This window comes from Bacillus sp. EKM501B, assembly GCF_011800505.1.
Taxonomy (GTDB): domain Bacteria; phylum Bacillota; class Bacilli; order Bacillales; family Bacillaceae_G; genus Bacillus_A; species Bacillus_A cereus.
Map to the genome: position 1 here is coordinate 1 of NZ_JAALFZ010000008.1, position 57,671 is coordinate 57,671.

Sequence of the window (57,671 nt, forward strand, 5' to 3'; positions counted from 1 at the left end):
AGAGCGTCGCCCAGGTGATGTGGCAGTATGTTTTGCTGATGCATCGAAAGCAAAGCGTGAATTAGGCTGGGAGGCAACACGCGGATTAGAAGAAATGTGTGCTGACTCTTGGAAATGGCAATCAAATAATAAAAATGGCTATTTAGAAGTTTAATGATGAATATAAAAAATGACCTTTGCATACAAGCAAGAGGTCATTTTTTATATTCATTTTCTACTAAGTTTATTAGCGAACCTAGAAAAGAACGTTCGCTGTTTTAAATGATATGATTTTACAATATCTTATGCTAGAAGGTAGTAGAATGAGATAGAGTAATGTATTATTTTATTAATTTTTTATGGGAATTGAAAGCGTATTATTGAAATGTATTCCAACACTTGTATCATTGCTAGAGTACGTTTATAATCAAGGAATCCTAGTTCATGTTTTGATAGGATTATTTATTATTGAAAGCGTTTTAAGTTCACTCCTTTTTTTGAGGTAGGAGGTCTGACTTATTTAGGTGAAAAATTATGTATGTAGTTTTAAATGGGAAGAAAAATAATATAAGTATCATTTTATAGTGTGGGGAGGTTAAAAGTGTGAAAGGTAAAGATTTTCACACGAATATATATGGGTTATGTAGGATTATTACTTTCAGGGGCAGCTTTATTTTTAAATAGTCTTGTTATATTAGGGAAAGCAGAGATGAAAAGTGCGGGTGTTTTTAATTTATTTGTGGGTGCACTACAAATTATTATTCCGTTTTATTTGATTATGATTTCTGACCAAAGCAATTGGACAGTGTATTCATATGCGGCTACTTTCTTATTTGGATTAACTTATTTATATGTAGGTGTTACTTTTATAAAAGGAATGGATAGTAGTGGTCTAGGATGGTTTTGTATTTGGGTAGCAATTATAGCCTTATTCTATATGGTTGTTTCATTTGTTCAATTCCATGATGTTGTTAATGCGTTAACGTGGTTTATGTGGGCATTACTTTGGTATTTATTCTTTGTATTAAATACACAAAAGAAGAACATTAATCAATATCTTGGAAGGATTGCCTTCGTACAATCATGGGTAACATTGACTTTACCTTCACTCTTTTATTTTATGGGAGTGTGGGGAGAGGGATTCGTATATGAATTATGGGTTTATGTATCTGTAATTTCTATTTTATACTTCTGTTATTGTATTTATAAATATCGAGTACGTTAATATATTATCTGTATAAAGGCATGGAATCGTTAAACGAATTCCATGCTTTTTATATGTTAGCACTTATAATAGAGAGGTAGTATTTTACAATTTGCTAAAGTGGGGATGATGAAGTTGAAAAAAGTATTGGTGCTAGGGGGAACAAGATTTTTTGGTAAACATTTAGTAGAAGCACTTTTGCAAGAGGGGCACGATGTAACGATTGCGACGAGAGGAATTACGGAAGATTCTTTTGGCAGTAGAGTAAAAAGACTTATTGTAGATAGGGAAGATGAAAAACAACTAGCAGAGCGTCTAGGAGATAAAAGTTATGATATTGTATACGATAATTTATGCTATAGCTCGAATGCAGCGAAGGTAATATGTGAAGTGTTACGAGGGAAAACGAAGAAATATGTTATGACATCTTCAATGGCCGTCTATGAACCTGCCCTAAGCTTATCAGAAGAAGACTTTAATCCGTACGAGTATGCAATCGCGTATGGAGATAGGAATGACTTCAATTATGGTGAAGGAAAGAGATTAGCTGAAGCCGTTGTATTTCAACATGCAACATTCCCGGTCGTTGCAGTGCGTTTTCCAGTTGTTATTGGAGAAAATGATTATACGAAAAGGTTACAATTTTACGTTGAATGTATTGTGAACCAAAAACCTATCGTTGTGGATCATGTAGATGGAACTTTGTCATTTATACATGAAAAAGAGGCAGGAGAGTTTCTAGCTTGGTGCGGAATGGCAAATGTGAGAGGACCAATTAACGCCTGTAGTAACGGAGTAGTTTCTATGGAAGAAATTATTCATTTCATAGAAGAGAAGACAGGAATAAAAGCACTCATTCAGAAAGCTGGGGGAAATATAGCTCCTTATAATGAGGTAACTAACTGTACGTTACATAATGGAAAGGCTCGTGAATTCGGATTTTTGTTCCGAGAGCTGAAACTAGAAATAAAAAATATTTTAAAACATTATATAAATACAATGAAGTAATCATAAATCCCCCGGTGGCAATCCGGGGGATTCTGGAGGATTTCGACAATACTGATTTTACATTACCAAATTTACCTTATACGTACGACTAATGTTTTTGTGATTGAATTGCTTGTAAATACTTCTCGTTTACTTGGTCCCAGTTTACTGTATGCCACCAGTTGGTAACAAACTCTGGGCGCCTATTTTGATACTTTAAATAATAAGCATGTTCCCATACATCAATTACGAGTAAGGGGATTTTCCCTTCTTGCAAAGGCGTATCTTGATTTGGTGTACTCATAACAGAGAGTTCCTCACCGTCAAGAACAAGCCATCCATAGCCACTTCCAAAACGACTAATAGCTGCTTTGGAAAGTTGATCTTTTAAGTTGTCAAAGGTATTGAAATAATAATCAATTACTTTTGCAACGTCTCCATTAGGCTCACCGCCACCTCGTGGGCTCATCACTTCCCAAAAAAGACTATGACAATAGTGACCACCACCGTTATTTCGTACAGCTGTAACAATTTCCTTCGGTAAAGCATCTAAATTACATAGCAATTCTTCTAAAGATTTATTATGTAATTCAGTATAATTTTCTAAAGTAGCATTTAAATTGTTTACGTATGTCGCATGGTGCTTTCCATGATGAATGGCAAGTGTATTGCTATCAATATGTGGCTCTAGTTCATCATAGTCATATGAAAGCTTTGGCAATTGAAATGAAGACATAACATTCCCTCCTTTCGACTTAAAAAAGTTGGTCTAGGTAAAAATACTTTACCTGAGTCAAAAATACACCCATTTTCCATATAAGTCAATAGTAATTCCATTAATTTTCTGAAAAATATTACAATAAAAGTAACACTCTCACTTTCATTTGTGACTCCTATCCTTTTTGCTTATACTGTAAAGTAGCAGGGTTTTGTTGAAATAGAAGGAGATTGTTTATGAGTAAAACGAAACAATTAATAGAGGAAGCAAGTAATTTTATTACGATTTGTTATAAGGAGATTCATAAAGAACAATTGATAGAAGAACGTATAAAAGAAATTCAAATTGAGATAGAGAAGACAGGGACATATGAGCATACATTTGAAGAACTTGTTCATGGTTCACGAATGGCATGGCGTAACAGTAATAGATGTATTGGAAGACTATTTTGGAGTAAGATGCACATATTAGATGCGCGCGAAGTAAATGATGAAGAGGGTGTATATAATGCATTAATTCATCATATTAAATATGCAACGAACGACGGAAAAGTTAAACCAACCATTACGATTTTTAAGCAATATCAAGGTGAAGAAAATAATATAAGAATTTATAATCACCAATTGATTCGATATGCAGGATATAAAACAGAAACGGGAGTGATTGGTGATTCTCATTCCGCTACATTTACGGACTTTTGTCAGGAGATTGGTTGGCAAGGAGAAGGTACGAATTACGATGTATTGCCACTTGTGTTTTCTATAGATGGAAAAGCGCCTATATATAAAGAAATTCCGAGAGAAGAAGTAAAAGAAGTGCCAATTGAACACCCGGAATACCCTATTTCATCACTTGGAGTAAAATGGTATGGTGTTCCAATGATTTCAGATATGCGTTTAGAAATTGGCGGTATTTCTTATACAGCCGCTCCGTTCAATGGATGGTATATGGGAACAGAAATTGGGGCGCGCAACTTAGCAGATCATGATCGTTATAATTTACTTCCGGCTGTTGCGGAGATGATGGATTTAGATACATCGAGAAACGGTACCTTATGGAAAGATAAGGCGCTAATTGAGTTGAATATTGCCGTACTACACTCCTTTAAAAAACAAGGAGTTAGTATTGTTGATCACCATACTGCTGCACAACAATTTCAGCAATTTGAGAAGCAAGAAGCTGCTTGTGGTCGTGTTGTAACAGGTAATTGGGTATGGCTTATTCCACCATTATCTCCAGCTACCACCCACATTTATCATAAACCGTATCCGAATGAAATTTTGAAGCCAAATTTCTTTCATAAATAATATTTAGTGTAGGTTTTTTCTGTGAAATATAATTTTTTAAAATTACTGTTATGTAGCAAATGGAAGCCTTTACTCTCGGTTATTTTTGGAAGAGGCTTTTTGAACCAAGGAGTTCCTTATGTTATAATCAAATTTCTGTTTCGAAGACCTTATAGAAATATAAGGTCTTTTGTTTTGCTTTTTTATGTAAGAGGAAGAGATTCTTTCTTTTTAATAAGGGATTTGGCATATTTTTAGGGACAACATAAGTATGTGGGAAGTCGATAAAATGTTATGCATATATAATTATTGTGTTTTGGTTTTAAACAATAAAACATAATAAAGTTGTTTTTTTAGATTGCTGAGGAAGGAGGAAGTGTAAATGAGGATGAAGAGTCGAAAAACTGATTGGCCTGTATTTATTATTAGTGGTGGTTCACTTTTATTATTTGTAATTGCAGTTTTTTTGAACAAGGATTATGTAGAGAGTGCGATTAATAAAAGTTTCGCTTTTTCAATTAAATATTTCGGTGCCTTCTGGCAAGTTTTATTATTAGGTACATTTATTGTTGCGATGTGTATGGCGTTCTCCAAATATGGGAGAGTTAAGCTTGGAGGATTAGAAAAACCTGAGATTAGTACGGCAAAATGGCTTGCTATTATTATGTCTACATTACTTGCCGGAGGTGGCGTTTTTTGGGCAGCAGCAGAGCCAATGTATCATTTGATGACGGTGCCACCAATACATGATGGTATATCTGCTGGAACGAAAGAAGCAGTCATGCCTGCTTTAGCACAAAGTTATATGCATTGGGGATTTTTAGCATGGACGATTTTAGGTACAATTAGTGCGGTAGTTATGATGTATGGACATTATCATAAAGATATGCCGCTAAAACCTCGAACGCTTTTATATCCTATTTTTGGGGAAAAATTAAGAAAGAGCCTGCTTGGAACGATAATTGATGCAGCTGCAATTATTGCAGTAGCTGCAGGTACAATTGGCCCAATTGGATTTTTAGGTTTACAAGCAAGTTATGGATTACAAGAATTATTTGGAATTTCTGATGTGTTTACTACTCAATTAGCAATTATTGTTTGTGTGGTGGCCGTGTCTACCATATCGGCAGTAACAGGTATTGATAAAGGGATTCAAATTATAAGTAATTTAAATGTTAGATTAGCAATTGTATTAATGGCATTCATATTACTATTTGGGCCAGGTGGATTTATTATTGATTCGTTTGTTTCTTCGTTTGGATTTTATGTAAATGAATTTATACCGATGAGCACATACCGTGGTGATGCAAGTTGGTTAGGATCTTGGACAATCTTTTTCTGGGGATGGTTTATTGGATACGGACCAATGATGGCAATTTTAGTGAGTCGAATTTCAAGAGGGAGAACGATTCGAGAAATCATCGTTGCAATTGGAATTATCGCACCTATTATTACAACGTTTTGGTTTACTATATTAGGTGGATCAGGCGTGTTTTATGAGTTGATGAATCCTGGGTCTATCTCGGACGCATTAAGTGAATCTGGTATGCCGGCAGCTATGATTGCAATTACAGGACAATTGCCACTTTCTAATATTATTGGACCAGCATTTCTTTTATTAACAATTTTATTTGTAGTGACAACAGGGGATTCAATGGCGTATTCCATTTCAATGGCAGTGACTGGAGACGGAGATCCTAGAATTAGTTTGCGAATTTTTTGGTCGCTTATTATGGGCGCAGTTGCAGCAATTCTTTTATATATGGGTGAAGGAAGTATTAATGCGCTACAATCGTTTATCGTGGTGACGGCAGTTCCGGTATCAATTTTGTTATTCCCAATGCTATGGTTAGCGCCTAAAGTTGCGGGAGAATTAGCATTAAAACAAGGTATTGTAAAAGAAGAAGATAAAACTGCATTCTTATTTCAGAAGGCTAGTAAATCAAAATAAATAAAAACGTAAAAGAGGAAGCATCTTAAATGAGATGCTTCCTCTTTTACGTTTAATCTAATACTTTTCCCTTTGTTTCTGGTACACATAGTAGCATTGTAATTAACCCGATTGGGTAGATGATAAAAATCAAGGACATTGCTCCAAGTAGGTTGCCACCTGTAGCGAGTAAGCCAATAATAACAGGCCCAAATCCAGCTAACCCACGTCCTGTACCGAAAATAAAGTTTTCAGCGGTAGAGCGAGCTTCAGCAGGATAGTTTTCAGCTAAAATTGCTCCAAATCCTCCCATCATTCCATTTGCAAAGAATCCAAGCAATGCACTTCCCCATAATAATAATGTTGAATCTGTGAATAAGAAGAAGTAAATGAGACAGTATACTGTACCGCCAATATAATAGATTGCAAAAGTTTTACGGCGACCAATTTTATCAGCTAGAATACCAAAGATTGCAATTCCAATTAGCATACCGATGGTAGAAATGAACATCCAGCCACTTGCTTTTGCTAATGTATAGTTATATTTATTTGCTAAAATAGTGGGCATCCATGTGAAGATTCCGTAATATCCGAAGTTTTGGATAAACGACATAATAATAAGACCAATTGTTGTAATTGTTACTTTTTTATTGGCAAATAACTTTCGAAGTGGGAATTTTTTTATATGTTTTAGTTGTTCTGCTTCAGTAGTTGTTAATTTACCTGTAGATTCTTTTTGCAACAGTTCCTTTTTGTAGCGTTGTTTTTGCTCCCATATTTTCGGTTCACTTAAACTTTTACGGACATAGACAGCTAGTAAAGCTGGAATTAATCCAAATAAGAAAACGGCTCTCCATCCAAAGTGTGGGACAATAAATGCTGGAAGGAGTGAAGCAATCAGTACACCAAATTGCCATCCAAGTGCAACAACAGATGTCGCTTTAGCTCGCATTTCTTTAGACCAGGTTTCTGTTACGATGGCCATTCCGATTCCGAATTCACCACCAACTCCCATTCCAACTAAAAAGCGCAGAATTAATAATTGCCAGTAGTCTGTTGCGAAATAAATGAGTGCGGTTGCTAGTGAAAACAGTAAGATTGTGAAGGCCATTGTACGAATACGGCCAAATAAATCAGCAATAAATCCAAATAAATAAGAACCAATTAACATCCCTATTGTGGTAGCTAATGTTAAGTTTCCACCTTCAACAGGACTTAAGTGAAACTCTTTTAAAATATAGACAAGTACGAAAGATAATAGCAACATATCTAAACCTTCTGCTGCATATCCTAGCGCAGAACCAAATAATGTTTTATATCTTTTCGCTTTCGTCTCCTCTGTTGTTTGTTGTACATCAGTAGTGACGTTCATTATTACTCCTCCTTATTTTCTACAGTCGCTATGGAAGAATAACAAAAGGCCTTCTCACCTGATATGATGAGAAGGCCAAAAAAGCATACGTATCCCCAAAAAAGAACATACGTATATTATATTCCGACTTCCTTCTCAACCTCACGGGGTTGGGTTAAAGGACTGTATTATATTACTTTATTTTTAGCACTCTTCTATTGTATTGTCAAATAAAGAGGAAGTTATTATGTGTAAAATATTTCGAAAAATATTTCGTTCTTCTTGACGCCGACTTCATTATTTTCCCATAATAAAACTAACTAAATAAAAAGGAATGAATCAAAGATGCTAAATTTAGTACTCATGATGATCGAACGAGTCGGACTTATAGTTATTTTAGGATTTTTACTCTCTCATATTAAAACTTTCAGACGCCTCCTTCATAAACAGGATGGCTATGTAGATAAGCTTAAGCTTATTTGTATTTTTTCGGTATTTACAATTGTAAGCAATTACACTGGGATTGAAATAGCAGGAAATACGATTATGAATGAAAACTGGTTACAAGGTGTTTCTTCTTCAAGTACAATTGCGAATACGCGTATTATGGGTGTTGGTATTAGCGGCTTACTTGGTGGCCCTATTGTAGGGGTTGGAGTCGGATTTATTGCTGGTATTCATCGTTATATGCTTGGTGGTACGACAGCGCTAAGCTGCGCAATCTCTTCTATTTTAGCTGGGATTATAACTGGTTATATCGGATATATTTTCAAAAAATATAATCGTACAATTACTCCTAAATTTTCAGCAGTTTTAAGTGTTTTTATCGTATCTTTAGAAATGCTTATGATTTTATTAATTATAGAGGATGGAATTAGCGTTGTGAAAACAATAGCGATACCAATGATTCTTGTAAATAGTTTTGGAAGTTTTATTTTACTTTCTATGATACAAGCTATTTTGCGTCAGGAGGAGAATGCAAAGGCACTTCAGACTCATAAAGTATTACGTATTGCAGATAAAACGTTACCGTATTTCCGCCAAGGTTTAACAGAAGAATCATGTAAGCATGTGGCACAAATTATTCACCGTTTTACAGGAACAGATGCGGTATCCTTAACAGATACAGAGAAAATATTAGCTCATGTTGGATTAGCATCAGATCACCATATTCCTTCACATAGTTTAATAACCGGTTTGTCGAAAGAAGTGTTAAACACAGGGAAAATAATGAAAGCGAAATCACGTGAGGTTATTAATTGTCAACATGAAGGCTGCCCTTTGCAAGCGGCGATTGTAATTCCACTAACTTCGCATGGAAATACGATAGGGACATTAAAACTCTATTTCAAAAATCCTAACCAGTTAAGTCGTGTGGAAGAGGAATTAGCAGAAGGGTTAGCAAAAATATTCTCCACGCAGTTAGAGTTAGGAGAAGCTGAGTTGCAAAGTAAATTACTTCAAGATGCGGAGATAAAAGCATTACAAGCGCAAATTAACCCACACTTTTTATTTAATGCGATTAATACAGTATCAGCTTTATGCCGAACAGATGTAGAAAAAGCAAGGAAGTTATTATTACAGCTTAGCGTGTATTTCCGTTGTAATTTGCAAGGGGCACGTCAGTTATTGATTCCACTAGAACAAGAATTAAACCATGTACAGGCATACTTATCACTAGAACAAGCAAGGTTCCCAAATAAGTATGAGGTAAAGATGTATATTGAAGATGAGCTAAAGACAACTTTAGTACCACCATTTGTTCTTCAACTATTGGTTGAAAATGCATTGCGACATGCTTTTCCGAAAAAGCAACCAGTATGCGAAGTGGAAGTGCATGTTTTTGAAAAAGAGGGTATGGTTCACTTTGAAGTAAAAGATAATGGACAGGGAATTGAGGAAGAACGTTTAGAACAATTAGGAAAGATGGTAGTTTCGTCAAAGAAAGGGACTGGAACAGCTTTATATAATATTAATGAACGTCTTATTGGGTTATTTGGGAAAGAAACGATGCTTCATATTGAAAGTGAATTAAATAAAGGGACGGAGATTACCTTTATTATTCCAAAAAAAGTAGGGGAGGAAGAGCCGGGTGTTAAAAGTATTAGTAGTTGACGATGAAATGTTAGCACGTGATGAACTAAAGTATTTATTAGAGAGAACGAAAGAAGTTGAGATAATTGGTGAGGCTGATTGTGTGGAAGACGCATTAGAAGAACTAATGCAAAGTAGACCAGATATTGTGTTTTTAGATATTCAATTATCCGATGATAACGGATTTGAAATCGCGAATATATTAAAGAAGATGAAAAATCCACCTGCAATTGTATTTGCTACTGCCTATGATCAATATGCGCTGCAAGCATTTGAAGTAGATGCGTTAGACTACATTTTAAAACCATTTGATGAAGAGCGTATTGTGCAGACATTAAAGAAGTATAAAAAACAAAAACAAGCGCAAATAGAAACGAAGCACGAAATAAAGGGGACAGATGTAACAGCAGAGATGCATAAATTAGCATTACCAATTGAAGAATCAATCGTACTTGTGAATATTGAAGATATTATATATGTAGGGCTTGTAGATGGGAAAGTAACAGTAAAAACAACGAGGGAAACGTATGTAACACATGATACACTTGTAATTTTAGAGAAGAGGTTACCACAAGCAAGCTTCATGCGCGTACACCGTAGCTTTATTGCGAATATTAATCATATTACTGAAATTCAGCCATGGTTTAATTCTACTTATAATTTAATCATGAAAGAAGGATCGAAAGTACCTGTTAGCCGTACATATGCAAAAGAACTCAAGAAGCTGCTTCGTATTTAAGAAGCAGCTTTTGTATTTCATCCTTTTATATTTGTAACTGATTCTGTATATTTGACGTTCTGTTATGTAAACGCTTACTTATACGTTTGTATCCTATACAATAAAGGTACCAAATCGAAAGAGGTGGCCAAAATGAGTACGAAAAAAGTATATAGTTTCTTATCACAAGCATTCATATTCTCAGCTATTATGTTAATTTCTAATATTATTGCAACACATTTACCAATTCCAATGCCTTCATCGGTAATCGGGTTAGTTATTTTATTTAGTCTATTATGTTTAAAAGTTATTAAATTGGAGCAAGTTGAATCACTCGGAACAGCTTTAACAGGTATTATTGGATTCTTATTCGTCCCATCAGGTATTTCAGTTATTAATTCTCTTGGTGTAATGGGGCAATACTTTGTACAAATTTTAACTGTAATTGTTGTAGCAACAGTTATTTTACTTGCTGTAACAGGGTTATTTGCACAATTTATTTTAGGAAAAGATGAAAAAGAAACAGAAGATACAAAAGAATTGAAAGTAGTAAATAAAGGACGCAAGCACGGAAAGGTTGCGTAACCATTGCATTTATATATTGTTAGGAGGTAATGAACATGGCAAGCACAATGACTCCATATTTCGGAATCGTCGTTTCATTAATCGCATACGGAATCGGAACATTATTATTCAAGCATTCAAAAGGGTTCTTCCTATTTACACCATTATTCGTAGCGATGGTATTAGGGATTGTCTTTCTAAAGGTAGGTAACTTTACTTTTGAAGAATATAATACTGGCGGAAAAATGATTAGTTTCTTCTTAGAGCCAGCAACAATTGCATTTGCTATCCCACTCTATAAACAAGTTGATAAGTTGAAAAAATATTGGTGGCAAATTTTATCAGCTATCGTGGTTGGATCTATTTGCTCAGTAATTGTCGTGTTCATTGTTGCAAAAGCAATCGGTTTAGATACAGCAGTAATGAATTCAATGCTACCACAAGCAGCAACAACAGCAATTGCGTTACCAATTTCAGAAAGTATTGGTGGTATTCCAGCAATTACATCGTTTGCAGTTATTTTCAACGCAGTTATCGTATACGCATTAGGAGCATTATTCTTAAAAACATTTAGAGTGAAACATCCGATTGCAAAAGGTTTAGCACTTGGAACAGCGGGTCATGCATTAGGAGTTGCGGTAGGAATTGAAATGGGTGAGGTAGAGGCAGCGATGGCAAGTATTGCTGTAACAGTAGTTGGGGTTGTAACAGTAGTTGTCATCCCAATGTTCATACCATTCATTGGATAGTAAAACTTACTTAAAAAACAAGAAAAGCAAGCTATTTGTAGGACAGATTTCTACTGATAGCTTGCTTTTTATGTTACAGTAGTGGTAAGACCTATTTAAAAAAATATAAGTTTCCTTAAATCTTCATTAATACTATGTAGAATACGTTTTGAATTAGGTCATTGTATTGTAAAATAAGAAGTAAGCTACTATATACCTGTTAAGGTAGGCATATAATGAGTTTATAAAAATCTTAATATGAATGAATAATTAAAAGTAGAAAAGAGAGAGAAATCTACTTATTAACGTTTTAGTTTATAGGACAGGAGAGAGTATTCGTCGATTATGCAAATAAAAAACCTGTTTCAAAGTAAAGGATTTCAGAGGTTACTCGTATTAGTAATACTTGCTCTCGTGTTATACGGGCTGCAAAGTATGTTGAATTTAATATTAATTACGTTTATTCTCACGTATTTAATGGATCGATTCCAAAAGTTTATTTCCCGCAAATTAGATCATTTCATGCCTATTAATCGAAAAATTATTATAGCATTTCTATATGTAATGTTAATTGGTGGAATTGCTATTACGCTATTTAAATATTTACCAGTATTGACGATACAAATTTCACAACTGATTTACCAATTCAATGTATTTTTAAGAAACCCACCAGATAGTGAACTAATTAAGTATGCAGTTAATGCTGTCAATCATATGGAGCTTTCTAAATATGTAGGACAAGGCGTAGACATTTTGTATAAATCGATTACGAATGTTGGTAAATTTGGCCTTCAGGTTTTACTTTCTTTAATTTTGAGTTTGTTTTTCTTATTAGAAAAATCTCGTATTGTTGGTTTTACTGCAAAGTTTAAAGAAAGCAGGCTTGCAATTTTCTATACTGAAATTGAGTACTTCGGAAAGAAATTTGCACGTTCATTTGGAAAGGTAATCGAAGCACAATTTTTAATTGCTGTTGTTAACTGTGTTCTTTCAGTTATCGCATTATGGATATTAGGATTCCCGCAATTATTAGGTTTAGCATTAATGATTTTCTTGCTTGGATTAATTCCAGTAGCGGGGGTTATCATTTCGTTATTCCCACTTTGTATGATTGCTTACAATATTGGCGGTATTATGTACGTTGTTTATATTTTAGTTATCGTAACAGTGATTCATGCGCTTGAAAGTTACGTATTAAATCCGAAGTTTATGTCGCAAAAAACAAATTTACCGATTTTCTATACTTTTATGGTATTAATTTTCTCAGAGCACTTCTTAGGTGTATGGGGACTGATTATCGGTATTCCAATCTTCATTTTCTTACTAGATGTTTTAGACGTGACAAGTGATGAAATGGAGAAGGATGTTGGAAAAAATAAAGTGAAGTAAGAAAAAGCATCGATGTTCGATGCTTTTTCTTTTATAACATTATGTTTCTTATGCCATACTGTAAGGAGAATATAGAATAGGGGTGAAGTAATGGCTGTAAATGAAAAGGTAGAGTTAGCTACATTTGCTGGAGGGTGTTTCTGGTGTATGGTTTCTCCATTTGAAGAGATGGAGGGCATTATACAGGTTATTTCAGGTTATACAGGCGGTCATAAAGAGGACCCAACGTATAAAGAAGTGTGCTCAGAAACAACAGGACATTATGAAGCGGTACAAATTAGATTTGATGCAAATAAAATGTCGTATGAGGAATTGTTAAATATATATTGGAGACAAATTGATCCGACCGATATTGGAGGACAATTCCACGACCGCGGACAGTCTTATGAAACAGTGATTTTTTATCATAATGAAGAACAACATAAAAAAGCAGAAGCCTCAAAAGAAGGACTTGAGCAGAGTGGGCGCTTTTCAAAACCAATTGCGACAAAAATACTACCAGCAGCTACATTTTATCCAGCTGAAGAATATCACCAAGGATATCATAAGAAAAACACATTCCGCTATGAGTTATATCGTAAAGGCTCAGGACGAGATGCTTTTATTAAGCAACATTGGCCAAAGGATAATGCTCATTTAAAAGAAAAACTCGATGAGATGCAGTTTTATGTAACGCAGGAAAATGGTACAGAACCACCATTTCGAAATGAGTATTGGAACCATAAAGAGGAAGGTCTTTATGTAGACATCGTTTCAGGTGAGCCGCTATTTACTTCTCTAGACAAATTTGATAGTGGATGTGGATGGCCTAGTTTTACAAAACCAGTTATGTCAGCAAGTGTGAAAGAAAAGATGGATGTGAGTCATAATATGACGCGTACAGAAGTGAGAAGTAAGGAAGGAGATTCACATCTTGGGCATGTATTTCCAGACGGTCCAGGACCAAATGGACTTCGTTACTGCATTAATTCTGCAGCCCTTCGATTTATTCCAAAAGAGGAATTAGAGAAAGAAGGCTATGGTGATTTTCTAGTCTTGTTTGGAAATAAAAAATAACCTCGCAGTTAGCGAGGTTATTTTTTGTTATTTTGTTTTTTTCTTTTTAAATTTGCTTAATACTTCATAAACGATTGGAACAATAAGAAGTGTTAATAACGTTGAACTTGTTAATCCACCAATTACCGTTACACCAAGTCCTTTAGAAATTAAGCCACTACCTTCAAATCCTAATGCAAGCGGGATAAGAGCACCAATTGTTGCAATTGCAGTCATTAAAATTGGACGAAGGCGTGTTGCACCAGCTTCTAATAAAGCTTCACGTGTTGATAGTCCTTCATTTTCTTTATGAATAACGCGGTCGATAAGCACGATTGCGTTTGTTACAACGATACCGATTAACATAAGCGCCCCAATCATTGCAGACACACTTAATGTTTCACCGGAGATTAATAAGGCAACAAGAGCTCCGATAATTGTAAATGGTAGCGAGAATAAAATTGCGAATGGTGCAAGGGCACCGCCAAATGTAACGACAAGAACGAAGTATACAATGGCAATCGCAGCTAACATCGCTAAGCCAAGTTGCTTAAATGATTCTTCAATATCTTTTGTAACGCCGCCCATAGAAACATCTACGCCAGAAGGAAGATCCATTTTATCTACTTCTTTTTGAACAGCGGCAGATGCTTTTGAAACGTCATCAGATGTTAGTTTTGCACTTACTTCTGCATAAACACGGCCATCGCGGTGTTTCACTGTATTCGAAGTTTCACCTTCTTTTACAGTCATAACATCTTTCACAGCCACTTCATTACCAAGTGGTGTTGTAATTTTACGATTTGTTAAGTCATCGATTGTTTCATAATTTTGTTTTTCAGCTTCTACATATACATTGATATCTTTACCGTCTTTTTTAATTGTTGTCAGAACAGGGCGATCATGTTGATTAGAAAGTCCCATTCCAATTTGAGCAGCCGTTAAGCCCATTTTACTCAGCTTTTCTTGATCTGCGACTAAAGTGTACTCTGCATATGTTTTTGCAATACTAGAATCTATATCTTTTAAGTCTTTATTTTTCTTCATGATATTTTGAATATCTTTTACGACAGGCTTAATGTCTTCTGAGCTATCTCCGTAAACGTATAGTTTAATTTCGTTACTACCGCCACTTGCTCCGAAGTCTTGGTTTTTCCATTCGCCTTTGCCAGACATCTTCTGTAAATCTTTAACGACTTGTTCTTTCTCTTTTTCAAAGTTTTTCGTGTCGTTATCATATTGCACGAAGAACATTGCTTGGTTTGATTGACCAGGACTCATTGGATTCTCTCCACCTAATGAGAACTGAATTGTTTTGACGTCTTTATTATTTTGGAAGTGCTTCTCAGCTTTTGTTGCAATTTTTTCAACGTCTTCTAACGTTTGACCTGGTTCAGGATTGTATGTTGCGATAATCATTTTTTCTTCTTCAGAAGGTAAGAAACTTACACCGATAACTGGTACAAGTGCAAGACTACCAACTAATAGAAGGACAGCGATACTTGATGTAATAATTTTGTGATTTAAAGCCCATGCAAGTATGCGTTTATACCCATTTGCTAATTTACTTGGTTTTTCTTCATGATGTACTTCTTTTTCCCTCATACTCTCTTTCTTAAATAAAGAGTGAGCTAGCATCGGTACGATTGTAACTGCTACTAGTAATGATGCTAATAAAGCGAAGACGATAGTTAAGGCGAATGGTAAGAACATTTCACCAATCATACCTTTTACTAGTCCAAGTGGTAAAAATACAGCAATTGTTACGATGGTAGAAGACATAATTGGGATAAACATTTCTTTCGTAGCTTCACGAATTAAATCTTTTCCGCGCAATTTCTCTTCTGATAACGACATACGGCGGTAAATATTTTCAATAACAACAATTGAGTCATCGACAACGCGGCCTATAGCAACGGTCATTGCTCCAAGTGTCATAATGTTAAGCGTAATATCCATTTGCTTTATGACTAAAACAGCAATTAATAAAGAAAGTGGTATTGAAACGACAGAGATTAACGTTGTTCGAATATTTCGTAGGAACAGCATAATAATAACGATCGCAAAGATAGCACCGAAAATTGCTTTGCTCAGCATTGTTTCTACTGATTTTTCAATAGGTGCACCTTGATCGAATGTTGAAATAATCTCTAAGTCTTTATACTTTTTCTCAAGTTCTTTTACTTTATCTTTTACTGCATTTACAACATCAACTGTATTTGCATCAGAGGCCTTCACAATTTGAATTCCAATTGCTTCTTTTCCATTTGTTCGAGAAATGGATTCTGCTTTCCCAACTTCTTTAATGTCAGCAATTTCATCTAATGTAACTGTTGGAATCCCGTTCATAGCGGCTGGATTCATTTGTGGCGTTTGTGCACCAGCGCCAGCATTTTGACTACCTTGACCGTTAGGTGAGGAAGGTATAGCTGGGATTTTAAGTTCTTTTAATGCTTTAATCGTTGTAATATTGCCATCTACAACAACTGATTTTTCCGTGTCTTTAAATGTGTATAAGCCAAGTGGTAAAGATACATCCGATCCTTTAATCACATTTTTTACAGTATCTTCACTTAGTCCTAGTTCTTTCATTTTATCTTTCTTAAAGATGAGCTGTACTTCATCTACTTGTTGACCAGCAATTTGAACAGATGCAACACCATCAAGTCCTTTTAATCCCGGTACAACATTTTTTTCTACATTTTCAGTTAAAGTAGCTAAAGATTCATTCTTGCTTGCTACGCTTAACGAAATAACGGGAAAAGCATTGAAGTTTACTCGTGAAACTTTAGGATCTTTAACACCTTCTGGGAGTTTTACATTTGTGAGAGCTTCTTTAATTTCTGTTTCTGCTTTTTCCATATTTTTGTCAAAATCGTATTCTACTTGAATAGAAGATGCGTTTTGAAAAGATGATGAACTCACAACGTTAACACCGCTTAAATTTTGTAGTTGTTCTTCCATCGGCTTTGAAACTTTATCAGCTACTTCTTCTGGTGTAGCACCAGGATAGACCGTAGTTACTGTCACAATCGGTGTTGTAATATCAGGAATTGTTTCCAGCTTCATATTGAGTCCAGAGTAGATCCCCGCAATAGTAACAATAATGGTTAGTAGCCAAACTGCGAACTTATTTTTTAACGAGAAATTGATGATTTTGTTCATGTTTGCGCTCCCTTTGTATTATATTGACCAACTGGTCAGTCTAATACATAATATAACTGACCGTTCGGTCAATCGTCAATAAAAAGGGATGGTATAATACATTTATAATAAGATGCGAGATTAAATTTAGGAGAGAAGATATGAAAGAAAAAGAGCGTTTGATTATAGAATCGGCTATGAAGTTATTTGCTACTAAGGGTGTAAATGCGACATCAGTGCAGGAAATTGTGACAGCTAGTGGTATATCTAAGGGAGCTTTTTACTTATATTTTAAATCGAAAGATGAGCTTTTATTAGCGACACTTCGATATTATTATGACAAAATCCAAAAGAAAATGCTGGATATTGAACAAGAGTCTTTATTACCGCGTGAAAAATTTGCAAAACAATTACATTGTCAGTTTAATGATATACAAAAGCATAAAGAATTTATTATTATGCATGCGAGAGAAAATGCAATTCCGTTTAATAAAGAAGTAGAAGAATTTATGATGCGGATGAAGTTAGAGTCTCATGCATTTTATCGGAATAGTTTATTGTCCATTTATGGTGAAAAGGTTATGCCATATTTATTGGATTTAGTAATTATAGTAGAAGGCATATGCCGTGGTTATTTAGAATTAATTATTTTACAAGCACCAGAAATTGATTTATCGTATGTCGCTGCTTTTATTTTAAAAAGAGTAGATCATTTAGTAGATGGTTTGGTAGAATCTTCGGAAGAACCTATTTTACATGAAGAAAAGCTTGGAGAATTCCTTTGTAAATCAGAGCTTATTAAGGAACAAGTTAAAGAGCATTTTTTAAAAGAAATTATTGTATTTAAGCGTAGTTTAGCTGATCAATTAGAGGATGATGAGTTGTTAGTAACGTTAGATGTTTTAGAGGCGGAAATACGATTGCTTAATCCAAGAATTCCAGTAATTAGAGGTATGTTAGCAAATTTAGAGGCGTATCCGGAATTAAAAGAATTTCGATTACGACTTATAGGATACTACAATATAAAAAATTCTTAATAAAAATAAGTAAAAAACTCCTTGTCTACACAAGGAGTTTTTTCTTAAAGACTATTTACTATTTTGAGACCATTCTTCAACATCCCAAACTTTTGTAATCCAATCTTCATAGAAGTCCGGTTCGTGACATACAAGGAGGATTGTTCCTTTATATGCTTTCATAGCCTTCTTAAGTTCCGCTTTTGCTGTAACATCAAGATGGTTTGTCGGCTCATCAAATAGTAGCCAGTTACTTTCCTCACCCATTAGCTTACATAAACGAACTTTTGCTTGTTCTCCACCACTTAATTGACTTAATGGGCGAGAAATATGTTCATTTTTTAATCCGCATTTTGCTAACATCGCACGAATTTGATGCTGGTCTAAACCAGGGAATGTATTCCATACATCATCAATTGGTGTTATATTGTCAGCTTTAACTTCTTGCTCAAAGTATGCAGGCTCTAAGAAGTCACCAAGGCTTGTTTTACCGCTTAAAGGCTTAATTTTACCTAAGATTGTTTTTAGTAACGTTGATTTACCAACACCGTTACATCCAACAATAGCAATTTTTTCACCACGTTCGATCGTCATTGATAGCTTTGGTAGTAGCGGATGTGTATATCCGATTTCTACATTTTCACCTTCAAAGACGAAGCGACTACTTGCGCGACTTTCTTTAAATGAGAATTCAGGTTTAATTGCTGTTTCTGGGCGATCAATAAGTTCCATGCGATCAAGTTGCTTTTGACGACTCTTTGCACGACCTGTCGTTGAATAACGAGCCTTGTTTTTTGCAATGAAGTCTTCTTGCTTTTTGATAAACTCGCGCTGCTTTTCATAAGCGTTTATATGTTGGTTTTTATTGATTTCTGCTAGTTCTAGGAATTTTTCATATGTCGCTGTATAGCGTGTCATTTTTGTGAATTCTAGATGGAAAATAACATCAACACATTTGTTCATAAATTCTGTATCATGAGAAATTAATAAGAATGCATGTGGGTATTCTTTTAAATAATTTGTTAACCAATGAATATGTTCAACGTCTAAATAGTTAGTAGGTTCATCAAGCAATAATACTTCTGGCTGTTCAAGTAATAGCTTTGCAAGCAATACCTTTGTACGTTGTCCACCACTTAGTGCTGAAACATCACGATCTAAACCAATAGCATCAATTCCAAGACCACGTGCAGCCTCTTCAATTTTCATATCTAGTAAATAGAAACCACCTGCTTCAAGTGCATCTTGTATTTCTGCCATTTGTTCAAGAAGTTCTTCTAGTTCTTCTGGTGTAGCAGTTCCCATTTTTTCTGTAACTTCATTTAAAGCTTTTTCCTTTTCGAATAACGGTAAAAATGCATCCGCTAGTACGTCACGGATCGTACGTCCAGGCGTTAAAACAGTATGCTGATCTAAGTAGCCGTAATGTGTGCCCGGTGTCCATTCTACACGACCTTGGTCATGAATAAGCTGACCAGTAATGATATTCATGAATGTTGATTTACCAACACCGTTTGCACCAACTAATCCAACGTGCTCACCTGCTAATAATCGCATAGATACATCTTTAAATAATGTACGATCACCAAATGTATGTCCTAATTTTTCAACTGTTAATAAGCTCATAGTATCCTCCGTCCAACTTGAAATAGTACCTTGAATCATGATACTAAATTCTTTCATATAATGCCATCATTTCAAAATGTATATTTTTTCAAAAGAAGTGTTTGTAAATGTTAGTATATAAAAAAGTTACTTCTACCTACAGAAGTAACTTTTTGGTTATGCCTTTTGTTTAACTTCACTAACTTTCTTTTCAGCTACAATAAAATGCGGTCTACGTTTTGTTTCATAATAAATACGACCGATATATTCACCAATAACACCTAGGAATATGAGTTGAATACCGCCAATAAATAGTATAGCGGAAATGAGAGTAAAGTAACCAGGAACTTCCACACCACCAAGGATGATTTGAACGAACGTAGTGATTACGTATAAAAGTCCTAAAATGGTTGTTAGTAATCCGAGATATATAGATAGACGTAACGGTTTATTATTAAATGAAATTACACCATCAATTCCGTAATTTAATAATTTCGAGAAGGTCCATTTACTTTCTCCATCAGAACGTAATACATTTTCATATTCAATGATTAATTCGTTATAACCGATCCAAGAAAATAAGCCTTTTGAAAATCGGTTGTATTCACTTAAAGATAATAAAGAATCTACTGCTCTTCGACTTAAAAGTCTAAAGTCACCAATACCGTCTACTAATTCAATATCTACAAATTTATTCATCACTTTATAGTAAAGACGAGAGACGAAAGAGCGAACGGGTGAATCACCAGTTCTTGTTCTTTTTGCAATGACTTGGTCGTAGCCGTCGTTATATCCTTCTAACAGTTCTTTTATTAACGTAGGAGGGTGTTGTAAGTCAGCATCCATAATAACAATTGCATCGCCTGTAGCATATTTTAAACCAGCTAACATTGCAGCTTCTTTTCCGAAGTTTCGACTAAATGATATGTAGTGTACTGACGAATCTGAACTAGCTAAATCACGTAAAATATTTAAAGTATCATCTTTACTACCATCATTAACAAAAACAAATTCATAATCGGTAGTTAATTTATGAATTTCAAGAGAAGTCTCTGAATAAAAGGCTCGAAGCACCTTTTCTTCATTGTAGCATGGTACAACGATTGAAAGAGTCATTTTTGACACTCCTTGTTTGTAGTGGGTTAAAACAATGTTATGCGTTTTTATATGAATCTATCCAATTGGATAGATTCATGATTCATTGATTGCTCATTATTGCTTTTTAAAAGAAAATTTTCGTCGTGCTTTTGGATTTTTGAAAATTAGTAAAGCTATACAGATAATTAGTGAGATGATTGATATAATCATACCTAATTTGAAGTAAGGTGTAACGTAAGTCATTTCGATTACATGTGAACCTTTTGTAATGGGAACACCGATAAAGGCAGAATTCGCTTTCGTAAATTCTGTTTCTTTTCCATCAATTTTTATAGTCCAGCCTTTACTATATGGGACAGATAAATATAAGAGCCCGTCTTTATTTGATTTGATATCCCCTTTTAAATAATTGTTCTTATAATAAATATTTTCAAGCCTATTTTCAGTTAGTTTTTTTGTTTCTTTTTGTACACTTTCATAGTTTACAATATTTGCTTGCAAGTCACCTAATTCATACTCACCTGCCATATCAATAGAGATAGTTAGGTTTTCTGGACGCTCATTGCCCAAATTGTAAACAAACCTTTCTAACGGATAAGAGTATGCACCAGCATCGTCCCCTTTTCCTATCGTTTTTCCATTAACAGTTGCATTGAATGTGCCTGCATTTTTTAATTTTAATTCTATCAGTAGATCACCAGGTGTATCAGGATAATTGATAGGTACAATCATATTTCCAAAGCCATGAACAATTAGTTTATTTTCTTGTTTTTCCATGTTTTCGAATTTTGCTTTTTCCGTTTTAATAGATACTGCCTTTGATTTAAGGTCTTGTTTATTAAAATGGTTTAATGAAAATTCTTTTGTATTATTAACGACAACAGCATGTAATAATAATTGATCACGCTGAGCGAAGTTTAATTTAGAAAATTCTTCCTCACTTATAGCCGAATCATATACATATCCTAACGGTAAAGCATAGTCATTTTTGTAAATATTATACGGTCCTACTTGCTGTAATAGTTTATATCCATAAGGCACATTCTTTGAATCTGTATCAGCACTTAATACGCGATATTTTACACCTAGCATATTTTCAAGTAGTAGTCGACTATCAGCTTGATAAAACATTGAAGGTGTATCGTACATTTGGAATACACCATATTTATTTTTCATAAAGTCATGGACATAATAATTAACTAAGCTTTGATACGTACTTAAGCCATGATAACCTTGTAGCATTGGTGTGTTATATTCGCTATATGGATTAAGAATACGATAAAAGTCTTTATCATTTTCTTGTATGTAGCGAATTGCAGCAATTTCTTCTTTATTATCATAGCCTGGTTCGTGTAACTTTTCAGTTGAAATCTGGCTCTGTCCGTAAACGGTGCTAAGTATATTATTCGCATACATATAATTCATAGAAATTGTGCTAACGAGTACATTCAATACAACTAAAAATTGTATGAAAGGTTTGGAAATATAACGCCATAAACATACTGTAATAACAGAAAGAACGACAGTTCCGAGTAAAATGTTATCAACGTCTTGTAAAGGTTTATCAGTTACATTTATATTTGCTTTTCTATAAAATGCATAAATGAATAATCCAATAGACACTAATAAACTTATTAAATAAGGTAATTTGTAGTCTTTCTTATGAATAATCATCCAATCTAGAATGTATGCAATTGTTTGGGCAATTACAAATACAAATAAATAGAACCATCTAGATTGCATTGCTGAAAAACCATTAAACACAGAATATGTATATGGAAGCATAAACAGAATGAACATGAATAACGTAAAGAATACTTTATTTTTAACGAGTTTATCACGTATAAACATTCCAAATACGATTAAGAATAAAATTAAAGCTGGTAAAGCTAATTGATGATTTTCAGCATTATACATGAAGAAAATATTTTCCATTAAATCTTTATAAAATTTATCTTCAAATAATAATGGTATCTCAAACTTTTTTGATAGTCGATCAGCACTAAATACGGCATTAACTGATGGGAGGAAGCAAACGGCGGCTAAACCGAGTGATAATCCATACAATAAACCGATTCTAATATAATAAGTTAGAAAAGAGACAATCGTTTTATTTTGTTGTGTCGCAAAGTATTGGAATAATGCATAAATAAATATGAAAATACTTGTGATAAAAGCAAAATAAAAGTTTGATGCTAACATTAAAGTAGCAGCGATTAGGAAAAGTCCGCGCTTCTTTTCAATAATATATTTATCAAGTCCCCATATTACTAATGGTAAAAATACAATGGCATCAGCCATGAAATCCCATAGTAAAGAGTGGCGGATGAAAGTAATACAACCACCATATATAATAGCAGCAACAAAAGATGAGAATGCTGTTTTATTATGGTAACGTAAAGAACCATACATGAATACCATAGCTAAAAAGTTTTTTAAAATACTCATGTATAATTTCACGTCATATACTTGCTCAAGACTTAGTTTAGGTAGTAACAGTGTAATCCAGAAAAACGGTGATGTGCTGTAATAATAACTAAACTCTCCAAATAAATCTCCACCTAATCCATAATCAAAAGACCAAAAAAGGTTGCCATCTTTAAAGGCATGTTGTAGAAGAAACGTAAAAAAACCAAATTGACGTAACGCATCCCCTGTACCAGAAAAGGCTTGATTAGATGTTAAAAAGAAATAATGAAAAGCAAAAGCGCACAATAATAATATTGGCATAATTATTATTGTTTTCTTGGAAAAGAATTTATTATTCGGCTTTATGCTCATAAAAATTGATAATCCTCCTTTGAAAGTCGTTACATGTAGCAACTAGTTTTTAGGTAGCATATAAAAACACACCAATTTTTAAAGGTGTGTTCTTTAGTTTTAACATGAGAAAATATATATTTTTGTTGAAGCATATATATTTTTACAAGCGTTGAAGTTCATAGTTTACATGTAATTTAGTATAAGGCATTTTCAGAAAGTAAGTCAATTTGAGCTGGAATATATAGCATTTTTTTACTGAAGAAAAATGATGGTATATAAAAAAGCAAAAAGCTTTTCCATTTTTAAATAGGAAAAGCTTTTTGCTTTTAAGCATGTTTGCGAATAAGCTTTTGTTTTATAAATTCTAAAACGAATCCACGTATTTGAGGATCAATTACAATTCCGATTATACCGTATAGTATACCAGTAAGAGTTAAAGCAACTAATGGTGGTAAGTTGATTAATGCAATTCGGTATATACCGTAACTAATAATAAAGGCTAAGGAATTAAATATAATTCCTTTAACTAATAATTGCATGCCTTTACGAATAAAGAGGGTAAATCCAATTAATAGTGTAATTTCGGTAATGATGGCTGCGGCAGCTGCCCCCATCATTCCATATTTACTACCTAATACAATATAACCTATGATGGCAACAACTAATCCAATAGTCATTGTTGTTGCACGTTTCCATTGCTGGCCAATCGTTGTTAAATTATCAGCTAGTGGATAGTTAATTGATTGTAAAATAACCATAAACGCTAGAATAGCAAGAGCGTCACCAGCGGGAGCGTATTTTTCTCCTAATAAACTAACAATCCAGAAACTTGGATCAGCAATAAAGGGGATAGAAATTCCCATTCCTAAAAAAGACATAAGTTTTAATTCAAAACTTGATAATTTTCTATGTTCTTCAATATTTTTCTCATTACCAAAAGCAAAAAGTCTTGGATAAAAAGCAGCTGCAATTACTCCAGGTATTTGATATAGTACAGCAGGTATTTTAGATGCAGCACCAAAGAATCCAACTTGCTTATATGTTGAAACCTTTTCTAATATAATAGGGCCCAATTGTGGTAAGAGCATAATAATGATTCCGTTGATCGTGAAAATAAGTAGTTGATCTAAAATGCCTTTATCCCAACCCTTATGGACTTTCGTGTAACGTATTGTCATTATAAAGGCGATAACACCTGTTACAAGACTAGATACCCCGTACATGGCAGCAACCATCATAAGTGACCATTGGAAAGACATCCCTAGTAATAGGGCAGCAGCAGCTGTTACACCTTGTAGTACAGAAATAATAGCTGTAAATTGCATGCGTTCTGTTACTTGGAAGTAAGCCATACCAACACCTTGTAAGGTTGCTCCGAACATTGTTGGTAGGACAACCCAATATACCATCGCACGTAAGTAAGCATCGGGATAGAAGAACTGGGCAAAAATAGCGAAAAGTACAGAAATTACGATAGCTAATATTAAACGAATACGTAAATAACTACTTATTAGCACACTAATATTAGCATCGCTTCTCGTTCCTTCACGCATAAACGTATGTGTTAAACCTGCATCTGTAAAGTAACAAATAACAGCTGAAACTGCTAACGCAGTTGTAAACATACCGTAATCACTTGGAGAAACATATCTTGCAAAGAAAATTGTTGCAATAGCCAGTACAAAGCGGACAGTAATGTTTCCTACAAAGAGGTAGGATGCGTTTTTTAGAATTTTATTTGTTTTCATGAGAAAAGACCTTTCTATTCTTTAGGACCCGGTTAGTTTGTCCTATTTGTAAATTTAATTTGTTCACAGAAAGAGAGAGTATCGTTATATTTTCAGTTTAAGAAAACAGAAATTTAATTCGTACAAACCAAAGCATTGCATATAGTTTTTTACTACGCTTTCCATTCTTTGAATAGATTTTACGGCAATATTTCCTTATATCTTTTTTGATTAATTGAACTTGTGATTTATCTAATCGAGAGTTTTCTTTAATATATATACAAGCGTTATTGATGACTGTATAAGGGAATAAATAAGTCTCAAGAATCTCAATCAGTGACTGAGGGTCTTTCGTAATGAAGTCTTGAGATTTATTATGTACCCAATCTTTCATACGATTGAATACTTCTAGCTCTTTTGTTGTTTTTAATTCATAATCTTTATACTTAGAAGAAAGATTTCCTTCTGATAAGATTCTATAATAAGTTAAGTATTCATCGACATAACATACATTTGTCAAACTCATAAGTTTAAATAAAAACTCTAAATCTTCTCCCCAACTACATCCTGGTGTAAAACGAATGTTATGATCCATTACGATGGATCGTTTGAAAATCCAAGTACTTGTTTGAGCAACAACTTGATGTGTTAGGAATGCTTTTGCCATATCACCTTTAATAAAGTTTGTTGTATGCTCAAGCTTTTCGCCTGTTTCTTCGTAGAAATTCATATAACCACAATAGCACGCGTCCATGTTGTTTTTATGCATACTCTCGATTTGTTTCTCAATTTTAGTTGGATGCCATAAGTCGTCACTATCAAGGAAAGCGATATATTCTCCGCTAGCATTTTCGATACCTGTATTACGGGCTACCGAAACACCTTGGTTTTTTTGATGAACGTATTTTACTTGCCCTGGGTATTTTTCAGCAAGGTTTTTCACAATAGAAGGTGATTGATCTTTACTTCCATCATCTACAATTACAATTTCAATGTTTTTATATGTTTGATCTAGTATTGACTGCATCGTTTCTTCAATATATTTTTCCGTGTTATACAGGGGTATGACAACAGAAACAAGTTGCTTTTGTTCCATCATAGAATTTTTATCTCCTCAAGTTTTTTATGTCTTGCATCATATATACAAGCCTTTTGGAAGGAAGAAGATTACAAGAACATCTGTATAAGTTTAACGCATATAAACTTTGTAAATCAACTTTCTATTGTTGTACTTTGTATAAAAAGTATTTATTATAGAACGTATTGTGTTGTAAAAATATAGAAATATATTTTGAAAATTATGTATCTGAAGGGAGAAGATGAGATGTTAGGGCGATTTACTCGCAAATCTAATATAATCCTTTTAGGGATTATTATGATAGTCGGTTTTGCACTTCGTTTTGCAACTTTACAAACACATGGTGCAGATCTATCTATAGCTAGCGATGATATAGGTTATCAAAAAACGGCAAATATTTTATTGGAAACAGGGATGTTAACATATCATGAACCAGATAAACCAACGATTCATATTATGCCGGGTTTTCCAGCTTTATTAGCTGTTGTATTTTATTTTTTTGGAAATGGCAGTGAAGGTCTTTTTGTAGCAAAATTAATTATTATCCTATTAGGGGTACTTAGTATTTTGCTAACTTATAAGATTGGTACTTATTTATTGAATTCTGCTGCAGGATTAATAGGTGCTTTCTTATTAGCTGTGTATCCTCCAGAGATTGTTATGGAAAATTTAACTTTAACAGAAGGACCGTTTCTATTCCTTTCATTAGGATTAGTATATTGGAGTTTAAAATTAGCTGATACTCATAAAACGAAACATCTTCTGATTGTATTAATTTTCTACTTTTTAGCACTGTACCTCCGTGTACAAATTGCCTTATATCCAATCTTACTATTTGGGTATCTTTTAATGAAACGCTACCCATTCCGTATTATGATGAAGCAAGCGATTATAAGCATAGGAATAGGACTTATCGTACTTGGACCATGGTGGGCTCGCAATTACATTCAATTTGATAAATTTATCCCACTAACTGCTGGGGCAGGGAATCCGTTATTACTTGGAACGTATCAAGGGAAAGGTTACCCAGAAGGTAAGGATATGGGGGAACTTGAAATAGAGTTACATGCAAAATACCCTAATCTTGAAGCACATGAATTTATGGAATTAGAAGAAAAAATAGCGATTGATAAAATGAAGGAATGGTGGAAAACTGATAAGGAATCTATGATAGAGAGTTATTTAGTTTTGAAGCCAGAAATTCTTTGGAAAAAACCGTATTATTCTATAGAGCATAATATTGAAGTATTCAATGTTTCTGCAAAGGATATGAATGAAATATATAATTTTATTAAGACGACGTTTTTAATATGTACAGTACTTTCATTTATTTTCCTTTTAAAAAGGTGGAGAGAGACTACATTTTTATGGTCAATCCTTTTATTGCAAACAGCTTTAACATGTTTTTATGTTGCATATGAACGATATGCATTACCGTTAATACCATTCTTATTTATTATAATTGGAGTTGGGACCGTGGCAACTGTTATGAAAATTAGTAAATTATTAATTAGAAAAAAATAGTTTGCAATAAAAAACATCTTAATTTTTTTAAAAAATTAAGATGTTTTTTTGTATATATTCATATTTAAATAGAAAACTATTCTTTATCGGTTTCAGGTTGCGTTACTTTTAATTTTTGCTTTAATAACGCATAATCTTGCGTTAACGTTACAAGTTGATGATGTAATTTAGAAATTTTTCTTGTTAAGTCAAAAATTAATATGAAACAGAATAATAGTCCAAATAAGAATAAAACAGATGGAGGATATTCTACGTGTAATAGTTGGCCAATCCAATTTATAATTTTTTCAGTAGAACTTAAAATAGCCATTGCAACACAAACAAAAATCCATAAAATAGCATATTTAGTTTCTAAAGCTCCACGACGAATGGAATTAATAATTAATAAAAATAATAATAGAATGAAGATAAATGAAAAGGTAATTATAGGCATTTATTATCAACCTTTCACAATTTTTTGCATCAATATAGCAAGGCTTACTTTAATCATGTAATATGCAGATTTAAGAGGTGTGATAGAAGATTGTCCCCCTTGACGCTCTTGCATATTTACGGATATTTCATTAATGCGTAATTTTTTCTTTTTTAAATGAATAAGGACTTCTGGTTCTGGATAATCTTTTGGATAATTATGTGCAAAAATCTTAATTACTTCTCTATTGATAGCACGATACCCAGAAGTTGGATCCATAAAGGTTTGTTTTGTTAGTACTTTCAGTAGAGCAGTAAAATAAAAAATACCAATTCTTCTAGAAATACTACCTTTATAGGCTGTTTTCTCTGTAAAACGTGAACCTAGCACCATATCGCATTGGTCTTCAGCAATAGGTTTTATAATTTTGTACAAATCATCAGGATTATGTTGCCCATCAGCATCGAACTGAATCGCAATATCATATCCATTCTCATAAGCGTATTTATAACCAGTTTGTACAGCTGAGCCAATACCTAGGTTATATGGTAAGTTCACAAGGTGAACAGGAAAATCATTTACGATTTGAGCTGTTTTATCATGTGATCCATCATTAATAACGCAAATGCTTAATTCTGTAAAATGCTGTTTTAGTTTTAATAATCTTGTTAATGTATCTGCAATTGCTTCTTCCTCGTTATACGCAGGAATAATAATTAACGTTTTTGGTATTGAAATTGGTACCTCAATAGACATTATCGCACCATCCCTTATATACTTAATTATATTATAGTTATTTTTAAACGAACCTTATCTAATATACCATTAATAGTATAGCAAAATAAAGGAAAAACTGGTGGATTATTTTAGGAGACAAACAGTAAATAAAAGATAAGAGGTGGAATTTTTTACAATAAAAAATACATGCAAGGATGAAATAAACCTGTGCATGTATGAAGTGAGAGTATCGTATTATATATTCCATGGCTTACTTAAAGTTAAAACTTCAGCCATCTCTTTACTTTTTAAACGTCCCTTTTTTCGGTTTTCCGCGCGTTCTAAACCGGTTGTGTGTAACCAATGTTCTTCTTCAGTTTCAGGAAGTACTTGTGGTACGGATGAAGGTTTTCCATCTTTTATTGCCACAAATGTAATGAAGCAAGTAGCAGCAATTCTACGCTCGCCTGCTAATAAGTTTTCTGCGATTACTTTTACGAAAACTTCCATTGAAGATTTCCCTGTATAACATACAAATGCTTCATAACAAACAGAATCAGCTTGGTGAATTGGAGTTAAAAAATCAACTGAATCAATAGATGCTGTTACGCAATGTTTACGACTATGTCTTGCAGCCGCAATTGAAGCAATACTATCAATTTCTGCTAATAATTTCCCTCCAAAAAGTGTTTGGTGATTATTTAAATCGTTAGGAAAAACACGTGTTGTCTTAATTGCTTTAGATTCTCGCATGAATTTCTTTTCCATATATTCAGCCCCTATAGTCTGTTTTCAATCAGAATAATATGTGTAAGCAGATTACTCATATTAGATATTTAATGAAGTAAAGTGTATTCCAAAAGAGGATTATTTAAACTTCTGTATTTGTATTCATGTAACTGAAAGAAAATTTATTTTATCTAAAATGTAGTGTAAAAGAGGATTCGCTTACATTGCAAGTAAAAAGTAATGACTATGTATTTGTCATAGAAATTCCCTATCAGCCGTGTCCCCATTCATGATAGAATCGTTTTGTTATGAATGGAAATAGAGGTGCAATGGACATATGAATCATATACAAACAAATTTTTCATCTTTCTTCAATAAAATTACAATCGGTGCGATGCTCGCATTTTTTGTTTATAGTTGTTGGGCAGCATTTGAGACAAGTAAGCAATTTTTTGGAGGAAGTACAACAAGTGTAACAATCATATTAGCAATTTTCGTCATACTTATTTTGTTAGTGGCATCAATTCTACAATATCGTTTTACAGATAAACAATTTCTTATTTTTCTTATAAGTATATCTATAGTTGTGAGGGTTAGTATGCTGTTATTTGTAGATGCTCCAATAATTGGTGATATGAAAGTGATGTATGAGTCTGCAAAGCAGATTGCAATTGGTAATAATATAGGGACTGTAACTCATTTGCCTTTTATTATATATGAGTCGGTAATTATTCGTATATTTGGTGATTCATTATTCGCTTTACAACTATTTAATGTGCTATTTTGCACAGGAACAGCATTATTTATTTATCGTATTGCGGGAATGGTTTTTGGAGAAGAATGCGGTCGTATTGCTTCTATCTTTTATGCTCTGTATATTCCAAATATATTCATGAGTTCCGTATTAACTCCTGAATCACTTGCAATATTTTTATTTTATTTTGCTTGTTACATACTTTTATATAAAGGATTAGATCATCCTTATATGTGGGTGTTTTCAGCGATTTTATTTGCATTTAGTAATATGGTTTTCCCAATGGGATTATTTCTTCCTATTTTTATTACGGTATATGTATTATTAATCGAAGTATTTCAATCAGCAACGAAACAAAAGGTGTTACTAAAAATGATAGGGATACTTATTCTATTTTATAGTGCCCATTTTAGTGTGAATTATGGAATTAAGGCAATGGGATTGTCACAATATACGATTTCAAATGAGACGTATGTTCAATCTGTTTTAATTGGAAAGACGCAACATGAAGAAAAAATATCGAAAAATCAAAGTGTAACAGAGCATATTGATCAAAAGTTAAAAGAGATTGAGGGAGAAAGATTTAAACTTTTAGAGCCGATGATAAATCAGTTTTCAGATGAAGGGGTAAATTCTATTCTTTTCAAATGTGAAAAACTGATATATATAGCCGTAACATTGTTTATGACTATAGCTCTATTACACTTCCTTATTAAGAAACAACAAAATGAGGGATATATGTTGTTCTTATTTTTAATTAGTGGCTACGTATTGTTAAAGCTCTTTCAAGTAGATATGGCATATTACAATGTAATTATGCCGGCATTGTTCATTTTGCAGAGCTTTGGTGTTTATATGAGTTATGTGTATTGTCAAAAAATATTTTTCAGAAAATAAAAAGAATCCATTCTGGATTCTTTTTTTGATGGAAGATGAAATTTAGTAGTCAGTGCAGATGAAAAGTATGCCTGACTTGAATTTGATCCCGCTATTTTCCAGGCAGTAAGACCCCCACTTCAAAATCAGCGAAAGCAAAGAAGTTAGGTGGGGGGCGGGCTGCCCGTAAAAGCCCGATTGGTGAGGGCTGATAATCAACGGGGGATGAACAAAACCCCCGTTGATTAAAGTTTCACTTTATCTTATCGATTTAGTTCTAGTTGTAAATTATCGGCTGTTAGAGCCATTTGTGAGGAATCATCTTGAATTCCTTTCATTACTTGTGAAATAGCTTGTAGCTCGTGTTCAATTTTCTTATTCTGTTCTTTTGAGTTAGACATATCTTTTACAATTTCTTGGAAGTATCGATCTGTTGCTGACATACTATCCGTTCCTTCCGATACGAGAGAGCTAATTTGTTTCACGGAAGACGAGACACGGGTAATTTGTTCATTTGTTTTTTCAACGAGCTTTGTAACGTTAAATATAGATTCTTTCGTTTGCTCTGATAATTTTCGAATTTCACCAGCAACAACAGAAAACCCCTTCCCAAATTCTCCAGCACGTGCAGACTCGATAGCTGCATTTAGTGCGAGTAAATTGGTTTGCTCCGCAATCGATTTAACAATATCTATGATTTCATTAATTTTGTTAGAAATATTAAGGAGTTCATGAGTATCTGTAATAATCGTTTCCATATTCATTTGAATAGATCCCATTCGTTTGTTTTGCTGGTTTAATTGTTCTTTCCCTTTATTGGCTTTTTCTTCAGATGTTGTAGCTAATGATGTACCTGTTTTAGCAATCTCTACAATAGTTTCAGATTTGGCGGTTAGTTTTTGAATAGAAGAGCTTGTTTTTTCAGATACAGCAGCTAGTTCTGTTGCGATATGCGTAATTGTCATAGCAGTTAGTTCTTTTTCTTTCTCATGCTCTTTTTGCATTCTTTCATATTCAGATTCATAAGCTGCAAGAACAAGTTCTTGTTCAAGAGTAAATAATTTATTTATAACATTTATAGAATAGGAAAAATCATCGATTGTTGTTATTTTTGTTTGCAAAATCTTCATGATAGAGCGGAACAATTCTTGATAAGCAGCAGTATACCATTTTCGATGTAAACCAATTTGTACATGCCTTTTGGCAATCCTAACACGCTGTTCAATAAAATCTTCATGCATATTGCCGCTGAATAATTCTTTAATATGTGTTTTTAAAGTTTGTTTTAGTTTTGGAATAGAGCTGTAACGTTCAATAATAGTAATTAAATTAGGTTGTTTTGTAATGTTGGCATAGAATTTTTCAGTAATCCAATCAATTTCTGCATAAATAAAAGGCTGTAGTACTTTTACAACTTGTAAATCTTCTTTTGAAATATGTAGCATATCCATTTGAATTTTTAATTCAGAATTAGTAGGGACATTAAAAGTTATTTGTTGGTCCTTACTTAATTCGATTATACTGGCATTTGTTTTATTAATATTTTTTTTGAAAACCCCAAGCATCATTCTTCCCCCTGTATATAAAACGTTTTCAATTTTAAAACTAATATAGAGTAATTATATATGCTTATATATAATTACTCTATATTAGTTCGTTGAATAGTATATAAATTAAGAGAATTCTATCTAGAATTCTCTTAATGGCCTTTATTAATTTTAGCATGTGTTTTAAAGAAAACAGGGAAATGAACATTATATATTACAGTGACGACACGAATAATGAATGTTACTAATAAACAAACATAGAAAGCTAACACGTGCGCCCCCATAGCGTGTGTGATTAGGAAGCTAATTGCTCCTAAGATAGAAGCGATTGCGTAAATCTCTTTTCGGAATACGTAAGGGATATCTTGAGCACAAATGTCACGCAAAATACCGCCTCCAATACCTGTAATGACTCCCATTGAAACAACTAGAAATGAGGCGTCAACATGATGTGACATTGCCGCATTTGCACCAATAGCTGTAAAAACACCTAAGCCAACAGCATCAGAAAGCATAATAACGACTTGAAGTTTATTGATGCGCTCAAAAAACATACAAGTAAATAATGCTGATAATACACTTACGAAAAAGTAAATGGGTTTTACAAATGCGACAGGGGGCAGGTTACCAATCATGATATCACGAATAATACCGCCGCCGAGCGCAGTAGCTACAGCTAAACAAAGGACACCAAATAAATCTAAATCTTTTTTTAAACCAACTAATGTACCAGAAATGGCAGCGGCGATAATGCCAAGAAACGTAAATATATCGATTAATAACATGGCCTTAATCCCTTCCTCTTAAAGATGTTCCAGAGAAAAAATATACACTAAAGTATTGGAAATAACAATTACTTTTCGCTACATGTAGAAAAACGGATAAAATTCATAAAGAAAGCGTTTGAAAATGTTTGGAAAATAGCCATAAAGTAATTTGAAAAAGATATGAAAAGATTAATTTTACATTTTTTGATGTTGTTTATTTGTTAAAACATTACAATTATAGGTAGGTTATTTATATTTGTATAAAATGATGAAAAAATATTTATATACTGACAAAAATAAGGGGGTGGTTGTTAGATAGATTTTATAAAAATAGGGGAGTATAGCTAAAGGACGATAATTTCTATTACTGATTAATACTTGTCCTGGCTAGTTTTAGCTGGAAAAATAGTTCTCGATTTGAATATGAGTTATGTTATAATTGCTAGGTGTGTTTGAATGATAAAAAATTATGATTAAAAGATAATGTTAAGATTTTGTATGGAGGTCTTGGAATGTTAGCAAATCAAGCTAGGGTTAGATTTGAGCATTTTTTGCTCTTTTTTATTATTTTACAGCCTGTTTTAGATTTATTAACGTCTCTTAGCATCACTTTATTAAAGTCAAATGCTACCGTTGGAATTTTAGTAAGATTCCTTATTATGGCTGTTGGTGGTATTTACATTTTAATTCAGGCAAAAGAGAAGGAAAATAGAAAGTTTTTAATTTATCTTATATTGTTAGCCGGAGTTTTAGGGATAGGATTTATTAATAACAAACTAGTTAAGGATCCTATTGTACTTAGTGAAGAGGTTAAATTCGTTGCGAAAGCATTATATATATATATCATGCTGGGATCATACATTTTAGCTTTAAAATCATTGAAAAAGACAGTTAATATTAGTGATAAGGTTCGAAATAGTATTGTATATTCTACATTAATCATTAACGCAATTATGGTTATTTCTATTTCAACATCTACTGACTTTGGTAGTTATGAATGGATGAAGGTTGGTTCTCGAGGTTGGTTCTATGCAGGGAATGAACTAGGTTCAATCTTAGCTATTATTTTCCCTATTGTAGTACTATATTCTATTCAAAAAACAAAGAGCTGGAAACACATTCTATATTGGATTCCATCACTTTTAATGATTTATTCGCTAATTCAAGTTGGTACAAAAGTAGGAATGGGCTCAATTGGTGCTACGTTAGTGGCAGCAATCGGGATTATTTTACTACAATTATTATTTGATAGAAAAAATCCGAACAAAAAATCCCTTGCACTTAATGCAGTAATTGCTATTGTCCTATTAGCTGGTGTAGTCGGAACGTTTAAACAAACGCCATTAGCACAAAATATGGGTATTCACAATAATTATTTATCAGAGCAAAATGTGGCGCAGCAAGGTCAAAAAGAAAAAGAAATTAAAGAGAAGCTGAAAAAAGAGCAAGAACTTAAAGCAAAAGAAGAAAATCATCATAAAGTTGAAAAGCCAGAAGAAAAGGCGAAGATAGAAGAGGAAGTTAAGAAAGAGCTTGAGAAAGAGCAAAAGAAAGAAAATCAAGAAAATCTTATTTTCAGTGGACGTCAAGTATATGAAGAAAGACATAAGCAGTTCTTTAAAGAAGCGCCAATGTCACAAAAGTTATTAGGAATGGGTTATGCAGGTAACTTTAAATACAATGAACAAAAGCAGCCAGATCCAAAACTAATTGAAATGGACTTCCATGATTGGTTTTATGATTTCGGGATTATTGGCTTTGTATTACTAATGATTCCATTTATTTATTACGGGCTAAGAATTCTACTAGCATTTGCTACGAGATTTAAGGACATATTTAATATAAAATATGGAATGATTTCAGCAAGCTTATTGTTAGCGTTAGGTATTGCTTATATTGCAGGACATATTTTAACAGCACCAGGAGTTGGGATTTACTTTGTAGTGGTGTTAGCTTATCTAATAGTAGACCTAGAAATTGAATGATAAAAATAAAAGCTAACTTTTGTTAGCTTTTATTTTTTAGTACAGTAAAATAAAAATAGATGGAAACGTAGCGAGGATTTAAAGGAGGAAAAAATATGAAAATATTGCATATGAATGCAGGAGCAGAAGATGGAGGAGGGAAAACACATATTATTTCACTTCTCGATCAGTTTCCAACTGGTGAAGTAGAATTAGCAGTATTTGAAGATGGAATTGTTGCGAAGGAAGCAAGGGAGTTAGGGATAAAAGTCCATGTGTTTTCACAAAAATCGCGCTATGATTTATCCATTTTAAAGAATATAAGTGAATTTATTAATAAAGAAAAATTTGATGTAGTTCATACACATGGCCCTAGGGCTAATTTCTATGTTTCTTTAATGAAAAAGAGAATAAAGGCAAAATGGGTAACGACTATTCATAGTGATCCATTTCAAGACTTTACTAAACAGGGCTTAAAAGGTTGGATTTTTACGAAATTAAATTTGAAAGCCTTAAAAAATATAGACTTATTTTTCGTTGTAACAAATAGATTGAAAAAAAGCCTGGCAGCATTAGGTATTTCAAATGAAAAGATGCATGTTATTTATAATGGAATTGAATACGATAAGGAAAAAGCAGAAGGCTATAATAAAAAAGAAATGTTCAATATTGATGAAGATGTATTTACGGCAATCCAAGTAGCACGATTACATCCTGTCAAAGGACATGAAGTTTTATTCGATGCGTTACAACAAACAAAATTAGAGAAAATTAAAGTATTATTAGTTGGCGATGGCCCATTAGAAGAAAATCTAAAGTCATTAGCTACTGAAAAAGGGATTAACGATAAAGTAGAGTTTTTAGGACATCGTCAAGATGTAAAACAATTATTTGCGTCGTCACATATAAATTTATTAACTTCCCATAGTGAAGGGTTCCCACTAGTTTTATTAGAAGCGGCAAATCAACGCGTACCATCAATTGTGACTAGGGCTGGAGAAATTGAACCATTAATCGTAGATGAAACTTACGGATGGATTGTGCCAACAGGTGATGGAAAGGCATTAGCATTAGCTTTAGAAGAAGCGTATGATAAGTGGAAAACTGGAGAGTTAGCAGCAATGGGTAAACATATTTATGAGCATGCTACTATGAACTTCTCACTTCAGAAACTATATGAAGATACAAAGGAAACATATAAGCAATTAATAGCGAAAAACTTGTAATGATAGAGAGGATAGTTAACTATGGCAGTACAAACAGTTGATATTCTAGGCGTTCCTTTTTCTACAATGACAATGGATGAAACGGTCCAATATTTAAAAGAACAACTAGAAGCGGAGCGAACTCATACGTTTCAGGTAGTAACAGCAAACCCTGAAATTGTTATGTGTGCAAAAAAGGATGAAAAGTTCTATCAAACATTATTGAATACAGATTTAATTACACCTGATGGTATTGGGGTTGTAAAGGCAAGCGGGATGCTTGGTACACCTTTAAAAGAACGTGTAGCAGGTTTTGATTTAATGTGTAATTTACTTGCGAAGTTATCAGAAGATAGTAAGCCGGTATCTGTTTTCTTATTAGGTGCAAAGCCGCATGTTGTACAAGCTGCAGCAGATCATTTAACAAAGACATATTCAGCTGTATCCATCGCCGGTATACAAGATGGTTATTTTAAACAAGAAGACGAAGAGAATATTATTTCTCGCATTCAAGAAGCAAAACCAGATTTATTACTTGTTGCACTTGGTTTCCCGAGACAAGAGAACTTTATCCAAAACAATAAGCATCGTTTAGAAACGAAAATGGCTGTTGGAGTAGGTGGAAGTTTAGACGTATGGGCTGGAGAGGTAAAACGTGCACCAAAATGGATTCAAGCGATTCATTTAGAGTGGTTTTATAGATTATGCAGTAATCCAACACGCTGGCGTCGTCAGTTAGTATTAGCGGAATTTTTAAAAGAAGTAATGCGTTCGAAAAAGTAGCGAAATATCGCTGCTTTTTTTATTTGTTCATTTTTAATAAATTGAAACTTTAATCAGTGAGGCATCCCCACAGATTATTAGCTCTCACCAATCGGGATAGACGTTTTACTTTTTGGGAATGATGAAGGAGAATTTTTTACACAAAAGTATTTTACTTATACAATTCACACATGTAAAATGATGTGTAAAGACACCTGTGTGAGGAGGACTTCTAGTGGGCAAGGTTAAAGAAATTTCGAAGCGCAAACTACTAGGTATAGCTGGGCTTGGATGGCTATTTGATGCAATGGATGTTGGAATGCTTTCATTTGTAATGGTAGCCTTGCAAAAGGATTGGGGATTAAGTACGCAAGAAATGGGCTGGATAGGCAGTATTAACTCAATCGGTATGGCAGTAGGAGCGCTTATTTTTGGGATACTATCAGATAAAATAGGGCGAAAATCAGTCTTTATTATTACATTATTATTATTTTCTATCGGTAGTGGTTTAACTGCATTAACAACAACACTTGCGATGTTTCTCGTTTTACGCTTTTTAATTGGTATGGGGCTTGGCGGAGAGCTTCCGGTTGCCTCTACACTAGTATCAGAGAGTGTTGAAGCGCATGAACGTGGGAAAATTGTTGTGTTATTAGAAAGTTTTTGGGCAGGTGGATGGCTAATTGCAGCTCTTATCTCGTATTTTGTTATTCCTAAATATGGTTGGGAAGTTGCGATGGTATTGAGTGCAGTTCCAGCATTATATGCTTTATATTTAAGATGGAATTTACCGGATTCCCCAAGGTTCCAAAAAGTTGAAAAAAGGCCATCTGTTATTGAAAATATAAAATCAGTTTGGTCTGGGGAATATCGTAAAGCAACAATTATGCTATGGATTCTATGGTTTTGTGTTGTTTTTTCCTATTATGGAATGTTCCTTTGGTTACCGAGTGTAATGGTGCTAAAAGGATTTAGTTTAATAAAAAGTTTCCAATACGTACTTATTATGACATTAGCTCAACTTCCAGGATATTTCACAGCTGCTTGGTTTATTGAACGTCTCGGTCGTAAATTTGTTTTGGTTACGTATTTAATCGGGACAGCTTGCAGTGCTTATTTGTTTGGGGTTGCGGATTCATTAACAGTATTAATCGTGGCAGGTATGTTACTATCCTTCTTTAACTTAGGTGCTTGGGGAGCATTATACGCCTATACACCTGAGCAGTATCCAACGGTTATTCGTGGTACAGGTGCAGGAATGGCAGCGGCATTTGGTCGTATTGGTGGTATTCTTGGGCCACTATTAGTGGGATATTTAGTTGCCTCAGAAGCTTCACTATCATTAATATTTACGATTTTTTGTGGATCAATTTTAATTGGTGTATTCGCTGTAATAATACTTGGACAGGAAACGAAGCAACGAGAATTAGTATAAAGTGAAAATTTGAACGTATCCCTGACCGTTTATTATCCTACACTACTCGGATCTTTATAGGCAGTTAGTGCGGGATAAAAGGGGAGAGGAAACCGAAGTGGTTTCCTTTTTTCTGTTTTTTTAGATAAATAATGGTATAGTAAGAAAAAGGGATTATTTCTTATAAAAGCGAATGTATACAACAGGACATATGGACAAAGAATTAGGTGGTTGAAGAAATGAAAATTTTACTGATTATGGAAGAGGCAGAAGAGAGAAGAGAGTTAGCTGAAAATTTCACTGAAAATATGAGAAATGTAGAATGTTTTGAAGCAAAGACAGGAACAGAATCTTTATTTATGATGAAAAAACATATACCAGACTTTGTTTTTTTAAGTTCCAAATTACTAGATGGTACTGGTTTTGAATATGCAAGTTTATTACGAGAAATAAATTGCTATACAAAATTTATTTTTGTAGGTGAAAACATAGAAGAATCTATTACAGCTTTTCGTTTCCAAGCATTTTATTATTTATTGCGACCATTTCGTGAAGAAGATTTACAATTTCTTTTATATAAAATAGGTAAAGAACAAGGTGAGAAAGCAAAGAGTTATTTGCGGAAACTACCGATAGAAAGTCAAGAGGGTATACGATATATTCTCCCAGAAGATATTGTATATGTAAGTAAAAATAAAGAAAATAAAACTGTTTCAATTTACACAACGAATAATCAGTATATTTCAACATATACACTTCAGGAATTAGAAAATAAGCTAAATGCATATGATTTTTTACGTGTACATAAAAGCTATTTAATTAATATGTCATATGTAAAAGAACTGAAACCTTATTATAATGGCACGTATAATTTGTATTTAGATAGGTATGATGAGCAACCGATTCCAGTCAGTCGTAATTATGTAAAACGCCTTCGAAATAACATTGAATTATAGTAGGTAATGAGAGTATTTTAACATGATAAACTGAAAATCCTTCATGATAGGGAGGATTCAAGTTAAATATTCAGAAAATTTAGTACAATCTCCACTAAGAAATAGTATTGGGGGAATTGTATGTGAAGACATTGAAATCGATCTTACTTTGGGGCATTATTACAGCAGTAGGAGCAGGTGCTTTTGGGGTAGTAGCTTTATCACAAGGTGAAACCATTAATGCTGTATGGCTCTTAGTAGCTGCCGTATGTGTATATGCAGTTGCTTATCGCTTTTATAGTAGATTTATAGCGAGAAAGGTTTTTAATTTAGATGATAATCGGCAAACACCAGCCCATACATTAAACGATGGGAAAGACTATGTTCCAACAAATAAGTGGGTATTGTTTGGACATCACTTTGCAGCGATTGCTGGGGCGGGACCTTTAGTAGGACCGATTTTAGCAGCACAAATGGGATATTTACCAGGAACCATTTGGATTATTGTTGGGGTAGTTGTTGCGGGGGCTGTCCAAGATTTTGTCATTTTATTTGCTTCGATGAGACGTAATGGTAAATCGTTAGGAGAAATGATTAAGGATGAGATTGGACCTGTTACAGGACTAATTGCAATGATAGGTATTTTAGGAATTATGATTATTTTATTAGCAGTATTAGCGTTAGTCGTAGTAAAGGCACTAATCGGAAGTCCTTGGGGAATGTTTACGATAGCAGCAACGATTCCTATCGCTATTCTAATGGGAGTTTATATGCGCTATATTAGGCCTGGTCGTGTTGGAGAAGGATCAGTAATTGGTATTATCCTACTTATTTTATCTCTTGTTGGAGGACAGTATGTAGCAGAAAATCCAACACTTGCAAGTATGCTCACATTTAGTGGTGAAACAATTGCTATTATGCTTATTGTATATGGATTTATCGCATCGGCATTACCAGTTTGGATGCTTTTAGCACCACGTGATTATTTAAGTACATTTTTAAAAGTCGGAACAATTGTAGGGTTAGCAATCGGTATCTTAATTGTAGCACCAGATTTACAAATGCCAGCAGTTTCGAAATTTATTGATGGGACTGGTCCTGTGTTTTCTGGAAACTTATTCCCGTTCTTATTTATTACTATTGCTTGTGGTGCAGTGTCTGGATTCCATGCTCTCGTTTCATCAGGTACGACGCCGAAGATGATCGAGCAAGAGGGACACGCACAGCCAATCGGTTATGGAGCAATGTTAATGGAGTCGTTTGTAGCAGCGATGGCGATGATTGCGGCTTGTGTATTAACACCGGGAACGTATTTTGCAATTAATAGCCCCGCAGCACTTATCGGTACAGATGTTTCGCAGGCAGCTCAAGTTATTTCCTCATGGGGATTTGCTATTACACCAAATGAACTAAAAGATCTCGCTGTAAATGTTGGAGAGCAAACAATTTTATCACGTACAGGTGGTGCGCCAACATTAGCGATAGGTATGGCATATATTTTCTCACAAGTAATAGGTGGAACGGCCATGATGGCATTTTGGTATCATTTTGCGATTCTCTTTGAAGCTCTATTCATTTTAACAACAATTGATGCCGGAACGCGTGTCGGCCGATTTATGATTCAAGATATTTTAGGGCATGTATATAAGCCATTTGGGAAAACGGATTCTACATTAGCGAATGTAATCGCTACAACATTATGTGTATTAGGGTGGGGATATTTCTTATACCAAGGGGTAATAGATCCGCTCGGTGGAATTAATACATTATGGCCACTTTTCGGTATTGCAAATCAAATGCTAGCAGGTATTGCATTATTACTTGGAACGACAATTTTGTTCAAAATGGGAAAAAAGGCGTACGTTTGGGTAACACTTATTCCAACTGTCGGGTTGCTGATTGTAACGATGACGGCGGGATATCAAAAGCTATTTCATGAAAATCCTAAAATTGGATTTCTATCGCATGCAAAGGTATTTCAGGGAGCATTAGATGAGGGAAAAGTGTTAGCGCCAGCAAAAAATGTTGCTCAAATGAAGCAAATTATTTTCAATGATTATATCGATGCAGCGCTTTGCGGAATTTTTATGATAGTTGTAATCGCTGTGTTAATTTCAGCACTTCGAATTTGGATCCAAGTATTAAGAAATAAGCCAATGCCGTTAAAAGAGGCACCATATATTCCTAGAGATGAAAGTGAGTCGAGGAACTATGCTTAAAAAGTTGTGGCAAGTATGGGGTGAAAGAAAACGCTTTATTAGTTTGCTCGTTGGGGTACCAAGTTATGAAGTATATGTGGAGCATATGAAAAAGCATCATCCTGAAGAAGAGGTTGTATGTCAAAAGCAATTTTTTGCTGAGGCACAAGAAGCAAGGTTTAATGCAAAGGGTGGAAAAATATCACGCTGTTGTTAATGAAAAAGGGCGAGTTTTCGCCCTTTTTATTTTTTTGCTGTTTCACGTGGAACAGCAAAAATAAACAAAATATTTGGGAATTAAAGGTATTTCGTATACAATAAGGTGAGGAAGGGGATAGATGGAAAAGTAGGGAGATTATTTTATGTTAAGGGACTTATTTGTAAATACAACAATTATTCTTTCCTTTATTTTTATTGGAGGTCAGCTTTTAAGGGATAAGCCGTTAAAAGAAGGATTCTCTTTTGGGCAGAAATGTGTAGTAGGCATTTTTACTGGGATACTAGGTATAGTATTAATGTATTTCAGTGTTCGTGTTGGTACCATTCTATTGGATTTACGCTACTTAGCTGTTATTCTAGCTGTTATTATTGGAGGACCGATAGCGAGTACCATAACAATTGGTATGATTTTAGTAACTAGGCTGTTGTTTATGGATTATTCATTAGCTTCTCAAGTGGCTTTTTATACAATCATTGCGATAGGAATAGGGAGTATCTTTATTTCGCGCATGAAGCTTTCTTTAGGGGGAAAGTGGGTATGGTTACACACATATATTTTATCTATTCTAATCCCAGCGTTATATATATGGTTAATTAAAGAGATCCACATAGTGGGATTATATTTAATTTCTAGTATTATTACAGGTTACATAACATTCATAAGTGCAAATTATGTTTTACAATCCAATGAGTTATTTCAAAAGATGAAACAATACGCAACGATAGATGCATTGACAGGTTTAGGAAACGTAAGACAGTTTGATTTAGAGATGAATCGTCATATTAGTAATAAGAACATGAAAAATGATTCGTTTTGTTTACTACTTATAGATATTGACCACTTTAAGTATGTAAATGATACGTACGGGCATCCTGCAGGGGACGAAGTGCTAAAACAAGTAGGATGTATTTTACGAGAAACTTCACAATTTCCAGATTTGGCTTTTCGAAAGGGTGGAGAGGAGTTTGCGCTTTTGATACCGAATAAGGGATTAGCTTACGGAATTCTTACGGGCGAGCAAATTCGTACAGCTGTTGAAAGTCACTCATTTCAATTGTTAGATGAAACGAAAATAAAAATTACTGTTTCGGTGGGGGTTTCAGAATATGAAGAATCACCGGAGCAATTTATTCAAGCGGCGGATGATGCGTTATACTACTCGAAACGAAATGGTAGGAATAAGGTCAGCTCTGTATCTTAAAGATAAGATGACCAGAAGACATAAAGCTTATAAAAAACACTCACAGAGGCAATGTATGAACTTTGTGAGTGTTTTTTATTTATATATTAGACAAGTTCTTTTGATACAACAAATTTACGATATGCACCATGGTGAGTTGGACCTACGTATTCGTTAATTTTGAATGAGTAACGAATAGCAGCTGTGATGAATTCTTTAGCAGTTTTTACTGCTTCTTTCACAGGTTTTCCTTTTGCAAGTTCTGCTGTAATTGCAGCAGAATATGTGCAACCTGCGCCGTGTGTATTTGTCGTATCAATTTTTTCTGATTCTAGAAGGTCGAATGTTTCTCCATCATATAGGACGTCGATTGCAGTTTCCGTACCAAGTTTGCTACCGCCTTTAATTAGGACGTATTTCGCACCTAAAGCATGGATCTTTTTCGCTGCTTCTTTCATGTCTTCAAGAGAATTAATCTTTACGCCACTTAATTGGTAAGCTTCAAATAAGTTTGGTGTTACAACTAATGCCTTTGGAACAAGAACGTCACGTAAGCAATCATTCGTTTCAGGATGTAATGCTTCATCAGCACCTTTACATACCATAACAGGGTCAACTACTACATTTTTGAAATTGTGCTTTTCGATTGTTTCTGCAACCATTTCAATAATTTCTACTGATCCAAGCATACCTGTTTTTAAAGCGTCTACGCCAACACCTTCAATTGTTGTTTCTAATTGTGGTTTTAATGTAGAAGCTGGGATTGGAAATACGTTATGTGCCCAACCGTTATGTGGATCCATCGTTACGATTGTTGTAAGAGATGTCATTCCGTATACGCCCAGTTCTTGGAATGTTTTTAAATCTGCTTGTATACCAGCACCGCCACTTGTGTCAGAACCAGCGATAGTAAGTGCTTTATTTAATGTCATTATGAAAGCCCCCTCGAGTGATATAATGAAAACTATGTTCTCACCATTATATCAATGTTACGAATAAGTACAAAGTGAAAAGTAGATGATTTATTTTAAGAGCTATTTAAAATCTTGTATGCAGGAGACTGAGTATGTTTCGAGATAATCGTACAAATGAATTAGTTATATTAAAGGAAATTGCAGAAACATTAAATACATCAAATGATACATATCATGTATTGCAAGCTGTCCTAGAGAAATTACTAAGTGTAACAGGTTTAACGACAGGATGGATTTTTCTTGCGGATGAAAATGGGAAGTATACGAAGTTAATTGATTATCAATTACCAGAGGCACTTACATATGAAAATAAACGCCCGATGTGCGAAGGTGAATGTTGGTGTTTACGAGGTTTTGTAGATGGAAAATTAGAGAGAGCCGTTAATATTATTGAATGTAAAAGAATTAATAATGCAATTGAATATAATTGGGGGGATACGGAGGGCATTCTTCATCATGCTACGGTTCCTTTAAAAGCTGGGGGAGAAAAATTTGGGTTGTTAAATGTTGCAAGTCCGGGTAAAACACATTTTTCAGAAGAAGAATTAGTATTACTCCAATCGGTTGCCTTCCAAATTGGTACGGCTTTAAAGCGAACAAAATTATATGAAAATGAAAAGAGAAGAGCACATTATTATGTGAAATTAGAGCGTTTCATTCAAGATTTAAAAACGATTCATAAGTTTAATGTACTACCTGAAAAAGTGGTAAATCACGTAGGTGAAGTATTTCAATGGAATCAAGTAGCGCTTTTTATTAGGGAGGAAAAAGAATTATCTCTGCGAGCGTCTTACGTTCAGGAAGAGTTAAAAGAGGATATAAAAGAGGCGGCCAAGAGGGCGTTAGAACAAGATGAACCAGTTCTAATAAAACATCAAATAGGACATAATGTACATCTAAATCGAGCTGTTATTGCTACACCAATACATATTCAAAACCATATATTTGGTGTTTTATGTGTTAGCCTGAATAATGGAGAGTTTGATGCTAATACAATAGACGTAATTCAAGCATTATCGAACCATGTTTCGTTAATAATAGAGAATTTGAGGTTAAACGAGCAGCGCCGTGAACTTGTGCGAATGGAAGAAAGAAATCGGTTAGCAAGAGATTTACATGATTCTGTTTCGCAAAAATTATTTTCATTAACCTTCATGACAAAAGGCGCCGAGGCAGTTTTAAAAGGTAAAAATGAAAAGGTAGATCAATCTTTGCATGAGATGCGTGAACTTGCGCAAGGAGCTTTGAAAGAAATGAGGACATTAATTTGGCAGCTTCGTCCGGCGGGATTAGAAAAAGGATTATTGCCAGCTCTAAAGCAGTACGGTGAAAATTTGGGACTGAAAATTAGGGAGCAAGTTACGGGTGTTCGTGATTTACCTCGTGTAGTAGAAGAAGCTTTGTGGCGCATAGGCCAAGAAGCACTGAACAATGTAAGTAAGCATGCAGGTATAAAAGAAGCAACGATTTATTTTACAGTGAATGAGAAAAATGTATCATTAGAAATAGTTGATCAAGGAAAGGGATTTGTGGAAAAGAATATAAAAGAAAAGAAATCACTAGGTATGACTACGATGCGTGAAAGAGTAGAATTAGTTGGTGGAACAATTAAAATTGTAAGTAGTAATAAACGAACGAGCGTAAAAGTAAATGTACCATTATGATGTGAAAATGAGGGAAGTTTGTGAAAATAAAAGTATTGTTAGTTGATGATCATACAGTCGTTTTAAAAGGATTAGCATTTTTCTTAAGTACACAGGAAGATTTAGAGTTAGTTGGAGAAGCGAATAATGGGAAAGAAGCGTTAGTGAAAGTAGGAGAAACAACTCCCGATGTTATATTAATGGATTTATACATGCCTGAAATGGATGGTGTTGAGGCGACGGCATATATTAAAAAAGAGTATCCAAATGTGAAAGTAATTGTATTAACTAGCTTTTCTGATCAGGCGCATGTGTTACCTGCATTAAGGGCTGGAGCAAGTGGGTATATTTTAAAAGATGTAGAACCAGATCAGCTTGTTGAGGCTATTCGAAGCGCATATAAAGGTAATATTCAATTACATCCGGATATAGCAAATGCTCTTCTCTCTCAAACATTACCTGTAGAAGAAAAGGAAGAAGAACCTTCTATTCAAGTGGATGTGCTAACAGCGAGAGAAAATGAAGTATTGCAGCTATTAGCGAAAGGGATGAGCAATAAGGAAGTTGCATCTGTTTTAGTTATTACAGAAAAGACGGTTAAGGCGCATGTAAGTAGCATTTTGAGTAAGTTGAATTTATCTGATCGTACGCAAGCGGCATTATATGCAGTGAAAAATGGAATTGTATAAGACGAAAGTCGTAAGACCAAGTTCGCCTTTGGAAGGTGGACTTTTTTTATGGAAAAATACGTCTATGTGAGGACGAAATTGTCATTATATAAAGATAAAATATGTTTGTAAGCAACAAAACAACAATTACAAGGGATACCTTTTTTGAAAGCATATAACAACATAAGAGTGAGTACTAGGAGGAATAAATAATGGCAACAGTTTTATTCGTTAAAGCAAATAACCGTCCAGCGGAACAAGCAGTTAGTGTAAAATTATATGAGGCATTTTTAGCAAACTATAAAGAAGCACACCCAAATGATACAGTAGTAGAACTTGATTTATATAAAGAAGAATTACCATATGTAGGCGTAGATATGATTAATGGTACATTCAAGGTAGGTAAAGGATTTGATTTAACAGAAGAAGAGGCAAAAGCAGTAGCAGTTGCTGATAAGTATTTAAATCAATTCCTAGAAGCTGATAAAGTTGTTTTCGGCTTCCCATTATGGAACTTAACGATTCCAGCAGTATTGCACACATATATTGATTATTTAAACCGTGCTGGTAAAACGTTCAAATATACGCCAGAGGGTCCAGTTGGCCTAATCGGAGATAAGAAGATTGCATTATTAAATGCAAGAGGCGGCGTATATTCAGAAGGTCCAGCAGCTGAGGTAGAAATGGCTGTTAAATATGTAGCAAGTATGATGGGCTTCTTCGGCGCAACAAACATGGAAACAGTAGTTATTGAAGGGCATAACCAATTCCCAGATAAAGCAGAAGAAATCATTGCTGCAGGTCTTGAAGAAGCAGCTAAAGTAGCAAGTAAATTTTAATTAAAAGTATAATCGTCACTCGAAAAAACAGCATTAACATGTAAACGTTAATGCTGTTTTTTTATATTTTTAGTTCATCAGCAAGTTTTTCTAATGTATTTCGATCTTGTATATAATATGTTCGGCCTTCTTTTCTTAAATAATTTTGTTGGCAAAACTGATTTAATACATATAAAAGATGACGGTAGCTGACATTTAAATATTCCGAGGCCTCGGTATGCTTTTCTATATAACAATTATTTTGCTCTGTTAATAAAATAAAAGCAGCTAATCGATTTTCAAAAGGATAACTATAGTTTTTTGCGTAATTTTCAGTGCGAGTAATTGTCTTTTCTCCAATAAATTTACATAAGTGCTGTAAAAACGTTGCATCTTGTAATAAAAGTTGCTGACAATCTTTAAGAGGAAGTGCCAAACACACACAATCTTCTAGTACTTCAACGGACTTAGTAATATTTTCTACTCCTATTAATCCTAATTCCCCGATAAAAGATGGTGCTTGAATAAAATTAATTAATGAAACCTTCCCGTTTTTATGACTCATATATATTTTTGCCTTCCCAGAAATTAAGTAATAGAGATAAGGGAGAGTATTTCCTTCGCTACATATCATCTCTTTCGTTTGAAAAGAATGTAGCTCTACATATGGCAAGACATGAAATGAAAATAGGGTATGGAATTGATGGATTTGCATGTATTGATAAATTTCTTCCTCATTTTTGCTGATTTTCATATTTTCACCCCTATGTATAGTATGAGATATCTCCTATTATCTTTACAAGAAGGAATGATACGATTTATGTAAATTTGTTTTTGTAGAAAAGAGAGTGTGATGAGTTTATGAAAAAATATAAAACATTGCTATTTGATGTAGATGATACATTATTAGATTTCCAAAAGGCTGAAAAAGTGGCTTTACGGGTGCTTTTTGAAGAGAAGGGAATCCCTTTAACAGACGAGATAGAGGCTCGTTATAAAAAAATAAATAAAGGTCTTTGGGATGCTTTTGAAAAAGGTGAACTATCACGCAATGAAGTTGTAAATACACGATTCTCTCTGTTGTTTAAAGAGTATGGAGAAGAAGTAGACGGAATATTATTCGAAAATAATTACCGTAACTACTTAGAAGAAGGAAATCAACTCATGCAAGGTGCGTTTAAATTTATAAATCAAATTCAAGGGGAGTATGAGTTGTATATAGTGACAAATGGTGTTTCTAAGACGCAAGATAAACGTTTGCGTAATGCAGGGTTACATTCATTGTTTAAAGATGTTTTTGTTTCGGAAGATACAGGTTTTCAAAAGCCGATGAAAGAGTATTTTGATTATGTTTTTGAACGGATTCCTAACTTTGCACCTGAAGAAGGGCTGATTATTGGAGATTCATTAAGCGCGGATATTAAAGGTGGATATGTAGCGGGAATTGATACTTGTTGGTTTAATCCAGAAAGGAAATTAAATGATAGTGGGATTATACCGACATATGAAGTGCATAATTTTGAGGAGTTAGAAGCGTTATTAAAGCAGCATGTGTAATAAAAAAATAGGCAGTGGAGCTTTCATCCCCACTGCCTATTTTTATTAATTTTTATTTTCGTTATGTTTTGGCAGCGGAAAGGCATTCCCGATAGCAGCTGCACCAAGCATGGGCAATAGTAAATTAAGCGGGAAAAACATAAGTAATAGTAATGTTATAGCTATTGGCTTTCGTAACGCATAGCTTGAAATTGCTGTCGTTACGATGGCAACAGATGCTACTGGATCTATAGGAAGAATAGATGCTACAGCGTATCCGATACTTGACCCGGAAAATATAATTGGGAAGATATGTCCACCTCGCCACCCTGTGTTCAAACAAACGGCAGTAATGCACAACTTTAAAATCCCTGAAAGAAGTAGTATCCAAAAAGATAAATGGCTCCATTCAACAACTAATTCTTTTAATTGATGTTCCCCTGAAAATAATGTGTACGGAAGAAAAGTTCCCGCAATTCCTAATAAAATACCACCGATAATTCCGAGTGTCAGTTTGTATTCCCTAAAAGGGTGAATTAACTTCTCTAATGTGAATTCTAACTTGAAATAAAAGAAACCAACTATAGCACCGATACTAGCAAGTGGAAGAAATGCGATCCATTCATTGAAAGAAAGTGCACCTTCCCCAAAATCAACAATAAAGGATCCACGATTATCGAGTTTACTCAGTAGTAAATAAACAGAAAAACCTGCGAAAGTAGTAGCTAAGTATACAATCGCCTTTTTTCCTTTAGAAAAAGCAGCAATTTGTTCCCCCTCATTTTCATTTGGTGCTAAATAACCGAATAATGGTGCGTTAAAAATGACACTTAAAGTAGCTCCAATTCCGATCTCGGTTAGCTCATTCATACCCTTTAAGGCAAATTTAAAGCGATCCCCTACCCATGTGCACAGTCCGCCTATAATTCCAACTAGTGCGGCTTCTGGACCAAGACTAGCACCGAAAATTAAAACAATAATCGCTGTTAAAGTAGCCTGATGGACAAAGCGATATTCGATTCGACCAGTTTTTTTATATTCAGCCATCACTTCAGGCATAAGGCGTGGGTATGTACCGAAATGTTTTTGTGATAGACCAACAAGGACCCCGCCAATTATTGTTACGCAAAGGGTGTAATAAGAGGGAAAAGAGAGAACTTCAGGCAAGTATCCCCAAATAAAGTGGATTCCAATATTTATTGTGACTAAAAATAACCAGACTGTAGCTCCTACTATAGATCCTAGAAGAATGCCATATAGAGCAAGTATGTACTGCATATCTTTTTTATTTGTCATGTTATACCTCCGTTATGTAAATCTTAGTAGGTAAAAAAGTGAAATATACTAGTGAAAAATGGATTGAATATATATAGTATCTTTTTGAGAAGATGGCCTATTCAATATATAGGCTAACTTTAGGGGAATTTGAATTTATAGGTTAAATTACTTATTTAATTTTATAGACTGATTTGAGGTTTTTAAAGGTCTTTTTTGAAATAGACTAGAATATATTTCTTTTGTTGCTTTATATGAAACTGTTAACATTTATTTTAGAACATTCAGAAAAACTGTTTGACATTAGGAAATTATTGCTATAAAATCAACGGTAATTGCATAGTCTTATCAAGAAAAGGTGGAGGGACAGGCCCGATGAAACCTTGGCAACAGCCGTATAACGGAATTGTGCCAAATCCTGCAGGTAGTAATCCTGAGAGATAAGAAAGAGCCTTTAGAGCGTGTTTTCAAACTGCTCCTTTCTTGTTTTCAGGAAAGGGGCAGTTTTTTATTTTGTATAAAAGAAAGGAGAATGAGAGATGGGAGAATCATGGGGAAAAGGAACAATTTGTGTGCAAGGTGGCTATACGCCAAAAAATGGTGAACCACGTGTTTTACCACTTTATCAAAGTACAACATATAAATACGATACTTCAGATGATTTAGCAGCCCTATTTAACTTAGAGGCAGAAGGATATATTTATACACGTATTGGAAATCCTACTCTAGCCGCATTTGAGCAGAAGTTATCAGATTTAGAAGGCGGTGTAGGAGCTGTTGCAACGGCTTCTGGGCAAGCAGCTATTATGCTCGCAGTTTTAAATATTTGTAGTAGTGGGGATCATTTACTTTGTTCTTCAACGGTTTACGGGGGAACGTTTAATTTATTTGGAGTGAGTTTGCGTAAACTGGGTATTGATGTTACGTTCTTTAATCCAAATTTAACGGCAGATGAAATTACGGCGCTTGCTAATGACAAGACGAAACTTATCTATGCAGAATCGTTAGGAAATCCAGCGATGAATGTTTTAAATTTTAAAGAATTTTCAGCTGCTGCTAAAGAATTAGAGGTACCTTTTATCGTTGATAATACATTAGCAACTCCTTATTTATGCCAGGCGTTTGAACATGGGGCAAATATTATTGTTCATTCTACGACGAAGTATATCGATGGGCATGCGAGCTCCTTAGGCGGTATTGTAATTGACGGTGGAAACTTTGATTGGACAAATGGAAAGTATCCTGAACTTGTTGAACCAGATCCAAGTTATCACGGTGTAAGTTACGTTCAAAACTTTGGTGCAGCAGCGTATATTGTGAAAGCACGTGTTCAGCTATTAAGAGATTATGGAAATTGTATGAGCCCATTCAATGCATATATTAGCAATATTGGCTTAGAAACATTGCATTTACGAATGGAACGTCATAGTGAAAATGCTCTTGCAGTTGCTAAGTGGCTTGCTAATCATGAACGTATTGAATGGGTGAATTATCCGGGCTTAGATAGTAATGAAAATTACTCATTGGCACAACAGTACTTGAAAAAAGGTGCTAGTGGTGTTTTAACTTTCGGTATTAAAGGCGGATTAGAAGCAGCAAAAGAATTTATCGCAAATGTAAAACTAGCAACTCTTGTAACACACGTAGCTGATGCACGAACTTGCGTTATACATCCTGCTAGTACGACGCATAGACAATTAAATGCTGAAGATCAGCGTTTAGCTGGTGTTACATCTGATTTAATTCGTTTATCAGTTGGTATAGAAGATGTTTCTGATATTATTGCAGATTTGGAAGCAGCTCTAGTTGGGGGCAAAACACATGCCGATCATAATTGATAAAGATTTACCGGCTCGCAAAGTGTTACAAAAAGAAAATATTTTTGTAATGACGAAGGAGCGAGCGGAAACACAAGATATACGCGCTTTGAAAATTGCTATATTAAATTTAATGCCAACGAAGCAAGACACAGAGGCGCAATTACTTCGCTTAATTGGAAACACACCGTTACAATTAGATGTTCATTTGCTTCATATGGAATCACATCTATCTCGTAATGTAACGCAAGAACATTTAACAAGCTTTTATAAAACGTTTCGTGATATTGAAAATGAAAAGTTTGATGGGCTCATTATTACAGGAGCGCCAGTGGAGACCCTTGCTTTTGAAGAGGTAGATTATTGGGAAGAGCTTAAACATATTATGGAGTATTCAAAAACGAATGTAACATCTACGCTCCATATTTGCTGGGGAGCACAGGCTGGCTTGTACTATCATTATGGTGTTCCAAAGTATCCCCTTAAGGAAAAAATGTTCGGTGTATTTGAACATGAAGTTTGCGAGCAACATGTGAAATTGTTACAAGGATTTGATGAATTGTTTTTTGCTCCGCATTCTCGTCATACAGAAGTACGAGAGAATGATATTAGAGGAGTGAAAGACTTAACATTGTTAGCAAACTCTGAAGAAGCAGGTGTTCACCTTGTTATTGGGCCAGAAGGAAGGCAAGTGTTTGCCCTTGGACATAGCGAATATAGTTGTGAGACGTTAAAACAAGAATACGAACGAGATCGTGACAAGGGATTAAATATTGATGTGCCAAAAAACTATTTTAAACATAATAATCCAGATGAAAAGCCGCTTGTTAGGTGGAGGAGTCATGGTAATTTATTGTTTTCTAATTGGTTGAATTATTACGTGTATCAAGAAACCCCTTATATATTGTAAAGAAGGATTGTGTAACACGTGGCAACGTTTTCCTTGTAAAGATTAAACTTTATTTTTCCGAATGTTCAAAATACATTGTTTTTCAGATTTTTTACTCATATAATTTCATCTAAACACAATTTTTGAGGGGTGGACAGTACTATGAAAGAAATTCAAGTTGGGTTATTAGGTCTTGGGACAGTTGGCAGTGGTGTGGTTCGTATTATTACGGATCATCAAGAACGACTCATACACCAAGTAGGTTGTCCAGTGAAGGTAACGAAAGTATTAGTGCAAAACATTGAGAAAGAGAGAGAGGTAGAGGTACCTTCTACTCTATTAACACAAGATGCAAATGAAATTTTAGATAATCCAAATATTGATGTTGTCATTGAAGTGATGGGTGGCATTGATGATGCAAAATCATATATTTTACAAGCTTTAAAAAGCGGAAAGCATATTGTAACTGCAAATAAAGACTTAATGGCATTACATGGAGCTGAATTATTAGCGACAGCAAAAGATAATAAGGCTGATTTATTCTATGAGGCGAGTGTGGCAGGGGGAATTCCAATTTTACGCAGTATCGTAGAAGGACTTTCCTCAGATCTTATTACGAAAGTAATGGGAATTGTAAATGGAACGACAAATTTTATTTTGACGAAAATGTCAGACGAAGGGAGAGCATATAACGACGTGTTAAAAGAAGCCCAACAACTTGGATTTGCAGAAGCAGATCCAACATCAGATGTAGAAGGTTTAGATGCAGCAAGAAAAATGACGATTTTAGCTACTCTCGGTTTCTCTACAAATGTAGAGCTTGGAGACGTGAAAGTAAAAGGGATTACCTCTATTACAGAGGAAGATATTGAATATAGTAAGAGCTTAGGTTATACAATTAAATTAATCGGTCTTGCAAAACGAGATGGTGAAAAATTGGAGGTTACAGTTGAACCAACTTTACTTCCAAATACACATCCTCTTGCGGCAGTACAAAATGAATATAACGCTGTGTATGTGTATGGTGAAGCAGTTGGGGAAACGATGTTTTATGGACCAGGCGCAGGAAGTTTACCAACAGCGACAGCTGTTGTTTCGGATTTAGTTGCTGTAATGCAAAATATTAGATTAGGGGTAACAGGAAATAGTGCTGTAGTCCCACAATATCAAAAAGTATTAAAAGAGCCAGACGAAATTGTCGTGAAAAAGTTTTTAAGACTGCATGTAAAAGACGAAATTGGTGTATTTGCAAAAATTACTTCATTGTTCTCTGAGCGCGGAGTTAGCTTTGAGAAAATTATTCAAATGCCGCTTGAAGAGAAAGGAAAGGCTGAAATTGTAATTGTAACGCATCGTGCGTCTCTTGCTGATTATGATTATATTCTACATACGTTGCAAGGGTATGAAGAAATAGATTGTTTGAAAGCGAACTATCGAATTGAAGGGGATGCTAAGTAGTATCCTTACCATAAAACAGAAAGAGCCTATTAAGCAGCTTGCTTAATAGGCTCTTTTCTATTTAAAATCTGCGTACCAACTTGAATAAATGCTTGGATAATCCAGCCTGTTGTAAAGGATAAGATGATTGTTCCAAAATAGATAGGTCCGTCTAATAAAAAGCTTAACGTTAAAAATAAAAAGGCTAATGAAATCTCTGTTCTTCTAAACGTCCATTTTTTCTTCTCAGCAACCGTTAAAACGAAAGCTTCTTGAGGCGCTGCGCAAAGGTTTGTAGAGATGTAAAGACCAATTCCAGCTCCAACGAATAGATTTCCGCAAATAAGTGTTATATATTTTGGAAGAGAGCGGATAGCGTCCATAATAGTTGTAATGGAACCAATCCAATCAACAAAAAGAGAAATAAGAACCATCGTTACAATTGTACCTATTGTAATTTGTTTTTTATTCCAAAAGAGTACGATAAGTGTAAAGGCAAAGTTAATCATAAAAATCCAAAAACCAATACTTATGCCAAAATTTTGATATAGTGCAATAAAGAAGGAATCATAAGGGCTAAGTCCAAAGGAAGTAATTGTCGTCATCATATTAATACCGATGGCAAGAATGAGTAAACCGCCAATGAAAAATATATATTCTAATTTGAATCGAAGCATAGTTGTATATCCTTTCTAAATGTATTTGCTAGGAAAGGATATATTGTGGAAAGCTTACCAGGTCAAGGGAGAATTTTTGTGAGAAGGGGAAAATGAGATGACAAATATAAGAAAGATTGCTGAACTTGCTGGAGTATCTGTTTCAACTGTTTCACGTGTACTAAATAATCATCCGTACGTAAATGAACAGAAACGAAAAGAAATTTTAGCGATTATAGAAGAATTAAATTACACGCAAAATGTGAATGCAATTCATTTAGTGAAAGGAAAAACGAATGTAATTGGCGTTTTATTGCCACACGTAAATGATCAATATTATAGCGCTATTATCGAGGGGATATCAAAAGAGACAGCAAAGAATAATTATAATATGATGCTTTGCCAGACGAATTATAGCGAAGAAAGAGAACTAGAGATTTTAAATATGTTAAAAATGAAAAAGCTTGATGGGGTTATTATTTGTTCTCGGGCAAATAGTAAGGAGAAGCTTGAAGAATATACAAAATTCGGCCCGATTGTTATGTGTGAAGAAATAGATTCAAAATGCATTTCAAGTGTCCATATCGATTACTACAAAGTATTTTCACTTGGGATGAAAAGCTTAATAGATGCCGGTCATACACATATTGGATATTGTATTGGAAGAAGTAATAGTGTTAATAGCCAAAGACGAAAGAAGGCATATGAAGATTCGCTTCAACAGAGTATCGTAACACCGTTAGAGACCTGGAAATTTGAGGGTTGTTTTACAGTGGAAGATGGACGCAATGTAATTAGAGAATGGGCTCATATGTCAGTAAAACCGACGGCGTTCCTTGTATCTTGTAACCATATTGCAGCGGGGATGGTTACAGAAGCAAAAAAACAAGGAATTCGTATTCCAGAGGATATTACGATTATCGGGTGTGATGATCAAGAGGTGGCAGATATATTGGGTATAACGACGATTTCGCATTCTAGTAAAAACGTTGGAGTAAAAGCGTTTGAATTATTATATGAAAAGATTAATGAAGAGAAATTAGATGTGAAGCATATAGAGTTATTACCAGAGTTAGTAAATAGAGAAACGACGTAATTGAGAAGGTGTGAAAATCGCTTTTCAAAATTTCGTTTGGTATAATTATGGACAATCTATGAGGGCTAAAAGGGGTTTTGATATGAGATCAAAAGTAGTAAAAGTAATTCTACTCATTACAATTGCATCTTTCTGTTTATTTGCATATGGCTTTGTTTCAGGTGTAAATGATGTATTAAATCCGAAAGCTTCAAATTTAATTAAAAAGACCGATGTAGTGGCAAAAGAGAAAAAGAAAACGGGAACGTTACAAATCGTTAGTTTAGGTGATTCATTAACGCGTGGCGTTGGTGATAAAGAAGGAATTGGCTATGTTGGGCGAATGAAAGAGGATTTACAAAAAGATTATAAGCAAAAAATTGCATTAACAAATTTAGCAGTTAGTGGTGCAAAAATGCCCGATTTATTAAAACAAATTGAAAGTAATGGCGCTCAATATTCAATTAAGCAAGCAGATGTAATCGTGTTAACGATTGGTGGGAATGATTTGTTCCCAGGCTGGGAATCGCTTGGGAAAATAGATTTAGAGACGTATCGTCCTGACACAGAAACGTTTCAAAATGAAGCAAAGAAAATTATAGAAGAAATTCGTAAATTAAATACAGATAGTCCGATTTTTTGGCTTGGTTTATACAATCCTTTTGAAGATGTAGAAGATTTAAAAGGGTCTTCAAACATTGTTGTGGACTGGAATGCATCTTTAGAGAAGTTAGCGCTAAACGATAAAAATGTATATATTACACCGACATTTGATTTATTCCAAAACCGTGGGAAAGATTTATTATACTCTGATCATTTTCATCCGAACGAAGTAGGTTATACGTATATGGCAGAACGTTTAGTTCAAAATGTTGTAAGTAAATTAAAACTAGAACAAGGAGGGGTAAAATGACGACGATACTTTCCGTACGAGATTTGAAGAAGGTAATTGGAAAGAAGACTCTTGTAGAGAATATTTCCTTTGATGTAAAGCAAGGAGAAGTGTTCGGGTTCTTAGGACCAAATGGTGCTGGAAAGACGACTACCATTCGAATGTTAGTCGGATTGATTAAGGCGACAGAAGGTACGATTTCTATTGGTGGTTATTCGATTAAGGAAAATTTCAGAGAAGCGATGCGTCAAATTGGGAGTATCGTTGAAAACCCAGAGTTGTATACATATTTAACGGGATGGGAAAATTTAAAGCAATTTGCTCGTATGTTAGGTGATATATCAGATGAACGTATTATTGAAATTGCTGAAAT

At 34.3% G+C, this 57,671-nt stretch carries 49 protein-coding genes, 1 pseudogene and 1 riboswitch (1 of these 51 running past the window's edge); of the genes and pseudogenes, 32 read left to right on the forward strand and 18 right to left on the reverse strand.

What is annotated here, in order from left to right:
- The 3 genes from HFD78_RS16295 to HFD78_RS16305 all read left to right on the forward strand — a co-directional run.
- Nucleotides 1–154 (forward strand): GDP-mannose 4,6-dehydratase (locus HFD78_RS16295; RefSeq protein WP_191968090.1); only part of this gene is annotated, 154 nt, incomplete at its 5' end.
- 459 nt (nucleotides 155–613) lie between these two features.
- Nucleotides 614–1,204: an AmiS/UreI family transporter gene (locus HFD78_RS16300; RefSeq protein WP_000542569.1), complete on the forward strand. Its 591-nt coding sequence runs from the start codon at nucleotides 614–616 to the stop codon at nucleotides 1,202–1,204.
- 105 nt (nucleotides 1,205–1,309) lie between these two features.
- On the forward strand, nucleotides 1,310–2,191 hold the full coding sequence (locus HFD78_RS16305) for an NAD-dependent epimerase/dehydratase family protein (protein WP_033668094.1): 882 nt from the start codon (nucleotides 1,310–1,312) through the stop codon (nucleotides 2,189–2,191).
- An 88-nt stretch (nucleotides 2,192–2,279) separates the two neighbouring features.
- On the opposite strand, the gene sodA is transcribed toward HFD78_RS16305, so the two are convergent.
- Nucleotides 2,280–2,906: a superoxide dismutase [Mn] gene (sodA, locus tag HFD78_RS16310; RefSeq protein WP_000094035.1), complete on the reverse strand. Its 627-nt coding sequence runs from the start codon at nucleotides 2,904–2,906 to the stop codon at nucleotides 2,280–2,282.
- A gap of 218 nt (nucleotides 2,907–3,124) precedes the next feature.
- Between sodA and HFD78_RS16315 the strand changes: the two genes are divergently transcribed.
- Both HFD78_RS16315 and HFD78_RS16320 read left to right on the forward strand, forming a co-directional pair.
- Complete coding sequence (locus HFD78_RS16315; protein WP_098006151.1) at nucleotides 3,125–4,195, forward strand: nitric oxide synthase oxygenase; 1,071 nt, start codon at nucleotides 3,125–3,127, stop codon at nucleotides 4,193–4,195.
- Nucleotides 4,196–4,556: 361 nt separating this feature from the next.
- Nucleotides 4,557–6,125: a BCCT family transporter gene (locus HFD78_RS16320; protein WP_058840410.1), complete on the forward strand. Its 1,569-nt coding sequence runs from the start codon at nucleotides 4,557–4,559 to the stop codon at nucleotides 6,123–6,125.
- Nucleotides 6,126–6,177: 52 nt separating this feature from the next.
- Here HFD78_RS16320 and HFD78_RS16325 read toward each other — a convergent pair whose 3' ends face one another.
- On the reverse strand, nucleotides 6,178–7,476 hold the full coding sequence (locus HFD78_RS16325; RefSeq protein WP_061655698.1) for an MFS transporter: 1,299 nt from the start codon (nucleotides 7,474–7,476) through the stop codon (nucleotides 6,178–6,180).
- Between the two features lie 324 nt (nucleotides 7,477–7,800).
- Between HFD78_RS16325 and lytS the strand changes: the two genes are divergently transcribed.
- The 6 genes from lytS (at nucleotide 7,801) to msrB (ending at nucleotide 14,004) form a co-directional block, all read left to right on the forward strand.
- Nucleotides 7,801–9,570: a two-component system sensor histidine kinase LytS gene (gene lytS / locus HFD78_RS16330; RefSeq protein ID WP_000933590.1), complete on the forward strand. Its 1,770-nt coding sequence runs from the start codon at nucleotides 7,801–7,803 to the stop codon at nucleotides 9,568–9,570.
- Entirely contained in the window at nucleotides 9,548–10,288 is a 741-nt protein-coding gene (locus tag HFD78_RS16335) for a LytR/AlgR family response regulator transcription factor (RefSeq protein WP_191968091.1), read from the forward strand. The genes lytS and HFD78_RS16335 overlap by 23 nt, the downstream gene beginning before the upstream one ends.
- A gap of 132 nt (nucleotides 10,289–10,420) precedes the next feature.
- On the forward strand, nucleotides 10,421–10,852 hold the full coding sequence (lrgA, locus tag HFD78_RS16340; protein ID WP_000104901.1) for an antiholin-like murein hydrolase modulator LrgA: 432 nt from the start codon (nucleotides 10,421–10,423) through the stop codon (nucleotides 10,850–10,852).
- Between the two features lie 35 nt (nucleotides 10,853–10,887).
- Nucleotides 10,888–11,580, forward strand: coding sequence for an antiholin-like protein LrgB (lrgB, locus tag HFD78_RS16345; protein WP_000168868.1), 693 nt, complete (start codon nucleotides 10,888–10,890; stop codon nucleotides 11,578–11,580).
- A gap of 324 nt (nucleotides 11,581–11,904) precedes the next feature.
- Nucleotides 11,905–12,948, forward strand: coding sequence for an AI-2E family transporter (locus HFD78_RS16350; RefSeq protein WP_001166010.1), 1,044 nt, complete (start codon nucleotides 11,905–11,907; stop codon nucleotides 12,946–12,948).
- Between the two features lie 90 nt (nucleotides 12,949–13,038).
- On the forward strand, nucleotides 13,039–14,004 hold the full coding sequence (gene msrB / locus HFD78_RS16355; protein WP_000290171.1) for a peptide-methionine (R)-S-oxide reductase MsrB: 966 nt from the start codon (nucleotides 13,039–13,041) through the stop codon (nucleotides 14,002–14,004).
- Between the two features lie 27 nt (nucleotides 14,005–14,031).
- Here msrB and HFD78_RS16360 read toward each other — a convergent pair whose 3' ends face one another.
- The gene (locus tag HFD78_RS16360; RefSeq protein WP_001033487.1) at nucleotides 14,032–17,148 is read right to left on the reverse strand and encodes an efflux RND transporter permease subunit; all 3,117 of its coding nucleotides are present in this window, start codon (nucleotides 17,146–17,148) and stop codon (nucleotides 14,032–14,034) included.
- Between the two features lie 140 nt (nucleotides 17,149–17,288).
- On the opposite strand from HFD78_RS16360, the gene HFD78_RS16365 reads away from it, so the two are divergent.
- Entirely contained in the window at nucleotides 17,289–18,164 is an 876-nt protein-coding gene (locus tag HFD78_RS16365; protein WP_000659645.1) for a TetR/AcrR family transcriptional regulator, read from the forward strand.
- A 51-nt stretch (nucleotides 18,165–18,215) separates the two neighbouring features.
- Here the strand turns inward: HFD78_RS16365 and HFD78_RS16370 are convergent, their stop codons facing one another.
- The 5 genes from HFD78_RS16370 to HFD78_RS16390 all read right to left on the reverse strand — a co-directional run bounded on the left by HFD78_RS16370 (nucleotide 18,216) and on the right by HFD78_RS16390 (nucleotide 26,435).
- Nucleotides 18,216–19,769, reverse strand: coding sequence for an ABC-F family ATP-binding cassette domain-containing protein (locus tag HFD78_RS16370; protein ID WP_000055410.1), 1,554 nt, complete (start codon nucleotides 19,767–19,769; stop codon nucleotides 18,216–18,218).
- Nucleotides 19,770–19,925: 156 nt separating this feature from the next.
- Entirely contained in the window at nucleotides 19,926–20,864 is a 939-nt protein-coding gene (locus HFD78_RS16375) for a glycosyltransferase family 2 protein (RefSeq protein ID WP_000175827.1), read from the reverse strand.
- Between the two features lie 96 nt (nucleotides 20,865–20,960).
- A complete protein-coding gene (locus tag HFD78_RS16380; RefSeq protein ID WP_000023704.1) occupies nucleotides 20,961–23,627 on the reverse strand; it encodes a YfhO family protein in 2,667 nt (888 codons plus the stop codon).
- 308 nt (nucleotides 23,628–23,935) lie between these two features.
- A complete protein-coding gene (locus tag HFD78_RS16385; RefSeq protein WP_000856128.1) occupies nucleotides 23,936–25,357 on the reverse strand; it encodes an oligosaccharide flippase family protein in 1,422 nt (473 codons plus the stop codon).
- A 97-nt stretch (nucleotides 25,358–25,454) separates the two neighbouring features.
- Complete coding sequence (locus HFD78_RS16390) at nucleotides 25,455–26,435, reverse strand: glycosyltransferase family 2 protein (RefSeq protein WP_000970519.1); 981 nt, start codon at nucleotides 26,433–26,435, stop codon at nucleotides 25,455–25,457.
- Nucleotides 26,436–26,660: 225 nt separating this feature from the next.
- Here HFD78_RS16390 and HFD78_RS16395 point away from each other — a divergent pair, with 225 nt between their 5' ends.
- Nucleotides 26,661–27,938, forward strand: a complete 1,278-nt coding sequence (locus HFD78_RS16395) for a glycosyltransferase family 39 protein (RefSeq protein WP_000901470.1) — start codon at nucleotides 26,661–26,663, stop codon at nucleotides 27,936–27,938.
- 76 nt (nucleotides 27,939–28,014) lie between these two features.
- On the opposite strand, the gene HFD78_RS16400 is transcribed toward HFD78_RS16395, so the two are convergent.
- From HFD78_RS16400 to HFD78_RS16410, 3 genes are all read right to left on the reverse strand, one after another.
- Nucleotides 28,015–28,371: a DUF2304 domain-containing protein gene (locus HFD78_RS16400; protein WP_001121767.1), complete on the reverse strand. Its 357-nt coding sequence runs from the start codon at nucleotides 28,369–28,371 to the stop codon at nucleotides 28,015–28,017.
- A 6-nt stretch (nucleotides 28,372–28,377) separates the two neighbouring features.
- Entirely contained in the window at nucleotides 28,378–29,106 is a 729-nt protein-coding gene (locus tag HFD78_RS16405) for a glycosyltransferase family 2 protein (RefSeq protein ID WP_000021476.1), read from the reverse strand.
- Between the two features lie 216 nt (nucleotides 29,107–29,322).
- Nucleotides 29,323–29,835, reverse strand: a complete 513-nt coding sequence (locus HFD78_RS16410) for an acyl-CoA thioesterase (protein ID WP_000412120.1) — start codon at nucleotides 29,833–29,835, stop codon at nucleotides 29,323–29,325.
- 298 nt (nucleotides 29,836–30,133) lie between these two features.
- Here HFD78_RS16410 and HFD78_RS16415 point away from each other — a divergent pair, with 298 nt between their 5' ends.
- Complete coding sequence (locus HFD78_RS16415) at nucleotides 30,134–31,447, forward strand: ArnT family glycosyltransferase (protein ID WP_061655694.1); 1,314 nt, start codon at nucleotides 30,134–30,136, stop codon at nucleotides 31,445–31,447.
- 242 nt (nucleotides 31,448–31,689) lie between these two features.
- On the opposite strand, the gene HFD78_RS30100 is transcribed toward HFD78_RS16415, so the two are convergent.
- The 3 genes and pseudogenes from HFD78_RS30100 to HFD78_RS16425 form a co-directional block, all read right to left on the reverse strand.
- Nucleotides 31,690–32,430, reverse strand: coding sequence for a methyl-accepting chemotaxis protein (locus tag HFD78_RS30100; RefSeq protein WP_370512974.1), 741 nt, complete (start codon nucleotides 32,428–32,430; stop codon nucleotides 31,690–31,692).
- Between the two features lie 15 nt (nucleotides 32,431–32,445).
- Nucleotides 32,446–32,994: pseudogene (locus tag HFD78_RS30105) on the reverse strand (protoglobin family protein); the annotation flags it as partial.
- Between the two features lie 131 nt (nucleotides 32,995–33,125).
- Entirely contained in the window at nucleotides 33,126–33,758 is a 633-nt protein-coding gene (locus HFD78_RS16425; protein WP_000924369.1) for a trimeric intracellular cation channel family protein, read from the reverse strand.
- Nucleotides 33,759–34,252: 494 nt separating this feature from the next.
- Between HFD78_RS16425 and HFD78_RS16430 the strand changes: the two genes are divergently transcribed.
- The 8 genes from HFD78_RS16430 (at nucleotide 34,253) to HFD78_RS16465 (ending at nucleotide 43,639) form a co-directional block, all read left to right on the forward strand.
- On the forward strand, nucleotides 34,253–35,725 hold the full coding sequence (locus tag HFD78_RS16430) for an O-antigen ligase family protein (RefSeq protein WP_061655693.1): 1,473 nt from the start codon (nucleotides 34,253–34,255) through the stop codon (nucleotides 35,723–35,725).
- A 95-nt stretch (nucleotides 35,726–35,820) separates the two neighbouring features.
- A complete protein-coding gene (locus HFD78_RS16435) occupies nucleotides 35,821–36,930 on the forward strand; it encodes a glycosyltransferase family 4 protein (RefSeq protein WP_061655692.1) in 1,110 nt (369 codons plus the stop codon).
- Nucleotides 36,931–36,951: 21 nt separating this feature from the next.
- Nucleotides 36,952–37,692, forward strand: a complete 741-nt coding sequence (locus tag HFD78_RS16440) for a WecB/TagA/CpsF family glycosyltransferase (RefSeq protein ID WP_000290748.1) — start codon at nucleotides 36,952–36,954, stop codon at nucleotides 37,690–37,692.
- A 214-nt stretch (nucleotides 37,693–37,906) separates the two neighbouring features.
- A complete protein-coding gene (locus tag HFD78_RS16445) occupies nucleotides 37,907–39,106 on the forward strand; it encodes an MFS transporter (protein WP_000521077.1) in 1,200 nt (399 codons plus the stop codon).
- 218 nt (nucleotides 39,107–39,324) lie between these two features.
- On the forward strand, nucleotides 39,325–40,041 hold the full coding sequence (locus HFD78_RS16450; protein WP_000698256.1) for a LytR/AlgR family response regulator transcription factor: 717 nt from the start codon (nucleotides 39,325–39,327) through the stop codon (nucleotides 40,039–40,041).
- 122 nt (nucleotides 40,042–40,163) lie between these two features.
- Nucleotides 40,164–42,239: a carbon starvation protein CstA gene (gene cstA, locus HFD78_RS16455; protein WP_098582207.1), complete on the forward strand. Its 2,076-nt coding sequence runs from the start codon at nucleotides 40,164–40,166 to the stop codon at nucleotides 42,237–42,239.
- Nucleotides 42,232–42,435 (forward strand): YbdD/YjiX family protein, encoded by a 204-nt coding sequence (locus tag HFD78_RS16460; protein WP_000914504.1) that lies wholly within the window; start codon nucleotides 42,232–42,234, stop codon nucleotides 42,433–42,435. The genes cstA and HFD78_RS16460 overlap by 8 nt, the downstream gene beginning before the upstream one ends.
- Nucleotides 42,436–42,580: 145 nt before the next feature.
- Entirely contained in the window at nucleotides 42,581–43,639 is a 1,059-nt protein-coding gene (locus HFD78_RS16465) for a GGDEF domain-containing protein (RefSeq protein WP_000942900.1), read from the forward strand.
- Between the two features lie 86 nt (nucleotides 43,640–43,725).
- Here the strand turns inward: HFD78_RS16465 and pdxK are convergent, their stop codons facing one another.
- Nucleotides 43,726–44,550, reverse strand: coding sequence for a pyridoxine/pyridoxal/pyridoxamine kinase (gene pdxK, locus HFD78_RS16470; RefSeq protein WP_000174252.1), 825 nt, complete (start codon nucleotides 44,548–44,550; stop codon nucleotides 43,726–43,728).
- 134 nt (nucleotides 44,551–44,684) lie between these two features.
- Between pdxK and HFD78_RS16475 the strand changes: the two genes are divergently transcribed.
- From HFD78_RS16475 to HFD78_RS16485, 3 genes are all read left to right on the forward strand, one after another.
- Nucleotides 44,685–46,256 carry a GAF domain-containing sensor histidine kinase gene (locus HFD78_RS16475; protein WP_025966827.1) on the forward strand — a complete coding sequence of 524 codons (1,572 nt, stop codon included), beginning with the start codon at nucleotides 44,685–44,687 and terminating at the stop codon, nucleotides 46,254–46,256.
- Nucleotides 46,257–46,276: 20 nt separating this feature from the next.
- A complete protein-coding gene (locus tag HFD78_RS16480; RefSeq protein ID WP_000695813.1) occupies nucleotides 46,277–46,924 on the forward strand; it encodes a response regulator in 648 nt (215 codons plus the stop codon).
- 191 nt (nucleotides 46,925–47,115) lie between these two features.
- Nucleotides 47,116–47,742: an FMN-dependent NADH-azoreductase gene (locus tag HFD78_RS16485; RefSeq protein WP_000246735.1), complete on the forward strand. Its 627-nt coding sequence runs from the start codon at nucleotides 47,116–47,118 to the stop codon at nucleotides 47,740–47,742.
- A gap of 61 nt (nucleotides 47,743–47,803) precedes the next feature.
- Here HFD78_RS16485 and HFD78_RS16490 read toward each other — a convergent pair whose 3' ends face one another.
- On the reverse strand, nucleotides 47,804–48,475 hold the full coding sequence (locus tag HFD78_RS16490; RefSeq protein ID WP_000703312.1) for a transcriptional regulator YeiL: 672 nt from the start codon (nucleotides 48,473–48,475) through the stop codon (nucleotides 47,804–47,806).
- 107 nt (nucleotides 48,476–48,582) lie between these two features.
- On the opposite strand from HFD78_RS16490, the gene HFD78_RS16495 reads away from it, so the two are divergent.
- The gene (locus tag HFD78_RS16495) at nucleotides 48,583–49,278 is read left to right on the forward strand and encodes a YjjG family noncanonical pyrimidine nucleotidase (protein ID WP_000760189.1); all 696 of its coding nucleotides are present in this window, start codon (nucleotides 48,583–48,585) and stop codon (nucleotides 49,276–49,278) included.
- A 45-nt stretch (nucleotides 49,279–49,323) separates the two neighbouring features.
- Here the strand turns inward: HFD78_RS16495 and HFD78_RS16500 are convergent, their stop codons facing one another.
- Nucleotides 49,324–50,553: a chloride channel protein gene (locus HFD78_RS16500; protein ID WP_000182464.1), complete on the reverse strand. Its 1,230-nt coding sequence runs from the start codon at nucleotides 50,551–50,553 to the stop codon at nucleotides 49,324–49,326.
- Between the two features lie 321 nt (nucleotides 50,554–50,874).
- Nucleotides 50,875–50,979, forward strand: a riboswitch (SAM riboswitch).
- Nucleotides 50,980–51,071: 92 nt separating this feature from the next.
- Here HFD78_RS16500 and HFD78_RS16505 point away from each other — a divergent pair.
- The 3 genes from HFD78_RS16505 (at nucleotide 51,072) to HFD78_RS16515 (ending at nucleotide 54,696) form a co-directional block, all read left to right on the forward strand.
- Nucleotides 51,072–52,370 carry a bifunctional O-acetylhomoserine aminocarboxypropyltransferase/cysteine synthase gene (locus tag HFD78_RS16505; RefSeq protein ID WP_000504780.1) on the forward strand — a complete coding sequence of 433 codons (1,299 nt, stop codon included), beginning with the start codon at nucleotides 51,072–51,074 and terminating at the stop codon, nucleotides 52,368–52,370.
- Complete coding sequence (gene metA, locus HFD78_RS16510) at nucleotides 52,354–53,259, forward strand: homoserine O-acetyltransferase MetA (protein WP_001121538.1); 906 nt, start codon at nucleotides 52,354–52,356, stop codon at nucleotides 53,257–53,259. The genes HFD78_RS16505 and metA overlap by 17 nt, the downstream gene beginning before the upstream one ends.
- 141 nt (nucleotides 53,260–53,400) lie before the next feature.
- Nucleotides 53,401–54,696, forward strand: coding sequence for a homoserine dehydrogenase (locus tag HFD78_RS16515; protein WP_000659107.1), 1,296 nt, complete (start codon nucleotides 53,401–53,403; stop codon nucleotides 54,694–54,696).
- Nucleotides 54,697–54,725: 29 nt separating this feature from the next.
- On the opposite strand, the gene HFD78_RS16520 is transcribed toward HFD78_RS16515, so the two are convergent.
- Nucleotides 54,726–55,352 (reverse strand): YczE/YyaS/YitT family protein, encoded by a 627-nt coding sequence (locus HFD78_RS16520; RefSeq protein ID WP_000943410.1) that lies wholly within the window; start codon nucleotides 55,350–55,352, stop codon nucleotides 54,726–54,728.
- Between the two features lie 97 nt (nucleotides 55,353–55,449).
- Here HFD78_RS16520 and HFD78_RS16525 point away from each other — a divergent pair, with 97 nt between their 5' ends.
- The 3 genes in view from HFD78_RS16525 to HFD78_RS16535 are tightly spaced (at most 10 nt apart) and all read left to right on the forward strand, a layout consistent with a single transcriptional unit that may run on beyond the window.
- Nucleotides 55,450–56,427: a LacI family DNA-binding transcriptional regulator gene (locus HFD78_RS16525; RefSeq protein WP_000181959.1), complete on the forward strand. Its 978-nt coding sequence runs from the start codon at nucleotides 55,450–55,452 to the stop codon at nucleotides 56,425–56,427.
- A 10-nt stretch (nucleotides 56,428–56,437) separates the two neighbouring features.
- On the forward strand, nucleotides 56,438–57,319 hold the full coding sequence (locus HFD78_RS16530; protein WP_002022849.1) for an SGNH/GDSL hydrolase family protein: 882 nt from the start codon (nucleotides 56,438–56,440) through the stop codon (nucleotides 57,317–57,319).
- Nucleotides 57,316–57,671 carry the 5' end (the start) of an ABC transporter ATP-binding protein gene (locus tag HFD78_RS16535; RefSeq protein WP_000207719.1) on the forward strand. Its footprint extends 562 nt past the window's final position, so the window shows 356 of its 918 coding nt (coding positions 1–356); it begins with the start codon at nucleotides 57,316–57,318; its stop codon lies off the right edge, out of view. Before HFD78_RS16530 ends, HFD78_RS16535 begins: the two co-directional genes overlap by 4 nt.

What these genes read in the sequence shown, in the direction of transcription:
- pdxK (WP_000174252.1), bottom strand. Translation starts at nt 44,550, where the DNA reads ATGACATTAAATAAAGCACTTACTATCGCTGGTTCTGACACAAGTGGC.
- HFD78_RS16500 (WP_000182464.1), bottom strand. Translation starts at nt 50,553, where the DNA reads ATGACAAATAAAAAAGATATGCAGTACATACTTGCTCTATATGGCATT.
- HFD78_RS16525 (WP_000181959.1), top strand. Translation starts at nt 55,450, where the DNA reads ATGACAAATATAAGAAAGATTGCTGAACTTGCTGGAGTATCTGTTTCA.
- sodA (WP_000094035.1), bottom strand. Translation starts at nt 2,906, where the DNA reads ATGTCTTCATTTCAATTGCCAAAGCTTTCATATGACTATGATGAACTA.
- HFD78_RS16430 (WP_061655693.1), top strand. Translation starts at nt 34,253, where the DNA reads ATGTTAGCAAATCAAGCTAGGGTTAGATTTGAGCATTTTTTGCTCTTT.
- HFD78_RS16395 (WP_000901470.1), top strand. Translation starts at nt 26,661, where the DNA reads ATGTTAGGGCGATTTACTCGCAAATCTAATATAATCCTTTTAGGGATT.
- HFD78_RS16520 (WP_000943410.1), bottom strand. Translation starts at nt 55,352, where the DNA reads ATGCTTCGATTCAAATTAGAATATATATTTTTCATTGGCGGTTTACTC.
- HFD78_RS16375 (WP_000175827.1), bottom strand. Translation starts at nt 20,864, where the DNA reads ATGACTCTTTCAATCGTTGTACCATGCTACAATGAAGAAAAGGTGCTT.
- HFD78_RS16390 (WP_000970519.1), bottom strand. Translation starts at nt 26,435, where the DNA reads ATGATGGAACAAAAGCAACTTGTTTCTGTTGTCATACCCCTGTATAAC.
- HFD78_RS16370 (WP_000055410.1), bottom strand. Translation starts at nt 19,769, where the DNA reads ATGAGCTTATTAACAGTTGAAAAATTAGGACATACATTTGGTGATCGT.
- HFD78_RS16320 (WP_058840410.1), top strand. Translation starts at nt 4,557, where the DNA reads ATGAGGATGAAGAGTCGAAAAACTGATTGGCCTGTATTTATTATTAGT.
- HFD78_RS16495 (WP_000760189.1), top strand. Translation starts at nt 48,583, where the DNA reads ATGAAAAAATATAAAACATTGCTATTTGATGTAGATGATACATTATTA.
- HFD78_RS16325 (WP_061655698.1), bottom strand. Translation starts at nt 7,476, where the DNA reads ATGAACGTCACTACTGATGTACAACAAACAACAGAGGAGACGAAAGCG.
- HFD78_RS16365 (WP_000659645.1), top strand. Translation starts at nt 17,289, where the DNA reads ATGAAAGAAAAAGAGCGTTTGATTATAGAATCGGCTATGAAGTTATTT.
- HFD78_RS16465 (WP_000942900.1), top strand. Translation starts at nt 42,581, where the DNA reads ATGTTAAGGGACTTATTTGTAAATACAACAATTATTCTTTCCTTTATT.
- lrgB (WP_000168868.1), top strand. Translation starts at nt 10,888, where the DNA reads ATGGCAAGCACAATGACTCCATATTTCGGAATCGTCGTTTCATTAATC.
- HFD78_RS16380 (WP_000023704.1), bottom strand. Translation starts at nt 23,627, where the DNA reads ATGAGCATAAAGCCGAATAATAAATTCTTTTCCAAGAAAACAATAATA.
- HFD78_RS16485 (WP_000246735.1), top strand. Translation starts at nt 47,116, where the DNA reads ATGGCAACAGTTTTATTCGTTAAAGCAAATAACCGTCCAGCGGAACAA.
- HFD78_RS16460 (WP_000914504.1), top strand. Translation starts at nt 42,232, where the DNA reads ATGCTTAAAAAGTTGTGGCAAGTATGGGGTGAAAGAAAACGCTTTATT.
- HFD78_RS16305 (WP_033668094.1), top strand. Translation starts at nt 1,310, where the DNA reads ATGATGAAGTTGAAAAAAGTATTGGTGCTAGGGGGAACAAGATTTTTT.
- HFD78_RS30100 (WP_370512974.1), bottom strand. Translation starts at nt 32,430, where the DNA reads ATGCAAAAAGAGCATGAGAAAGAAAAAGAACTAACTGCTATGACAATT.
- HFD78_RS16440 (WP_000290748.1), top strand. Translation starts at nt 36,952, where the DNA reads ATGGCAGTACAAACAGTTGATATTCTAGGCGTTCCTTTTTCTACAATG.
- HFD78_RS16425 (WP_000924369.1), bottom strand. Translation starts at nt 33,758, where the DNA reads ATGTTATTAATCGATATATTTACGTTTCTTGGCATTATCGCCGCTGCC.
- HFD78_RS16435 (WP_061655692.1), top strand. Translation starts at nt 35,821, where the DNA reads ATGAAAATATTGCATATGAATGCAGGAGCAGAAGATGGAGGAGGGAAA.
- HFD78_RS16475 (WP_025966827.1), top strand. Translation starts at nt 44,685, where the DNA reads ATGTTTCGAGATAATCGTACAAATGAATTAGTTATATTAAAGGAAATT.
- HFD78_RS16405 (WP_000021476.1), bottom strand. Translation starts at nt 29,106, where the DNA reads ATGTCTATTGAGGTACCAATTTCAATACCAAAAACGTTAATTATTATT.
- lrgA (WP_000104901.1), top strand. Translation starts at nt 10,421, where the DNA reads ATGAGTACGAAAAAAGTATATAGTTTCTTATCACAAGCATTCATATTC.
- HFD78_RS16515 (WP_000659107.1), top strand. Translation starts at nt 53,401, where the DNA reads ATGAAAGAAATTCAAGTTGGGTTATTAGGTCTTGGGACAGTTGGCAGT.
- HFD78_RS16360 (WP_001033487.1), bottom strand. Translation starts at nt 17,148, where the DNA reads ATGAACAAAATCATCAATTTCTCGTTAAAAAATAAGTTCGCAGTTTGG.
- HFD78_RS16415 (WP_061655694.1), top strand. Translation starts at nt 30,134, where the DNA reads ATGAATCATATACAAACAAATTTTTCATCTTTCTTCAATAAAATTACA.
- HFD78_RS16490 (WP_000703312.1), bottom strand. Translation starts at nt 48,475, where the DNA reads ATGAAAATCAGCAAAAATGAGGAAGAAATTTATCAATACATGCAAATC.
- HFD78_RS16385 (WP_000856128.1), bottom strand. Translation starts at nt 25,357, where the DNA reads ATGAAAACAAATAAAATTCTAAAAAACGCATCCTACCTCTTTGTAGGA.
- lytS (WP_000933590.1), top strand. Translation starts at nt 7,801, where the DNA reads ATGCTAAATTTAGTACTCATGATGATCGAACGAGTCGGACTTATAGTT.
- metA (WP_001121538.1), top strand. Translation starts at nt 52,354, where the DNA reads ATGCCGATCATAATTGATAAAGATTTACCGGCTCGCAAAGTGTTACAA.
- HFD78_RS16410 (WP_000412120.1), bottom strand. Translation starts at nt 29,835, where the DNA reads ATGGAAAAGAAATTCATGCGAGAATCTAAAGCAATTAAGACAACACGT.
- msrB (WP_000290171.1), top strand. Translation starts at nt 13,039, where the DNA reads ATGGCTGTAAATGAAAAGGTAGAGTTAGCTACATTTGCTGGAGGGTGT.
- HFD78_RS16400 (WP_001121767.1), bottom strand. Translation starts at nt 28,371, where the DNA reads ATGCCTATAATTACCTTTTCATTTATCTTCATTCTATTATTATTTTTA.
- HFD78_RS16450 (WP_000698256.1), top strand. Translation starts at nt 39,325, where the DNA reads ATGAAAATTTTACTGATTATGGAAGAGGCAGAAGAGAGAAGAGAGTTA.
- HFD78_RS16350 (WP_001166010.1), top strand. Translation starts at nt 11,905, where the DNA reads ATGCAAATAAAAAACCTGTTTCAAAGTAAAGGATTTCAGAGGTTACTC.
- HFD78_RS16300 (WP_000542569.1), top strand. Translation starts at nt 614, where the DNA reads ATGGGTTATGTAGGATTATTACTTTCAGGGGCAGCTTTATTTTTAAAT.
- HFD78_RS16505 (WP_000504780.1), top strand. Translation starts at nt 51,072, where the DNA reads ATGGGAGAATCATGGGGAAAAGGAACAATTTGTGTGCAAGGTGGCTAT.
- HFD78_RS16315 (WP_098006151.1), top strand. Translation starts at nt 3,125, where the DNA reads ATGAGTAAAACGAAACAATTAATAGAGGAAGCAAGTAATTTTATTACG.